Origin of the sequence: Actinomadura meridiana, assembly GCF_039537545.1 — a bacterium.
Lineage (GTDB): Bacteria > Actinomycetota > Actinomycetes > Streptosporangiales > Streptosporangiaceae > Spirillospora > Spirillospora meridiana.
Window position 1 is genome coordinate 1 of sequence record NZ_BAABAS010000032.1, and the last position, 42,152, is coordinate 42,152.

General features: G+C 66.6%; 28 protein-coding genes and 1 pseudogene. 21 read left to right on the plus strand and 8 right to left on the minus strand.

Features of this window, described 5'->3' with window-relative positions; translation table 11 throughout:
* The first annotated feature begins 417 nt into the window (after positions 1-417).
* Genes ABD808_RS37095 through ABD808_RS37110 form a run of 4 tightly spaced genes read left to right on the plus strand, consistent with a single transcriptional unit; the run spans position 418 to position 11,138 of the window.
* Positions 418-3,270 carry a hypothetical protein gene (locus tag ABD808_RS37095; protein WP_344907795.1) on the plus strand — a complete coding sequence of 951 codons (2,853 nt, stop codon included), beginning with the start codon at positions 418-420 and terminating at the stop codon, positions 3,268-3,270.
* Positions 3,270-4,358 (plus strand): hypothetical protein, encoded by a 1,089-nt coding sequence (locus ABD808_RS37100; RefSeq protein WP_344907800.1) that lies wholly within the window; start codon positions 3,270-3,272, stop codon positions 4,356-4,358. Before ABD808_RS37095 ends, ABD808_RS37100 begins: the two co-directional genes overlap by 1 nt.
* On the plus strand, positions 4,348-9,921 hold the full coding sequence (locus ABD808_RS37105) for a DEAD/DEAH box helicase (RefSeq protein WP_344907803.1): 5,574 nt from the start codon (positions 4,348-4,350) through the stop codon (positions 9,919-9,921). The genes ABD808_RS37100 and ABD808_RS37105 overlap by 11 nt, the downstream gene beginning before the upstream one ends.
* Positions 9,909-11,138 (plus strand): PD-(D/E)XK nuclease family protein, encoded by a 1,230-nt coding sequence (locus ABD808_RS37110; protein WP_344907806.1) that lies wholly within the window; start codon positions 9,909-9,911, stop codon positions 11,136-11,138. Before ABD808_RS37105 ends, ABD808_RS37110 begins: the two co-directional genes overlap by 13 nt.
* 4 nt (positions 11,139-11,142) lie before the next feature.
* Here ABD808_RS37110 and ABD808_RS37115 read toward each other — a convergent pair whose 3' ends face one another.
* The 7 genes from ABD808_RS37115 to ABD808_RS37145 all read right to left on the minus strand — a co-directional run bounded on the left by ABD808_RS37115 (position 11,143) and on the right by ABD808_RS37145 (position 22,731).
* Complete coding sequence (locus tag ABD808_RS37115; protein ID WP_344907809.1) at positions 11,143-13,131, minus strand: Druantia anti-phage system protein DruA; 1,989 nt, start codon at positions 13,129-13,131, stop codon at positions 11,143-11,145.
* Positions 13,128-14,579 (minus strand): ATP-binding protein, encoded by a 1,452-nt coding sequence (locus ABD808_RS37120; RefSeq protein ID WP_344907812.1) that lies wholly within the window; start codon positions 14,577-14,579, stop codon positions 13,128-13,130. The genes ABD808_RS37115 and ABD808_RS37120 overlap by 4 nt, the downstream gene beginning before the upstream one ends.
* A gap of 96 nt (positions 14,580-14,675) precedes the next feature.
* The gene (locus tag ABD808_RS37125) at positions 14,676-15,071 is read right to left on the minus strand and encodes a hypothetical protein (RefSeq protein WP_344907814.1); all 396 of its coding nucleotides are present in this window, start codon (positions 15,069-15,071) and stop codon (positions 14,676-14,678) included.
* Positions 15,072-16,404: 1,333 nt separating this feature from the next.
* The gene (locus ABD808_RS37130; RefSeq protein WP_344907817.1) at positions 16,405-16,758 is read right to left on the minus strand and encodes a M48 metallopeptidase family protein; all 354 of its coding nucleotides are present in this window, start codon (positions 16,756-16,758) and stop codon (positions 16,405-16,407) included.
* Positions 16,758-19,694 (minus strand): type I restriction endonuclease subunit R, encoded by a 2,937-nt coding sequence (locus tag ABD808_RS37135; protein WP_344907820.1) that lies wholly within the window; start codon positions 19,692-19,694, stop codon positions 16,758-16,760. Before ABD808_RS37135 ends, ABD808_RS37130 begins: the two co-directional genes overlap by 1 nt.
* Positions 19,691-20,905, minus strand: coding sequence for a restriction endonuclease subunit S (locus tag ABD808_RS37140; RefSeq protein ID WP_344907823.1), 1,215 nt, complete (start codon positions 20,903-20,905; stop codon positions 19,691-19,693). The genes ABD808_RS37135 and ABD808_RS37140 overlap by 4 nt, the downstream gene beginning before the upstream one ends.
* Positions 20,902-22,731 (minus strand): N-6 DNA methylase, encoded by a 1,830-nt coding sequence (locus ABD808_RS37145; protein ID WP_344907826.1) that lies wholly within the window; start codon positions 22,729-22,731, stop codon positions 20,902-20,904. The genes ABD808_RS37140 and ABD808_RS37145 overlap by 4 nt, the downstream gene beginning before the upstream one ends.
* A 422-nt stretch (positions 22,732-23,153) precedes the next feature.
* On the opposite strand from ABD808_RS37145, the gene ABD808_RS37150 reads away from it, so the two are divergent.
* The 14 genes and pseudogenes from ABD808_RS37150 (at position 23,154) to ABD808_RS37215 (ending at position 38,420) form a co-directional block, all read left to right on the plus strand.
* Positions 23,154-23,555, plus strand: a complete 402-nt coding sequence (locus ABD808_RS37150; RefSeq protein WP_344907829.1) for a transposase — start codon at positions 23,154-23,156, stop codon at positions 23,553-23,555.
* A gap of 96 nt (positions 23,556-23,651) precedes the next feature.
* Positions 23,652-23,929: pseudogene (locus ABD808_RS37155) on the plus strand (transposase); the annotation flags it as partial.
* Between the two features lie 615 nt (positions 23,930-24,544).
* A complete protein-coding gene (locus ABD808_RS37160; RefSeq protein WP_344907832.1) occupies positions 24,545-25,120 on the plus strand; it encodes a hypothetical protein in 576 nt (191 codons plus the stop codon).
* A 788-nt stretch (positions 25,121-25,908) separates the two neighbouring features.
* Positions 25,909-26,592 (plus strand): SAF domain-containing protein, encoded by a 684-nt coding sequence (locus ABD808_RS37165; protein WP_344907835.1) that lies wholly within the window; start codon positions 25,909-25,911, stop codon positions 26,590-26,592.
* A gap of 44 nt (positions 26,593-26,636) precedes the next feature.
* Positions 26,637-27,404, plus strand: coding sequence for a transcriptional regulator (locus ABD808_RS37170; protein WP_344907838.1), 768 nt, complete (start codon positions 26,637-26,639; stop codon positions 27,402-27,404).
* Positions 27,405-27,457: 53 nt separating this feature from the next.
* The gene (locus tag ABD808_RS37175; RefSeq protein ID WP_344907841.1) at positions 27,458-28,771 is read left to right on the plus strand and encodes a TadA family conjugal transfer-associated ATPase; all 1,314 of its coding nucleotides are present in this window, start codon (positions 27,458-27,460) and stop codon (positions 28,769-28,771) included.
* A 68-nt stretch (positions 28,772-28,839) separates the two neighbouring features.
* Positions 28,840-29,658 (plus strand): type II secretion system F family protein, encoded by an 819-nt coding sequence (locus tag ABD808_RS37180; protein ID WP_344907844.1) that lies wholly within the window; start codon positions 28,840-28,842, stop codon positions 29,656-29,658.
* Between the two features lie 95 nt (positions 29,659-29,753).
* Positions 29,754-30,545, plus strand: coding sequence for a hypothetical protein (locus ABD808_RS37185; protein ID WP_344907847.1), 792 nt, complete (start codon positions 29,754-29,756; stop codon positions 30,543-30,545).
* 35 nt (positions 30,546-30,580) lie between these two features.
* Complete coding sequence (locus ABD808_RS37190; RefSeq protein WP_344907850.1) at positions 30,581-30,805, plus strand: hypothetical protein; 225 nt, start codon at positions 30,581-30,583, stop codon at positions 30,803-30,805.
* Positions 30,802-31,197 carry a TadE/TadG family type IV pilus assembly protein gene (locus ABD808_RS37195; protein WP_344907853.1) on the plus strand — a complete coding sequence of 132 codons (396 nt, stop codon included), beginning with the start codon at positions 30,802-30,804 and terminating at the stop codon, positions 31,195-31,197. Before ABD808_RS37190 ends, ABD808_RS37195 begins: the two co-directional genes overlap by 4 nt.
* 20 nt (positions 31,198-31,217) lie before the next feature.
* Positions 31,218-31,646 carry a TadE/TadG family type IV pilus assembly protein gene (locus ABD808_RS37200; RefSeq protein WP_344907856.1) on the plus strand — a complete coding sequence of 143 codons (429 nt, stop codon included), beginning with the start codon at positions 31,218-31,220 and terminating at the stop codon, positions 31,644-31,646.
* Positions 31,647-31,708: 62 nt separating this feature from the next.
* The gene (locus ABD808_RS37205) at positions 31,709-32,104 is read left to right on the plus strand and encodes a pilus assembly protein TadG-related protein (protein WP_344907859.1); all 396 of its coding nucleotides are present in this window, start codon (positions 31,709-31,711) and stop codon (positions 32,102-32,104) included.
* On the plus strand, positions 32,101-34,842 hold the full coding sequence (locus ABD808_RS37210) for an AfsR/SARP family transcriptional regulator (RefSeq protein WP_344907862.1): 2,742 nt from the start codon (positions 32,101-32,103) through the stop codon (positions 34,840-34,842). Before ABD808_RS37205 ends, ABD808_RS37210 begins: the two co-directional genes overlap by 4 nt.
* A 116-nt stretch (positions 34,843-34,958) precedes the next feature.
* The gene (locus ABD808_RS37215) at positions 34,959-38,420 is read left to right on the plus strand and encodes a hypothetical protein (RefSeq protein ID WP_344907865.1); all 3,462 of its coding nucleotides are present in this window, start codon (positions 34,959-34,961) and stop codon (positions 38,418-38,420) included.
* Here ABD808_RS37215 and ABD808_RS37220 read toward each other — a convergent pair.
* Entirely contained in the window at positions 38,404-39,153 is a 750-nt protein-coding gene (locus ABD808_RS37220; protein ID WP_344907867.1) for an FkbM family methyltransferase, read from the minus strand. The genes ABD808_RS37215 and ABD808_RS37220 overlap by 17 nt on opposite strands.
* A gap of 297 nt (positions 39,154-39,450) precedes the next feature.
* Here ABD808_RS37220 and ABD808_RS37225 point away from each other — a divergent pair, with 297 nt between their 5' ends.
* The 3 genes from ABD808_RS37225 (at position 39,451) to ABD808_RS37235 (ending at position 42,021) form a co-directional block, all read left to right on the plus strand.
* Positions 39,451-39,879: an ATP-binding protein gene (locus ABD808_RS37225; RefSeq protein ID WP_344907870.1), complete on the plus strand. Its 429-nt coding sequence runs from the start codon at positions 39,451-39,453 to the stop codon at positions 39,877-39,879.
* A 666-nt stretch (positions 39,880-40,545) separates the two neighbouring features.
* Entirely contained in the window at positions 40,546-41,529 is a 984-nt protein-coding gene (locus tag ABD808_RS37230; protein WP_344907873.1) for a MarR family transcriptional regulator, read from the plus strand.
* A gap of 105 nt (positions 41,530-41,634) precedes the next feature.
* Positions 41,635-42,021, plus strand: coding sequence for a hypothetical protein (locus ABD808_RS37235; RefSeq protein WP_344907876.1), 387 nt, complete (start codon positions 41,635-41,637; stop codon positions 42,019-42,021).
* Positions 42,022-42,152: the final 131 nt, after the last annotated feature.

Consider the following 42,152-nt stretch of genomic DNA (forward strand, 5'->3'; position numbering starts at 1 on the left):
AGTGCGGATGATGGCCACCATCCCAAGATCGAATCGTTACTTTCACGAGATGTGAGCCAGAGCCGGAAGTCGCGAACGAAACCACAAAAGGCAAGAAACACAACGCCGCCCTCATCTGCCTGGCCCGCCGCCGCTCAGACGTCATCTACGCCATGCTCCGCGACAAGCAGCCCTACCAACCCACACGCAAACCCACCACCCGAGCAGCTTGACGAATCCCATAGGGACCCCCGCCTGCGCGGGGACGACATCACGTACAGGGCGCGGTCCGTCATGAACCCGCCCCGCTCGCGCGCCACCGCGTCCTGGATCGGGGCTCTTAACCTTCAGCAGGCATCAGCAGCCGAAACGGACGAATCTGTCGGAGCCTTCCACCAGACTGATAGCTAGGCAGCCCGGGTCGAGAGAAGTGGAGGGGTGAGCGTCGCGATGGAAGATGCCCCATCGAGCAGCATGGTCGAGTCGCTGCAGTACTTCCACGAGACGCTCGACAGTCACTTTGGTGACCTCCGCGACGCCCGGGCGAAGCTCGAACCCAGTTCGCCGGTTTTCGCGCTGGAGCACGACCTGTCGCCTGAGGACCTCGAACTGCTCAAGGACGCCGTCCGTGAGGCGATCAAGTCCCGCTACCTGGCGCGCTGCCGGGAAGCCTGGCTGCCGTTCGTGGTCTACGCCGCCGAGATGGGCTACGGCTACGTCGGCGATGAGTACTGGACCACCTTCTCGTCCCTGACCCCTCGATGGACGAGCCAGGAGCGCTCCACCATCCGCGCCTGGTTCGTGCGCTTCCACGAGCGTTACGGAGGCGCCCGCCCGACGGGCGCCTGGGCGAACCACTTCAGGATCATCGCTTGGCCGATCACCCATGCCGTGCTGCCCACCTACCTGCAGCGGTACCTGGCCCAGCTCTTGTTCGAGTTCCGCGGCGCTCTCACCTCCGAACTGCTCGATGATCCCGAGACGCTCGGTATCCGGTTGGCCCGCCGAGCGTCGAACTACACCGAGCGCTTCCGCATCTTCTGTGAGAACACGGCGCTCGTCGGCCAACTCGCCGTCGCGCTGCTCTCGGGAGAGAATGAGCCCACGCCGTACTTGTCGGCCGCCACGTTGGCTCGCATCGTGGACGGGCTCTCCAAGGAGCAGCAGGCACACCACTGGCTGAAGTCCGCCCGTGCTTCCGCCAGCCGCGTGCGTGGCTTCCAGCCGACAGGAACCGCGGGCGCGGCCCAGCCGGCGTCTAAGTACCTGCCCCGCGCCACCGACCCCCGTCTGTTCCTCCGGTACGACGGCGGCTGGAACGCCCACGCCAAACTACCTGACCTCACGGTGCTCGGCGCCGGGATGGAAGCGGCCTACAGCCAACTTCGGGTGTCACGCGCGACGGTCAGCGGCGCCACCCGCCCCATCCCGCCGAGCGGCCTGCTCTACCCGGGACAGGAGGTGCAGTTCGCGCGCTGGCCCCAACCCGACCAGCCCTTCTTGCAACTTGACCGTGGCGACGAGGAAACCAACCGCATCCTGGCGACCCAGTGCGTCATCACGAAGGGACCATGGTGGCTGTTCCGCCGCCAGGGCACCGGCCTTGCGATCGAGGTCAAGGGCAAGTTCGTCCGGCCAGGGCACGAGTACGTCCTCGTTGGCGTGGACACGCTGAGTGCTCCGGCAGTGCCGTGGTGTGGCCAGGTGGTCATCAAGGCGGGCGGCGTCAAGGCTTACCGATTCCTGGTGCCACCCCAGCTAAGCGAGAACGAGAAGGCTGCGCTTCAGGCAGCCGGACTCACAGTGGTCTCGCACGTTGCGATCCGGCCGGTTGGCATCGTGGCCAGCGCTTGGGACGGCGAGGGTGAGGCCGAGTGGCTGGCGGGCGAGCCGGCCATGCTCGGCATTCGTTCCGACCTTCTGCCTAACCGCGCCCGCGTCGTGATCGCCGGTGCGGTCTACTTTCTGGAGTGGTCGCCCGGTGAGCCTGAACTGCTGTTCACGCTTGAGGGCCTGCCGGTCGGCACCCACGAACTGGGCGTGAAGCTGCTCGGTGGCGGTGATCGCCAACTCGCAGCAGGCTCATTGGTTGTCACGATCCGCGACCCGCAGGTGCGTCCTGAGGGTGCCGCGATCGGAGAGGGCATCCGCGCGCTCGCCACGCCCACGCGCCCGACGTTGGCCGAACTATGGGACGACCGGGCGGTGGTCACCATCGACGGGCCACCTGGCACCGAGGCCGTCCTGAGAGTGACCCTACGGGGCGGCCAGACGGAACCGCTGGCCGAACTCCGACGCTCTGTGCGGCTGCCGCTGGAGGAAGGTGACTGGCGGGCGGTGGCTAAGTCCATCCGTACGGATCAGCGCTTCGCCAATGCCTACGACGACGCTGAGTCCTGTGTCTTGACAGTGGCACGCGATGGGGTGGGATTTGCGACATTCACCTGCGAAAGGGGGTTTCGTCCGCTTCGTTTGCGTTTCGCAAGGACACATGACGGCGCGGTTGTGGCGACACTGGTCGATCGGACGGACAGCGGGAATACTAGTCTCGACTTCTATGACATCGAAGCGCCGCTGACAGCCATCCAGAAGGACCCAGCCGAACCGTTCGATGTGCCCCCGCGCGGCGGACTGGCCATCGCGCGGGCAGGTGATGCGGTCGCTGCCGCCATCTTGCCGACCAATCCCAACGCGGTGCTGCGCATGCCACCCGCGCAGCCGGTCGTCTCCTCGGGCGCGCACTCGTCGAGCGAAGTGATGCGGCTCGCTGAAGGGCACCAGCGGTGGATCACGGCCGAACTCCCCGCTGACGCCTTCGCCGCGTACGAGCAGCAGATCGTGGGGGACGCCATCGCCCGCGCCATCGGCACCCTTATCGGCGGCAGCTACTGGGCTGCCATCGAGCGGAAGGTGGCCGGTGCGCAGGACGCCGCTGATCACCTGGAGGGTATGCAGGACGCGGTCGGCATCTCAACCGAGCACAAGGCGCTCGCCTCGACCATCGCCTACAGCCTCTACAAGTGGCTCAAGCCCGAGGACCTGCTGCTCGGGTTCCATGAGGTCATCACACCGCACCTCGCCGCTCACGGTATTTCGGGCAAGCCCTCCACGCCGCACTTCCTCCTGATGCTTGCCGGGTGGCGCGGCTACATCACCGAGTGGGAGCCGAGCGAGGCCGCCTTCGTCCTAGAGCAGGTGTTGAAGTCGCCCGTACTGTACCGAGCGGCTCGGTTCGCCGTACTTGGCAGGCGTGCCCTCAACGACGCCGATGGCGTGGAGCGGAGCTTCTGATGAGACCCACCAAGCTGACCGTCGACGACACGTCGCGACTGGCGGTCGAGACCCTGGGACTGGAAGCCGACGCCATCGGACTGACGTCCGCCGAGGGCCTGGCCGCCTCCCTGCGCCGGGCGGCATCGTTCATGTGCCCGACCAGCCCGAGCAGGCTGGTCGACGCGGTGCTCGGAGCCCTCCGCCCGCTCCACGGTGAAGATCTGGCACGCAACGATCTGGTCGACCTGCTCGACCAACTGGTGGCCTTGGGCGATCTGCTCGAACTGCGTCACGAGAGCGGGCGTTCGACCCGCTTGCTCTATCTGGGGCCCCCGTCCTTCATCGAACGTGTCCCTGGCACCTATCTGCTCATTGGGGTTCGTCCCTTCGGCGCGCCCGTGATCGGCGCCGAACTCGCGGACGCGATCGAGTACGAGGGGCACACCCGCACTCTGAGGATGGACCCCGCCGAAGCCGAGAGCGAACTCCGCTCGCGGGGGCTTCAACGGGTACCAAAAAACCGCTGGTTGTCCAGCCCGAGCGTCGAGGCTCCGGCGGATCTCATCGAGCGTCACCGCGCCAGGCTGAACGTCGCGGCGGAGGCTGGCGAACTCGGAGGACTCCAACTGCTCGATCCCGCCACGAGGGTGCGGTACTACCGCGGACGTTGGCGGTCGCCCGCCGCGACGGACACGGGGGACTTTGTCGCTCGCTGGCCCCAGGCGTACGGAGCCGACCTGTGGTGCCTCGTGCGCTTCAAGGCGGGTGCAGCGATCAGGCTCATGGAGTTCCCCGTAGAGGATCCGGTCGTCCCGGGACGCGATGAGGCCTGGCGCTACCAAGCGGCGGTCGATGCGTCGCGCGGTGCGCCGCAGCAGTTCCGCCTTCGGCATGGCCGTAGTCCGAGTGACGATGTGATTCTCGCCTTCTTCTCGCCGTTGCCTGGTTTCGCGGAGCGCTATGTGCGGTTCGCCGGTCTGGCCCTCGGCAAGACCCCGGGAGCGTTGTTCTCGTTCCGGCTGCCCGCTGAGGCTGTGGAGGACACCACGACGTTCCTGACTGACATGCTTTGGATGACCTACCAGGAGGACAGCGGTGGCGAGTGAAGCGCCCACGATCGCCGAGACGATCGCTGAGATTCAGGCCGCCCTGTGCGACTACATTGAGGCGACGTATCACGTCGGCCATCCGGCGGTTATCGAGCAGCGGCGGCAACTCCTCACGACTGAGGGCGTGCTGTTCAAGGCGCCCTACATCGAGAGCACTCCGCGCTACCGGACGAACCGGCGCTTCGCCGAGCTTGACCTCGACCCGCAGGTGCAGCCGCTCTTCGGACTACTCACTCAGAAGATGGGTGACCTCGACCGGCTGCTCTACGACCCGCCGTACACACATCAGGCCGAGGCGCTCGAATGGACCTCGCGCGACGGCAAGAGCCTGGCGATCACGACCGGTACGGGTTCCGGTAAGACGGAGTCCTTCCTCCTGCCGATGCTCGCCAAGCTCGCCGCCGAGGCGGCGCACCGCCCGGACTCCTTCGCAGCGCCCGCCGTGCGCGCTCTGATCCTCTATCCGATGAACGCGCTGGTGAACGACCAGTTGGCCCGCCTCCGGATGCTGCTCGGCGATCCGCGCGTGACTGCGCAGTTCCATGCCTGGGCGGGCCGTCCGGCCCGCTTCGCGCGCTACACCAGTCGCACGCTGTATCCGGGCGTGCGTACGAAGGACAAGGACCAGCGGCGGCTCAGCTCCATCGAGGACTTCTACATCCTTCTCATCGACCAGGCGGCAGATCCTTCCTCACCCGGCCATGCCCAGGCTAAGGCGCTCAAGGAGAAGCTGGAGCAGCGCGGCAAGTGGCCGGCCAAGCCTGATCTCAAAGCATGGTTCGGGCCGCACGGCTCCCGTTGGCAGGATTCCACGACTGGAGCGTTCGTTCGTGCCGTCACCCAGCCCGATGACCCGGAACTACTGACGCGCCACGAAGTGCTCAGCGCGCCGCCCGACGTGCTCATCACCAACTACTCGATGTTGGAGTACATGCTGATGCGGCCCTTGGAGCGGCCGGTCTTCGATCACACCCGCCAGTGGCTGGCCGACAACCCCGAGGAGAAGTTCTTCCTGGTGGTCGACGAGGCTCACCTCTATCGGGGCGCGGCAGGTGCCGAGGTGGCGCTGCTGCTGCGGCGCTTGCGTGCCCGGCTGGGGATTCCGCCCGAACGGCTCCAGGTCATCACCACCAGCGCCAGCTTCACGACGCCCGAGTACGCCCGTGGCTTCGCCGCCCAGCTCACTGGCAAGGACCCCAACGACTTCCGCACGGTCACCAGCCAGTGGGCGCTGCGGGACGGCGCGGCGGTCGGGTCGGCAGACGACGCCTCGCTGCTGGCGGCCGTGCCGTTGGAGGATTTCTACGCGGGCGAGAAGGACACGGAGCGCGCGGCTGCCGTGTCCAATCTCCTGACTGAACGTGGCGTCACAGATCATGGCCGTGGCATCGGGGTGCTTCTCGATGAGGCGCTGGGGTCGTACGGGCCTATGAACCTGCTCGTCAACGAGACGATGCAGAAGGCCCAACCGGCCAGCGAACTCGGCGTGGCCATCTTCCCGGGGGTCGATGCATCCCTCGCCGACAAGGCAGTCACGACACTGGTGGCGCTCGGAAGTGCCGCCCGCCGGACGCCCGATGAGGCGGGTCTGCTGCCGTGCCGCGTCCACGCCTTCTTCCGCGGGTTGCCGGGCCTGTGGGCTTGCCTTGACCCGGAGTGCGTGGCAGTGGACTGGAACACCCTCCCAGCAGGGCACGGCCCCATCGGCAAGTTGTACGCCCAGCCGCAGGCGACCTGCGACTGCGGCGCCCGGGTCTTCGAGTTCTACACCTGCCGCCACTGCGGCTCAGCCTACGCGCGGGCCTACACCGACAACCTCCAGGAACCCGACTTCCTGTGGCATGAGCCCGGCGGCGCGTTCCAGACAACCGCTGGCTCCATTCCTGAACTGCTCCCGCTCGACCTCCTGCTCGAGGAACCCTCGGCAGGGCAGGTGGAGGTAGCCGAGATCGACCTCGTAACTGGCCGTCTGAGGACCGAACATCCGCCGACGCGCAGCCGCGTCGTCTTCCTGCCGAAGCTTCGCAGCGGTGAGATCGTTACCAGCGACGACGATGATGACGACAGCGACGACCAGGCTGAAGCCAACGGCGAGTTCAAGCCATGTGGCGTCTGCGGCCAACTGGCCGGGTACGGCCGATCGTCGGTGCAGGACCACCTGACGAAGGGCGACCAGCCGTTCCAGGCCCTGGTGACGCGCCAGATCGAGGTGCAGCCGCCGAGCGCGCCGTACTCGGGCTTCGCGCCCCTGCGCGGCCGTAAGGTGCTGGCGTTCTCCGACTCGCGGCAGGTCGCCGCCCGGCTGGCGCCCAACTTGCAGGCCTACTCGATGCAGGACGTGATCCGACCCCTGATCCTCAAGGGATGGACGGACCTTGCCGCCCCGCCCGGCGTCGCCGCGCAGCTCAGCCTGGAACGGCTCTATCTGGCCGTGATGGTGGGTGCCAAGCAACTCAAGGTGCGGTTGCGCCCTGAATTGCGCCAGGCGGAGTCGCTCCACGTCTTGCGCGATGTCGGCAAGGCCATCGACAAAGGCGCGCTGACAGGCGACGTCAGCGCCATGATGGAACTCCTGATGCTCACGGCCCAGCCGCCCCAGTCGCTACTGCGCGCCATGTATGCGACGCTGACGGACAAGTACTACGGCCTGACGTCCCTTGGACTGGCCTCTCTGCGGGAGAAGGCCAGCATGACCGCCGAACTGCTGGACCAACTGCCCGCCATTCCCGGCGTGGCGACCACCGACGAAGAACGCCTGGCGCTCCTCCGGCTCTGGTTGACCCAGTGGTCGACCCCGGCACGCGGCATCTGGTTCCCCTCGATGACGCAGGAGTGGTGGAAGCAGAAGGGGGGCGTCAAGCCGCACTCCGGCAAGTTCCGGACAGTCGAACGTTGGCTCAGCACCCCGGCGGCAAAGAAGGTTTTCAAGGCCTCGTGGCTTCCCACCCTCTTGCCGAGGTTCTGTGAGCTGCAGGGCGGCAAGTACCGGCTCCTGGCAGGCAACGTTGCCTTGGACGTCGGCGGCCTGTGGGGCTATTGCGAGCGCTGCCGCTTTACGCAGCGCCCGTTCCCCGGGTCGACCAAGTGCGTCGGCTGCGACGCCGACCGGGTGCGCACGCTCGACCCCGAGACGGACGAGGTCTTCCAGGCCCGCAAGGGCTACTACCGGGAGAGCGCGGAGCGCGCCCTCAAGACTCCCGACAAGCCGATCATGAGCATCATCGCGGCCGAGCACACCGCGCAGCTCAACGCTGCCCAGTCCGACGCGGTCTTCTCTCGCGCCGAGGAGTACGAACTCCTGTTCCAGGATGTCAACGTTGGGGCGCCACGTCCAGGCGAGCAGGAGCGCGCCGCCATCGACGTCTTGTCGTGCACCACCACGATGGAGGTCGGCATCGACATCGGCAGCCTGTCCGGCGTGGCGCTGCGCAACATGCCCCCCTCGCGCGCCAATTACCAGCAGCGGGCCGGTCGCGCCGGTCGTCGCGGCAACGCCGTCGCCACCGTGGTGGCATTCGGCAGCGCCGACACGCACGACGATCATTACTTCCGCAATCCGGACCTCATGATTCGCGGCGAGGTCGACGACCCGATCCTGACGCTGGACAACGATGAGATCGCGCGCCGCCATGTCATCGCCTATCTGCTGCAGCGCTACAACCAGGACCGGCTGCCGCAGATCGAACCGGAGGACCAGCCCCAGCTGTTCGAGGTGCTCGGCATGGTGCGCGGCTTCGTCGGAACGACCTCTCCGCTGAACCGCGCCGACTTCGAAGAATGGCTGAACGAGCACGAGGCGACGCTCCGAAGCGACATCGACGCTTGGCTGCCTTCGGAACTGACCTCGGAAGCACGCACCAGCGTCCTCGATGGGCTGGTGACGCGCACCCTGAGCGAGATCGACTCGGCGCTCAACATCGAGCCGGACGGCACACTGCCGGAGCCCGGGGAGGGTGACGCCGCGCCCGAAGACGAGGAAGTCGAGGAGGGTAATTCGGGAGAGGACGGCGCTGAGCTGCCCAGCGAGATGCGCAGTCAGACCAACCTGCTCGACCGCCTTCTCTACAAGGGCGTTCTGCCACGCTACGCCTTCCCGACCGACGTGGTGGCCTTCCACGTCTTCGACCGCGACAAGTCGGAGCCCTTCCACACCGAGTTCCGCTACGCACCCAGCCAAGGGCTGCCGATCGCGCTCAGCCAGTACGCCCCTGGCAAGGTCGTGTGGATCGACAACAAGGAGTGGACGTCAGGCGCGATCTACGCACCGGTGCACAAGGATCGCTTTCAGGCGTGGCGTGACAAGTGGCTCTACTTCGAATGCCAGGTCTGCCACTACGCTAAGCACTTCCCGTACGACCAGGCAGAACGCGGCGAGGAGCGGGACTGCCCGGCGTGCGGTGCGGTCGGGAAGTTCGGCAAGGCCATGAACTGGATGCGTCCGCCGGGCTTCGCTCACCGCGCCAACGACGACCCGGGCACGAGTCCTGACGATGCGCCCGCCAAGAGCTACGCGACGCGCGCCAAGCTGGTGGCCGAAGGGCCTGAGGAAGAAAAGGCGTGGGACCACGTCACCGACCGGTTGGAGCAGACTTACCGCCGGGACACGCTGCTGGTCACCAACACGGGACCGCGCGGCGAAGGCTATACGTACTGCACCCGCTGCGGCCTGATCGAGCCGACGAAGGGCGCCACGGGCATTGTGTCGGGAACCCACCCGAAGCCCTATCCGGATGAGCGGGAGCCTGACTGTCAAGGGTCGGCCTCCACACGCGGCCTGGTGCTCGGCACCGACTTCATCTCCGACGTACTGTTGGTGCGCTTGAAGGTCGAGAAGCCGATCACACTCCAGCCAGAACTACTGTCGACCCAGGTGGCCCTGCGGACCATCGCCGAGGCGCTGACCATCGCGGCGACCGGCGAACTCGATGTCGATGCCAGCGAACTCCAGGCTGAGTACCGTCCCGCGCTGACCCCAGCGGGGAACCGCGGCCTTGAAGCGGAGATCTACTTGTACGACACGTTGGCCGGCGGCGCGGGCTTCACCCGCCGGGTGCATGGTCACGGGCTCTCAATCTTCGAGATGGCGTTGGAGCGGCTGGAGGACTGCCCGGCCGACTGCGACGCCTCGTGCTACCGGTGTCTGCGCAGCTTCCGCAACCGCTTCGAACACGGCCTGCTGGACCGCAAGGTCGGCGCGGCGTTGCTCAAGTACGTTCTCGACGGCACGGTGCCGACGCTGGACGACGTGCGCGTCGACCAGTCGATCGACAAGCTCCTAGCCGACCTCAGCAGCCGAGACATCGACGGCATCGAGTTCCTCAAGAACGAGCCGGTCGCGGTCGACGGCCTGGGCACGATCACGGCGCCGCTCCTGGCAAGAGGAAGGGGACGTGACCGCATCTTCTACATCCAGAGCCCGCTGACTCGAGACCAGCCGCCGACCCAGGAACTGTGGGACGCCAAGGAACTCGGCGGCGTGCCGGTCTACCCGGTCGACGACATGGTGGTGATGCGCAATCTGCCCGTGGCGAGCCAACAGGTGCTGCGATGGCTGATCTGAGCGAGCTGCGGATCTTCGAGACTGGCGTGGCTTCCGGGAAGGCCGTCCTTCCACCGGCTCCGACGATGTGGAGCTATTCGTCACTCAAAGATGTCGAGACGTGCCCGATTCGGTATTCCTTGTCTCAGGCCGACTACCCGGACCTATGGGAGCAGCACGGTTATCCCCGCCTGCCAATCCCGGCGGCGATCCGCGGCGATGTCGTACATGGCGCGCTGGAGATCATCGTGGAGGCGCTGGTGAAGGCCGGATGCTCGTCCACCCGTTCAGCTGAAGCCGTCGCTGTTCTCCGAGAACTCGGCGGCTACACCAAGGTCGCAGAGGACGTGTTGGCGATACAACTGGCCCGCTTCGATGGGAACCCCCGCCTGAGCAGCGACCGCCGCGAACAACTCGCACGGTCGCTCACCGACTGGGTGCCAGAAGCGCGCGAGCAGATTCAGACGTACCTCAGCCGCTTGGAACTCCGCACCCCAAGCGCGCCGGCTCGGGCCCGGCCGCCGGCGCCCAGCGAGCCTGCGGTGCGCTACCCTGTGCGGCCGGGCGACCACCCGGAGAAGGAACTCATTGCTGAGTCGCTCCGGCTCAAGGGCCGCATCGACCTCCTCAGCGTCGACGCGGACGGTGTCGCGATCACCGATTTCAAGACCGGAGCGGAGGACCCGGCGCACCACGACCAATTGCGTTTCTACGCGCTGCTCTGGGACGCCGACGGCGCTGCCAACCCGGACAGACTGGCCGTCACGTCGCTGATTGCCGCCTATCCCACCCACGAAGTCCTGGTCGCGGTGCCAACTGCGGACGAGCGTGCCCGCCTCAGCGAAGCGGTCGCCGCAAGGATCAAGGCCGCTGACACCGCCATTGCGGCGGATGCGCCCGCCGCCGTGCTCGGCGAGCACTGCGGCGGCTGCAGCGTTCGAGGACTCTGCGCCCCCTACTGGGCCACCGGTGTCACGCCGACCGCCGACGTCGCCGATGGTGCCTGGTACGACCTGGCCGGAACCGTCGTGCAGGAGCACGGCGTCAAGAGTTGGGTGCTGCGTGAGGCGCACACGGGGGTCGACGTCCTGGTGCGCACACCGACGCCATCCTTCTCCTTGCCGCCGGGGCGTGACGTTCGGATTCTCGGTGCCAGGCGCACAGTCGACACTGACGAAGAAGAAGCGCTCATTGCCGTGCTCGCAAGCGTCTCGGAGGTGCTGGAACTGACCGACTAGCCAGTCATCCCTCGTTGGCAGAACGCGATGAACCGACCGGCAGCAACTCGTCGTCGCCCGGCGCCGGGACACGCGCTCCGTGACGAACTGGCCGTACCAAGCGGTGCTGGCGCATGGCCTCTTGCACATGCTCTTGGGCTGCACGCTTCCGAGCCCACCGTGTTTGCCACCACTCGGCGACCGCCGCCCCGGCATCATGGGGTTCGGGATCGAGGAGGTAGACCGGTTCCTGGTCGATGCCGAGCGAGTAGTCGCGGACATTCTCGACCAACGGAACCCCGTACAGGATGCGCTCCCGGCCGTGCTTCAGGAGTTCGTTGGTGGGCCAGCCGAGAGTAGCCAGGCCGAGGCGCACCTTGCGCAGGCGGGGGCTGACGCCCTCGCCGAACAGGCTGTTCACGCGGACCAGGCCGCCGCTGTGCTCGGACAGCCGGACCAAGGCATCGACCGTCGCGTCCGAGAAATGCGACGTGCCGAACGACCTCGAGCGCCCAAGCTCATGGAAGCCCATGCGCGCGTCACCCGGCCCGCCCATCGCTGATGCCGGCCAGAACAGCCGGTTGTATTGGCTTGAGCCGGTGCCATAGAGGGAGGTGGTGCCAACGAAGGCCAGCCGGGCCTCGCGGGTGATCGGGCGCCCCGCCATGGCCGAGGCGATCTCGCTGGGACGTGAGTACTTGGCACGATAGGCAGCGAGAACCGTGGGCGACACCGCCAGCCCGCCGACCAGCTTGCCTGCCGCAAGTGCGTTGTAGGGCGCGATGGCCCCGCAGACCGTCAAGTCGGCGATAACAGTGCCGACCCGTTCACCCCGAGCGCGCCGTGCGACCCGGCCGATCTGCGTCTTGGCCTTCGGGTCTGCCAGCGCTTTGCGGAGTTCAGCGGCAGTCGGCATGGGGCCCAGGTAGGAGCCGAGCAGCCCTTGGATTTCCAGCGTTTCCGCCAGCAGCGTCGACCGCTTCGATCGGAACAAATGCGTCTCCGCGCGTTCGATCCAGGCGTCGGTCTCGATGTTGCGGACCTCGCGGATGGTGCCGCCCCGATGATGCTTTGCCCGGTGACGCTCGGCATCAGCGCGGAGCCGGGCGACTACGTCCGGCGTAGGTTCCTTCAAATCGTTCGGTTGCAGCACGCCGTCTCGAAGCAGGTCATCGACGTAGATCTCGCAGCGCTGCGTCTTGATGCGTCGTGCCAGCCAGCGAGCGACCTTGTCGGTGGGCTCGGCCTCGACCGTCGCCACGAACCGCTTGGTGTCCCACTGCATCCAATTGTCGCGCTCGGCGATCTGGACCACAGGGCTTGAGATGGCGGCAAGCCCTATCACGGCATGGTGCACGGTGGCAGCGTCGCGGATCAGGATGGGCATAGACCGGCCCGGCACGGTTGAGTAGGCGTTCGACCAGGTGTGTCGGAAGTAGCGCCAGATGTCGTGCAGCTTGAAGCCGGTCAGTTCGCAGGTGCTGGACGTGTCCACGATCTGCACGTAGGGCTGGATGACGTCACTCGCCTCGGGAGCGGAGGCGAGGGCATCGGCAAGTTCGTGGCCGTCGCGCATCAGGTTGAAGATGGACACCAGCCGACTACCGTGCTGGTGACTGCGCTCCATGCTCTGGATGAAGCGCCGGACGCTCGGCTGGCGCAGTTGGGCGTCGCGGCGCAGGTGCTCCTGCCTGCGGATACGTGCCTTCTCCGTCTCGCGGTCGGTGTGCGTCTGCGGCGGGCTCAACAGCGGGCCGTGTCGGTCGACCGTCACCGTCCATCCCTGGTCAACGAGGTCGATGACGGTGTGGGCAGCGGCCGCGAGGCGCGGCTTGTTGTAGAGGTCGTTGAGCTCCGCGGCTCTGATCCAGAAGGCGTGGTCGAGCGGCATGTCGGGGTCGAACCGTGCGTGGGCCAGCAGGCGGCACAGGCGCAGGAAGCCCTTCCGCTCAGCGCCGGTCGCACCGGCCTGGAGCGAGAGCGGGACGTACTTGGCATCGTCTTTGCTGGTCATGACTTCTGCAGCATTCGCCCGTAGGTGCTGCTCCATGCCTGGACAAGATCGTTCAACGGACGTCCGGCCCGTTCCAACTGCACAGCGCTCCGCGCGAAGGACAGCAGGAACAGTTCGATCGAGGTGCGGAGTTCGGCTGCCGCTTCGCCCTCGATGGACTGGAGCGGCTGGTAGAGGGCAGCGAAGGCCGGGTGGTCGGCATTGAGCGTCAGGTCGAGTGTCCGCTGCGCCAGCTTGGACTCGAACATGGCGTCCATCGGGAGGGCATCCGACCCCAGGCGATACTGGATCGCACCGCTCCGTCCGCGTGAAGCGATCACGGGCAAATCGGGGTCGGCGGCTGCCGCGATCCGGCACGAGGCCTCGGCTGCGGCTTGGAACTTCACGTCTTCGAAGGCCTGACGCACCCGGGCGTGGAGGAGGCGGGCGATTGACTCCAGGTCGTACTCAAGGGCGTCGCGGAGCGTGGCAGAGGGACGGATGCCTTGCTTGTTGATCGTGATGCCGAAGTGCTCATCGAGCGCGGGCTGGAACTCGATCTCACAGCGCCACCAGTCGTCGTAGTTCTCCTTGCGCTTGCCGCCCATGAGGTGCCAGCCGCTGGCGATCTCCCGGCCGGCACGCAGGATCGAGACGCCGCCTCCTCCGACGATGCCCATGCGGCGCTTGGTCATGTTGTCGAGGTGATGCCAGCGCTGCACGGGCAACATGGCGAACCGCACCGTGACGACCGACGTGTCGCCGTCGGTGGTCTCCAACTCGTAGGCAAGCTCATCGAAAGCGAGCCGCGCTGTCGCGCCTTGGACCTCCGTCGTGAGCAGCGTCGGGTCGATCGCCTCGACCGGCGTCCCGTTGATCGTCATGGTGAGCCCGGCGGTGAGGAAACGCCGGTACGCGCGCCCCAGGTCGCGGTGCAGGGAGCGCTCCAGCCACGCTAGCCGGCGGTACTCGATCCGGTCGCATTGCATCCAGCGGACACGGCATCCGGAGGTACTCGTGCTTCGCGATCCACGGCGGGCGACCAGTGCTGGATCTGCTCCCTCCACGATGGCATCGACGTCGAGCGACACGGTGTGCTCCAGACCGTTGTTCCGCCACGCGGTGACCTCGACGCGCCGCGCCTGACTGAGGCTGGCGGCAGGCAGCCCCATGCCAAAGCGACCGAACGAGTGACGGGCATCGAAGCGCGATGAACCGCCGAAGCGCAAGCAAAGCGCCAGTTCCGCCTTCGACATCCCGACGCCGTTGTCCTCGACCACGATCTCGGGGAGAGCATCCGCCGTGGCGCGGCTGATAGTGATGGCCACTTCCGTGGCCGACGCCTGCAGGGAGTTGTCGACCAGTTCGGCCAAGGCCGCCGAGATGCTGAGGTACCCGGATTCGCGGACGGCGCGGATGAAGTTCGAGGTGACCAGAAGATCGTCGACTCGGTTGGCTTGACGGCTCATAATCCTCCGGACCTCAGGGCGAAACTCTCTGGGTTCAGAGTAGCTCCTCCGAGGGCCGGGCGCACACCAACCACCACTTCGTGCCGTCACATTGCCTCACGCCCGGGTTGAGGTTGAGAGGGTCACGGTGATGCGCTTGGTCTTGGCCGGCTCCGTGAGGTCGAGGCCTTGCCCACCAGCGAGCACGAGTCGCACGGTCGGACGCGACGAGCCAGCGGTCATAACGTATGGCTCGGCCTTCGGCAGCCACACAAGTTTCCCGGTGCGCTGCAGGTCGAAGATCGCCTGATGGTCGGCTGTGGTGACGGTGAACATCCGATCCGAGACGTGCGCGGACTCGATTTTTTCGCCCGCCAACGCGTCAGGCATGGGCGACAGCGACTTCAGTGAGTTGATCCCCAGTACCTGCAGGGTAGTGATCTCCTCGCCCTCAAGGCGCGACAGGATGGCTTGGATCTCTTCGGAAGTCTGAACCGCCGCCATGATGAACATCTTCGCGCACGGAGCCTCCGGCTGCTTCAGGCGGGTGCGCGATCTGCCGTCCTGGGGGTCTGGTCTCGCTGGAGGCGGTGGTGATCTGCGCGGTCTGCGAAGTGAGCGGCCGACGATGAGGCACAGTCGTCTCTTCCTTCTGGGGGATGGGAGGGGGCAGCGCCCGTGGCCCGGGCGTCGGAGGGCGGAGATGAACACGACGAAGCTCGCGGGATTGTCGTCGTCGGCACGGTCCTCGGACCCCCGGCCTCAGGACCTGGAGAGTTCTCACATGTTGCGATGGGTTGAGAGTGACCCGTGAGGTTCCGGGTTGATCACGGACGGTGTAGCGGCGGCGTGACATGCAACAAGACCCCCGTAGAACGGCGATTCTCACAGCAAAACCGATTATCGGAGCCTCGTTGCTTGTGCAGTCTGCCATGCCCGTTGTCCTGGATGCCATTGTCGCCCTGGCCGAGGACGAGACCAGGGGACGCAGGCCGCGCGCGGCGAGATGCGGGGTGTTGACAGCGTTCCAGACAGTCAGCCAGCGGTCGACCTGGGCCTCGTCGAAGGGCTCTAGCCGCAATGCAACCGCACCGCTACGGGGGATGTGCGCGCGGTCCGCCACCGCCGTTCGGCTGGTGACGATCACCGCGACTGGTCGTCCCTGGTCGGCCTCACGCTCCTGGAACCGCGCGATCTGTTCCAGATAGTCGGTTTGCCCCACCCCTGTGGCCTGAAGTAACTCGTCGAAACCGTCCAGTAACAGGACGGGCATGGCGCCGTTGCTGGCGCGGGTAAGCGCCGGCGATCGTGTTCCCCTCTGATCAAGGCGGGACGGAGTATTTGCGCAACTCAGGACCGATGTAGGCAGCTTTTGTCGCCTCCTGAGCGCAGAGTCCTGCCCTCGTAGCCGCGACCCATTGATTCCTGTCAGGAACCCAGCTTAAACAACCCCGTGATCAGCAGTTGGCCACCTGGGGCCACGTGGGAGCGTGGCGCACCCTTCTGTGATGTACCCCCTACGGGGAACCATGCGCATGGCTGCACCCACAACCCCACCACCCACCGCTGCCAACTAACAATCCCGTCCCACTTCCCAATCCCCTAACCGCGTGAGCCGTGCCGCTGGGTGATCGTGCCCAATTGTTGATGCCCCTTGGCGTCCGCATCGGAAATGTCTGCCGTATCGCCGTTGGGAACTAAACGCCTATCCTGTAAGAAGAGCCTGGCCCGCATGAACAACTCGCCTACGGGCCCGACCTTATCGGGCGCAATACACTGAGTGTCTACGGAGTTCCAAACACGGCATAGACTTTGCTGCGTCGGTTCGAACCAAGCGCGGAATTGATCAGCCATCCGCCTTGCGCAACCTTCGCCCGGCGTTCTCCGTCGCGTGCTTGCTCCGCTTTTCAAGTTCACGCCAGTTCGGCACCAGAGCAGTCATCATAGCTTTGAACTGCTTGCCGTGGTCACGGTACCTAAGGTGCAGGAGCTCGTGGACGATTACGTAGTCCTGAAAATCCTCACCCTCCGTAGCGAGATCATCGGTCAGTGTCACGATGCCATCGGGTGTGCACGAGCCCCACTTGCCAGGTAGCCGCTTAATCTGGACCTGCTCCGGGTTGACCTTGAGCTTGAGGGCCCAACCCATGGCTCGCCGGCGAAGCTGCTGCTCGGGGTAGAGCGACGACTTGGTCCCCATCAGCTCGCCTGCTCCAGCACCTGTATAATCCGCTCGATGACGGCGGCACGCTCTTCCTTCTCGATGGCAAGCAGCGGTTTGTACAGGCCAGCTCGCAGGCGACGCTTCTCGTCGGCATTCTCGCGCCAGCTCGGGAACTTGCCGAGCTCCGTCTCGATCTCCCGCGAGGCCGCCATGGCGTCGAGGGACGACTTCTTAACGCCGTTGTCCTGAGCGATTACCCAGTAGATGGCGAAGCCGAGAGCGGTTAGCCCGCTCTTCTTGGCCATCTTCTTCGCCTCAGCTTTCTCCTCGGCGAGTGTCTCCAACTCGATCATGGCAGCGATGCCGTTGATCTTCCGGTCCTCGAGGTTCTGCATGACTTGGTCAGCGCGCTCCTTGATGCTCTGCAGCACCACGGCGCCGGCCGGGTCCTCTTCCATTTCCTTTCGCAGGCCACGGAGCAGGTTGTAGACTTTGCCCTCGTCCGGACCTTCTTCGCTCTTGAGTTGCTCCAGCGTCTCGACGTCGAAGTCGACGACCTTGGAGAAGCGGCCTAGCCCCTCCTGGGTGGAGCTGTCCTGGATGAGCTTACGGGTCTTGTGCTCCAGGTCGCCGAGGAAGCTGCCTGAGTCGGTGTAGTTGGCGCGCACCGCAGCGTACAGTTTAGACAGGTCCTTGTAGGTCTGGATGTAGTCGCGCAGACCTGGGTCGGGCGACAGAATCTCCCACAAAGCCTCGATATCCTTGTAGGCGTCGTAGAAGATCTTGCGGGCGGCCGGGTCGATGAACCGACCGAAAACCGCTGCCTCAAGCTGGGCATCCGGAGCCTGACTCCCGTCGACTTGCAGGTACTCGTCAGCGGCTACCGTAATCTTCTGGTGCAGGTCGATCATGAGGATGTCGAGATCCTCAAGGGCGCCCTTGATAACGTCGGCATCAAACGTCAGCGCCTTCTTCATGTCCTCCAGAACGCTGACAAAGTCGACAACCAGACCGACCTTCTTGCTGACGTTATCGGTGTCGATGTAAGGCCGGTTGACCCGCGCCAGCGACTGGAGCAGGACGTGATTGCGCATCGGCTTGTCGAGGTACATCGCGTAGAGCACCGGAGCGTCGTACCCGGTCAGAAGCTTGTCGGTGACGATGAGGATTTTGGGTTCCTGGTCCGCCTTCTTGAACAGCTTGCGAACCTCTTCTTCGCGCGTCCCGGAGATCTGGAGCTCGGCGACGGCCGGACGGTCGACGATGTCATTGACGTTCTTTGAGTAGACGACCTCCGACCATTCCGGCGGCAGGTAACGGTCAAGCGCTACCTTGTACTTCGCGCACGTCTCGCGGTCGACGGCGACCACGAACGCCTTGTAGCCGAGTGGCAGGACGTTACCTTTGAAGTGGCCAGCGACGAACTGTGCGACTTGGTCAACGCGGTCGTCCGCACCGAGGAACGCCCGGAGGTTTACCGCCCGCTCCAGCACGTTGTTCAACTCGTCGATGTCGGTGACGTCCTCCTCGCCGGCCATAGCGTAGAACTGCTCTTCGAGATCCTCGGCCGGCAGGCGCATGCTGCTCGGCGCGAGCTTGTAGCGGATCGGCAGGGTCGTCTCGTCCTCGATCGACTCGATGATTGAGTACTTGTCGAGGAAGCCGTCCTCGTCGTCGCGGCCGAAGATCTTAAACGATCCTGAGCCCGCCTTACTGTCACCAACCGGTGTACCCGTGAAGCCGATGATCGTGGCGTTCGGGACGGCGGCCATGAGGTAGGTGCCGAGGTCAGCAGCGACCGAGCGGTGCGCTTCGTCGATGAAGACGTATATGTTGTTCCGCTTCGAGGAATTGGCCTTGATCTCCTCGAACTTGTGGATCATCGAGACGACGAGGCCACGAAAGTCGGAGTCGAAGATGTCCTGCAGGTCGGCCTTGCTGTCGGCCCGGCGCACGGCGATGTCGCTTGCCTGCATCTCGCCGAGCAGCCGCTCCACCCAGCCCTTAAGTTGTCCCTCCAACTCGTTGCGGTCGACGATCAGAATGACCGTCGCGTTGGCGAAGCGAGCCTTGTCCTCTAGAATCTGGCGAGCGGCCGTCAGCAGTGTGAAGGTCTTGCCCGAACCCTGGGTGTGCCAGATCAGACCACGATTCTTGGTCGGGTCAGCGCAGCGGGCCACGATCTTGTCGACCGCTTTGCGCTGGTGCTCACGCAGAACCGACTTCCGGGTCTCGGAGTCCTCGACATAGAAAAGGATCCAGTCCTTTAGGGTGCGCAGGAACGCGTGCGGCTCGAAAAATGCCTCGACGGCGCTCTTGTAACTTTCATCCTCGGCGTACTTCCACTTGAAGATGAAGCGGCGCGAGACGTTCCAGGTGACGCCGTACCAGTAGCCCAGCATGTGTGTAACACTGTAGAGTTGAGTCTGAGCGAGCAACTCGGGTGTCTCCCGCTCGTAGCGGCGCAACTGCGTGATACCGCGAGTCAGGGCGTCACCCGAGGTCGGGTTCTTGTGTTCAACGATGGCCGTCGGCAGGCCGTTGACCACGAAGATGACGTCCGCCCGGTTCCCCTTGCGGGCAACCGGCTCGACCTTCCATTCCCAGGAGACCTGGAGCGTGTTGTTGTCCGGGTGCTCGAAGTCGATGAGCTGGACCGAACGGCTGAGCTTCTCGTTCTCGTCGTACCGCTTGTGCTCGCCGCGCATCCAGCGCAGGACTTCCCAGTTACCCTCGATGGTGGCGGGAAGCGCCTCGATGGTCTCCACGATCGAGCGAGCCTGGTCTGACGTCAACCACGGATTGAACTCCCGAAGCTTGTCCTCCAGCACCGACGTGAATAGCTGGTTCTCGCTTCCGCGCCGGAGCACCTCGGCATCGACCGGCTCGACGATCTCCCAACCGACTCCGTGTACATGGGCGATCATAGGGAACTGTGCCGTGCGCGCCTCGCTGATCCTTAGCGTGGTCATACAGTCTCCTTCAGCGGCACATCGGGCGTAGGGAGAACAGACAAATCAAGGGCGTCGAGACTGAGCTCCGCAAACACCATCTGGCGAGTCATTACCGCTAGGAGTTCCTCGAGCACTCCGAGACGTTTGCGGTGCAGATCGATCTTATGGTCGATTGCTTCGCAGACGCTGACGATCTCCTCCTGTTCTTCGCGGCTCGGTGGTAGCGGAAGCGGCAGACCGTCGATAGTTCCAGTGTTCAGGTTATACTTGCCGTCAGCGGCTGGCGTCGCCCGGCCAGCGACCAGCGCAGTGCCTGCCGGCGAGCCGTAGAAGTAGGACACGTAGCGCGGATCGGCAAGGTCGCTCAGCCGAGCCCGGATCAAGTAGGAGGCAAAAAGCGCATTGGCCGGCTCCTCCTGATAGATCGCGCAGGCGCCGAGGCGTTCGAGCACTCCGTTGGTTCGGATGAACAACACGTCTCCCGGCTTCAGGAGATACCTGGCAGCGTCGCGCTCTGAAAGGTCCGCGTACTTCAGCTCAGCTGGGTTGACGCGCCCTGGTTCGATGTTCGGTATCCGCAACACCGGATAGCGGAGCTCGTCAAGGGTGCAATGGACCGATGTTCCGTACTGGAGCCACTCGCGCACGTCGGCGAACTTAGCGACCGACCAACTCTCAGGCAGCAAGCCAAGAGCCGTCTCCTTGACCGGTTCATCGCGTAGCCCGGTGGTAAAGAGTTTATCGGCCGCAGCACGGAGCAGGTCCTGTGCGTTGTGCAGCGCGAGACGCTCCAACTCGATGGCATCTGACACGCAGTCAAGAACTCGCGCGATCCCGTCCTGGATTTCGCGGGGCGGCATCTGGACTGCGATCGAGTACACGTCTTCGCGGTTTAGACCAGGAACAGCGCTGTGGCTGTTGAGGCCGGTGAGCCCGCAGTTGCCCAGCAGGTAGTAGAGATAGCGCCAGTTTTGGTCGCCCTGGTTGACGACGTAGTACGTCGTGTCGATGGGCCAGAACGGCTCCCTCGCGAACGCGAGCGCACCCACTGAACCCTTGCGACCAACCACGATTCCGGGGCCGTCTATGAGTGACTCGTCGTGTTCACCAACCAGCCCGTTCGATCCATACACGCCGTACTTGCCAGGGCGACGCGAATGGGCTGGGAGCGCTTTGCCATATGCCAACTCGATCTCATCACCGAGCAGCGTGTCTCGCCAGGTACTCACTTCGTCAGCCCTCCAAGAAGCTGCAGGACCCGCTCATCTGCAGCGCGTAGTTGCGAGGAGAGTTCGCGGAGCGTGCCGAGAAGCGTTGGCACGTCCGCTGTGATCGTGTCATCTTCCTGGGCGACCCACCGACTGGGGCTCAGGTTGTAGTCGGAACCGCGCGCTTCATCTATGGTGATGATGTTCAGCTCGCCGTCGATGGGGGTTTCGGAGCGGAATAGGTCGGCCAACTCCTGAAGCTTGGACTCGTCAAGATAGTTCTTGGGGCGCCCCTTCTTGAATCGCTTGCTGGCATTGAGTAGGACGATCTTCCCCTTGCGCGTTGCGGGCTTGCGCTTGTTCAGGACGACGATGATTCCTGCGGCCATGGTGTTGTAGAACAGGTTCTCAGGCAGCAGGATGATGCCCTCGATGAAGTCGTGGTCGACGAACCACTTCCGGATGTTCCGCTCCTTGCCCCCGTTCTTCGAGCCGGAGCCTCGTGTAATTGCACCGGTGTCGAGGACAACCGCAGCCCGTCCACCGTCGTTGAGGACGGAGAACGTGTGCTGGAGCCATGCCCAGTCGCCCTTGCCTGATGTGGCGCCACCGGCCTTGGTAAATCGGTCATAGGGGTCGTCCTCGAAGATGTCCGGAGAGAACGTTTGGTTCCACATCGGGTTGGCCACCACGACGTCGTAGCGCTGGAGCCCACCGGACGGGTCACGAAACTTCGGGTTGATCATGGTGTCGCCTCGCTGCAGGTCGACGTCCATGTCGTGAATGATCGTGTTCATCCGTGCAACGGCGTAGCTCTCGGCCTGGAGCTCCTGACCGTACATTTTGAGCGGTACCTTGCTCGTCGGGTCGAGCTGACGGGCGATGAGCTGGAGTTTGATCAGCAGGCCACCGGAGCCGCAGGCGTAGTCGTGGCAGGTCTCGCCCGGACGCGGACGCAGGATGCGCGCCATTAGGAAGCCGACTTCGGTCGGCGTGAAAAATTCGCCGGCCGACTGCCCCGAGCCCTCAGCGAACTTTCGCAGCAGGTACTCGTAGGCGCGTCCCAGGAAGTCGGGCTGGACATCAGCCAGGCCGAGCCGGTAGCGCGGGTCAGAGAAAGCCTCGATCACCCCGCGTAGCTTGGCCGGGTTGATGTCGCGCTCACCGTTGCGCTCAGCAGCGAAATCGACGACGTCGATGACCCCGCTGAGGCTCGGGTTGTAGCGGACGACGGCACGGATTGCCTTGGTCAGGTGCTCCCCGATGTCCTTCGGGGCGGTCGAACGACTACGCTCGTCGAGCGGCCAGTCGTACGACTCGCGCCCTGAGATGACAGCCCAGCGCCCCTCATAAGGAAGATAGAAGCGCAACAGCTCCTTATCCTTTTCCGCTATCTCCAGTGCCACTTCACGGTCGCCAAACTCGTCGGCCAGCCGGGAGATCTCGTCGTCGAAGACGTCCGAGAGGCGCTTCAGGAAGAGCAGCGGCAGCAGGTAGTCCTTGAACTTGGCGGCATCCTTCTCGCCGCGGATCGAGCAGGCGGCGTCCCAAAGCATCTGCTCCATTGGCTTGGTCGTCTTGGTGCCAGCCTTGGCCGAGCGCCTGCGCCGTCCGGGCGTCGTAAGGGGAGCAGCGCCTGGGGCCGCAAAGTCGACGCCCGCCTCCTCGGCCAGCGCCACGATGCGGGCCAACTTAGCCTTCTGGGGTTTGGTGCTGCCGTCACCGCCCTCCCAGCGGTTGACAGTCGCGAACGACACACCGAGCCGATCCGCGAGTTCCGTTTGAGTGAGCCCTAGATTGGCCCTGATGGTCCGAAGAACGTCCGGGACGACCACTGCAGATGTCATCTTTGCTATCTTTGCGATATTGCAAAGTGCTGTCAAGGGTGGCACGCGGACTACTTCCTGAAGTGCGAAGGCCGTCTGCGGTCAGCTCCTGACTGGCCGGCGACTGGACGCACTCACCGGTCACGCTAGCCAGCACCGCCGACAGCCGGCGCTAGCCTCCTCTGCTCCGGTGCCGCGAGCATCTCGGACCTCGACGGAGTAGGAAGGCGCTGTCCTGTGGCGACACTCACGTCGCCGCAGACCGTCGAAGCGGAGAACCTTCAACATCAACCGCCCCACTGGCAATCGATCTCCACCGGCCAGCACCCCCATCAACTAGGGCCTGTTCGTGGTTCGGATCAGTTGTTGCTGGTCACGGTTGGATGACTCGCTCACCCTGGGTCGGTGCCGGGCTGTATCACCGGTATGTGACGCGTGGTGATGTGACCGATACCGAATGGGAACTGATCGAACCGCACCTGCCGCTGGGACCGTCGGGGCCGATCGGTGACCTGCGCAATCAGTTCAACGCGGTGATGTGGAGATTCCGGACCGGCAGCTCGTGGCGGGACGTGCCCGACCGCTACGGCAACTGGTCGACGATCTATGATCGGTTCCGTGCCTGGGCATGCCAGGGCGTCTTTGAGAACCTGATGAACGCGATGATCAGCCAGGCGGCGGCCCGCGGCGACGTCGACCTGGACCTGGTCAGCGTGGACTCCACCACCTGTCGCGCGCATCACCACGCCGCCGGGATGAGGGGCGCACCCGAACGCCTCTGCGAGCTGGAGCGGGCCGTGGTCGAGGAAAAGGGGCTGCGCCAAAGGGACAAACCAGGCCCGTAGATCGGCAGCCCAAGCGGCCCCAGGATCGGCCCGATCCCGTGCGCGAGCGCCAACGCCGGATACGCCCTGCGCCCTAAGGCCCGGCTGAAGGCCGCCGCCCTGGGCCGGTCCCGGGGCGGCCTGACCACCAAGATCCACCTGTCGGCCGATCGGCGCTGTCGATCGTGCTCTCCCCCGGGCAGGCCGCCGACAGTCCCCGCTTTATCCCCGTGATGGACAAGATCCGGGTACGCGGGCCGGTCGGTCGCCCCCGCACCCGACCGGCGGCGGCCGCAGGCGACAAGGCGTACTCCTCCCGTGCCAACCGTGCCTACCTACGCAGACGCCACATCAAGGCGGTAATCCCGGAGAAGGCCGACCAGGCCGCCAACCGCAAGAAGGGACGACGCGGCGGATGCCCGGTCAGCCACGACACCGACCTCTAGTTCCGCACGACGGGGGATCGGCTGCGGTCCTGATGGGGTCGGCCGGGCGCACGCGCAGGAATGGTTTGGCTGAGGTAACCGTGCGCGTGTTCCAACAGTGTCGTCGTATTTGAACTCTCTCCAAGTCGTGCCGGGGCCTGCCATCGAGGTCCGATACGTGCCGGGTAGGTGACTGGCCCGGATGCAGCGCGGTTGCTGTGGAGGTTCGGCGTGTTTTCGATCTGACCGGAACGCGGATGCGCCGCTCCCCGCAGGTGCACTGTGTTCAAGGTCCGGCAGAAGCGTGCGACTCTCACGATGCTTCTGCTGATTCGCTTGTTTGGCTGGCAAGTCGACGGCCTCGTGTAGGCCGCAGCGGCTCCTCCGATGTCTATCAAGATGGTGCATGCCCAGACTGAAGAGGATTGTGAATAATGTTCGTTTGAGGGTGGATGGACTGAATCTTGTTGTGGAGAGATTTACTTTCCTGGCGCCTGGAAATGTAGCTTAAGCATCCGCGCTCCATCTATGATCGCTCGACGTTGTCGTCGCGCTCCTGGTGTGGCGACTCGCGTCAGAGTGACAATGATCGAGCGTGAAGGTGGGGAGTTGTCGGGTACCCTTCGTTGGGCGGCGCATCGGTTCTGCTGGATTGGTCTGATGGGGATTGCGTTGATCTCCTCTGGGTGCGGTGGTGAGCCGAGTGCAGTCGCCTTGCCCTCGCTGACGGACTCCAGCACGCCGTTGCCCTCGTCTTCGACTGTGGCGGAGCAGAGGGCTGTGGAGTCGGCGTACTCGGAGTTCGTTGCCATGCTTGATCGCGCAGATTCACTGCCCGCTGAGTCGCGGAAGCAGGAACTCTCCACTGTCATGATTGATCCTCAGCTTTCGCGTGTGCTGCGACGTATAGATGAAATGAAGAGTCAGAACATTGCGACTTACGGTCGCGTCATCATTCACCTACAAAGCGTTCAGCTAACTGAGAGTGGCGCCACGGTTTACGACTGCCAGGACTCTCGTGATTCGGGGCTTCTGAACTCGGTTACGCAAAAAAAGGTGAACCGTGGAATCGAGCAGGAGCGGACCAAGACACTGCTGCTGAAGGGCTCTGATGGGCGGTGGCGAGTCAGCAAAACGACCACGCTTGGCGAAGGGTGCTGACGAGTGGAAGTTGTTGCCTCCTTGCTCGGAGCCGGGGTCCTTGTTTCGGGTGTCGTATCGGTTCCAATGGATCCTCTGCCACCAGGTATGAACTCCTATGGTTACAAATACGGTGTCCGGGATGACGGCGCGCCAGCCAATGGTGGGCACGCCCCAGCTATTCCGCCAAGGAAGAACAGCGCGGACGTGCTTCAGGAACCAAGGCCCCGCAGTTGCCAGGAGATGAGTAAATACGTGCAGGTGGTCTGCTCACCTACGGATGGGGGCGGCAAGGGTGCCAAGGTTTCTCCGGCCGTGCTGGCGTTGACCAGGTGGGCGAGTATGCCGATTCCGGCGCCCGTAGTGCGGACGGCGCCGCCTCGGCGGAGGGACGGGCTGGTGGGTCTGCCGGAGTGGTTCTGGGTGACGAACTGGGATTCGCTGAGTGATCGCGTTGCGGCTCGGAGCGTGTGGGTTGAGGTTGTTGCTCGGCCGCAGAGCATGACTATCGATCCGGGGGCCGGGGAGCCGGTGGTCCGGTGTTCGGGGCCTGGGACTGTCTATGACAGGTCACGGTCGGCCGCGTCTCAGCGGACTGATTGCTCCTACACCTTCGCGCGGTCTTCGTTGCGTGAGCCCGGGCGGGCTTATCGGGTGCGAGTGACTGTGCTGTGGGGCGGTACGTGGCGTGGTTCTGATGGGTCGGGTGGTGTGCTGCCGCCGTTGAGTCGGTCGACGACTTTCCGGTTGCGGGTGGCCGAGGCGCAGGCGCTTTACGGATGAGGGTCGGTATGAGATCGAGTGGCCGAATGCTGTCGGGGCCCACGGGTTCCAAGGCTTCCAGTGGCGCCGGTTCGGCGGTGTCCAGGCGGCTGGCGCGGCAGCGTCGGCCGGGGGTGATCGCGGCGGCGGTGCTGTTGATGGTGCTGGCTGTGGCGACCAATGTGTATCTGTTCCGCTCGTCGGGTGATCGGGTTTCGGTCGTGCGGGTGGCGCGTGATGTCGCGGTGGGGCAGGAGGTCGTCCTGGCTGATTTGGACAGCGTCAGGGTGGCGCTGGCGCCGGGTATGGCGGTGGTCCCGGGACGTCAGCTTGAGCAGGTCGTTGGGCGGCGGGCCGCCGTGGGTCTGCGGAAGGGGACGTTGTTGTCGGCGTCGCAGGTGACGACGCAGCAGGGCCCTCCGGCGGGGCGGGCGCTGGTGGCCGTGCCGTTGAAGGCGGGTGCGATGCCCCCTGGATTGGCTCCGGGGTGGGGTGTCCGTGTGGTGTTCACCTACGGCAATCAAGGTCAGGAGCCTGTGAGCGGCGCGCAGGGCCGCGTGCAGACCACTGTCCTACGGGATGTCGCCGCGGTGGTCGATGGGGTGGACGGGCCGGATGCCGAGGGCGCGATGACGGTGTCGTTGATGGTGCCTGATGCCGACAGCAGCGCGGTGGCGAGGCAGGCGGCCGCCGGGATGGTCGTTCTCGTGGTGACGGCGAGGCGGGGTTGATCATGGCGTTGTACTGCGTGGTCTCACCGGGTGGATCGCCTGGCGTGACTACTACCGCGTTGGGGCTGGCGATGACGTGGCCGGGCAAGGTGCTGCTGGCCGAGTGCGATCCCATGGGGCGTCGTGTGCTGCCGGGCTTCTTGGCGGACCGGCTTCGTGAGTCGGTCGGCCCGGGGCTGCTCGGGTTGGCGATGGCTGCCGAGGCGGATCCGCGTGCTCGGCTCTCGCTGGAGGAGTATGTGCTTCCTGTCCCCGGTGAGGATTCGGTGGAGTTGCTGCACGGTGTCCGTGATCCTCGGCACGGGGTGCGCCTGGGGCCGTTGTGGGGGCGACTGGCCGAGGCGCTGGTTTCGCGGCCGGGTGATGTGATCGCCGACCTTGGGCGGATTGGCGGTAGGGACACCCCGGATGACTTGCTGCGGGCGGCGCGGGCCGTGGTCATGGTGTTGAAGCCGACGCTGACGCAGGTCGATGTCGCGGGCCCGCGACTCGACGCCTTGACGGCCCTGGTGGGTGATCGTGCGATGGTCGGGCTGTGCCTGATCGCGGACGGGCCTTATAGCGCTGCTGAGGTCGAACGTGTTCTTGGCGCTCCGGTGTTGGCTGAGTTGCCGTGTTCGCCTGCCGATGCCGGGGTTCTTTCGGACGGCGCTCGGCCCCGAAGGACTTTCAGGGCTTCGCTGCTTTTGCGGTCGTTCACGTGTCTGGGTCGACGCATCCGCGCGACCGCCGGTTCGTCGTCCACAGGTACTGAAGACGAGGGCGGGGCGGTTCTGTCGACGGTCGGTGCTCCTGGTCGGGGCGACCGATGAGGGCGGCGGGGTGGACGTCCGCCAAGCCGGAGGGAGCCCACTACGCGAGCCCTGTGTCTACGGGGGCGGAGCCTCCGGACGCGGTGGACGACGCGAACGTGTGGGCGGCGGTCCGTGAGGTCTCCGCGCAGCTCGTGGACGTCCTGGGCGACGGCGTCGACCGGGTACGGGCACGGCAGTTGATCGACGCGCAGGTGCAGGCGTGGTCGCATGAGGTGCTGGCGTCTGGACGAGTCATCCCGGGCGAGGCGCTGCGCGACGTCGCCCGGCTGGTTTTCGACCGGCGGTTCGGGCTCGGGCCGTTGCAGCCGTTCCTGGATCGCTCCGACGTGGAGAACATCGTCGTCAACGGCTGTCGGCAGACCTGGATCAGCTACACCGACGGCGCCAAGCGACCGGGGCCGCCGGTCGCCGAGACTGATGAGGACCTCGTCGAGTGGGTGCAACTGCTGGCGCGCCGCGGGAACACCGGCCGTGAGTTCTCTCATGCTTCGCCGCTGCTGGATGTCGCGCTCTCTGATGGTGTCCGGCTGGCCGTGGTGGCCTGGGTGTCGAGGCGCCCGCATCTGGCGATCCGGGTGCACCGGCTGGTCGATGTCACCCTGCGGCAGCTCGCCGACCTCGGCACTCTGACCAAGCCGCTGGAGGCGTTTCTGAAGGCGGCGATCCGGGCTCGCCGCAACGTCATCGTGTGCGGGGAGGTCAACACCGGGAAGACGACGCTGGTGCGTGCGTTGGCCAACGAGATCGCGCCCGAGGAGCGGGTCATCACGTTGGAGAGCGACTTCGAGCTGTTCTTGGACGACCCGCGTCTGGCGCACCGCCACCATGATGTCGTCGCCATGGAGGCCCGGCAGGCCAACGCCGAGGGCGCGGGCGAGGTCCGGTTGCAGGACCTGGTGCCAGCCTGCCTACGGCTGAACCCCGACCGGGTGATCGTGGGGGAGGCGCGGCACGGGGAGCTGGCGCCGATGCTGGAGGTGATGTACTCCGGGGCGCGCGGCTCGATGTGCACCCTGCACGTCCACCGGCCGGAACACGTGTTCAGCCGTGTCGTCCAGCTCGGACGCCGCGCCGATCTCGGCCTCGGCGCCGATGACGTGCATCTGATGTTCGGGCTGGCGGAGCCCTTGATCGTCTACCTGGAGCGGGACCAGGCGAGCAACGAGCGGTTCGTGTCGCAGGTGATGGAGATCGGGCCGCCCGCGGACTCGGTCGAACCGACCCGCAATCTGATCTTCAGCGCGGGGCCGGACGGACGAGCCACACCGGCGGGCGGGCATATCAGCGCCGCGCTCCTGGATGACCTCACGGCGCAGGGCCTTGACCCCGAGCTAATGAAGCCGACCGACGGGGGAGGCTGGTAGCGGTGAGCGTGCTTGCCGCCCTGGCCGGCCTATGTGCCGCAGGGGCCGTCTTCGCGATCGTGGCAGGGGTGCGGGGGACCGAGCCGGCAGAGCGGCGAGTGCGTCCGCCGTCGCGGTTGCGGACGTTTCTGCGCTCGTCGGCGTGGCCGGGGCGCCGTAACCGGTTGCTCGCCGCTGCGGTGGCGGCCCTTGTGGTGTTCCTGCTGTCTGGGTGGCCGGTCGCCGCGCTCGCGGTGGGGGTCGGGGTGTACGCGGTTCCGCCGATGCTGTCCGGGCGGGAACCGCAGCGTCGGATCACGCGGCTGGAAGCCTTGGCGCAATGGTCCCGGCGGCTGGCGGAGATGATGGGCGCCAGCCGCGGCTTGGAGCAGGCGCTGGCCGACAGCGCCCGCGTCGCGCCCGAGGCGATCCGCGCGCCGGTGTCGATGCTGGCGGAACGGCTGAACAATCACGCCAACACCGAGCAGGCGCTCCGGGTGTTCGCCGACGAGCTGGACGACCCGATCGCCGACCTGATCGCCTGCGCGCTGGTGCTGGCCGCCCGTCGCCGTGGACCTGGGACGCGGGAGGCGTTGAGCATGCTGGCCGACGCCGTCGAGCACGAGGTTCTCGTCCGTCGCGATGTTGAGGCCGAACGCGCCGGGTTGCGTACGACGCTGGTCGTCATCGTCGCGTCCGTTGTCGTCTTGAGCGTGTTGTTCGCCTCGTCTCAGACGTTCGCCGATCCCTACGGCACTCCGCTGGGGCAGACGGTACTGGCCGTGGTCGCGGCGATCTACGGGGCTGGTCTGTGGTGGATGCGGCGGCTGGCCGTCTTGTCGACCGGCGCGAGATTCTTGCGCAAGCCTGACCCTCGCGGGGCCTCTGAGCGGGGGGCCGGGCTGTGACTGTACTCGCTGCTGTCGCCGGATGGGTGGGTGCTCTCGGCATCATCGTGTTCGCCCGCGAGCTATGGCCTGCGCCTCCTCGCCTGGATGCCGCGTTGGCTCGTATCCTGCCCGTGCCGAACCACCCGCTGCCCGTCGATGATCTGAGCACCCGCGAAGGTGTCGGACGGTGGTTGGCGGATCATGTCGTGCGTCCGGCCGGGTTGCTCGCCCTGCCCCGGACTGACCTGGCGTTGCTCGGACGTCCGGTCGAGCGGTTCATGCTCGACAAGCTGGCCCTGTTCGTCACCGGGCTCGTCGTGCCGTCCGTGTTCACGGGCCTGGTGGCGTTGGCCGGAGGCACACCGTCGTGGACGTTTCCTGTCGTTGCCGGGCTCGCCCTGGCCGTGATCCTGTGGCTGGTCCCGGACTGGAACGTGCGATCCCAGGCTCGTCAGCGCCGCCGCGACTTCCGGTATGCCTTCACGTCCTACCTTCAGCTCGTCGTCCTGGAGCGGGAAGCGGGAGCCGCGTTGAATGCCGCGCTGGAGAACCCGGCGAAGATCACCGAGGGGTGGCCGTTCCGGCGTGTTCACGAGGCGTTGACGCGCGCCCGGCATGCCCAGCAGCAGCCCTGGCGTGCGCTCGCGCGGCTCGGTGAGGAGATCGGCGTCCGCGATCTGATCGACCTCGCGCATACGGCTGAGATCGCCGGGAGCGAGGGCGCGAAGATGCACGACGTCCTGGTCGCCAAGATCACCTCCATGCGGCACGAGGCGTCGGCCGCCGCGCGTTCCGAGGCCAACGCCCGCACCACCACGATGTGGGTGCCGACCAGCCTGCTCATGCTCGGTTTCGTGATCCTGGTCGGCTTCCCGTTCTTCTCCAAACTTCTGGCGTCCGGCTGAGCGCCCGGACTTCCACACCGACACATCGGGGGACCATGAACACGCTCAACGCTGTGGCGCTCCGCGTCGCACTCGCCGTCCACGACCGGGGGCGACGCCTCGCCGCCGAGTCGCGGAACCGGGGCGACCGGGGCTCCGGGGTGGTCGAGACGATCATCATCGTGGCGGGCTTCGCCGGGTTGGCGTTCGTCGTCTACCTGGCCGTGTCGAACAAGGTGCACGGCTGGATCAACAAGATTCCCGGCGCCAGCGGCCCATGAACACGCTGGGACGAGGACGACGTCGGGGTGACAAGGGGTCGGCGACCGTCGCGACGGCGATCACCTTCCCCGTCGTGGGCCTGCTCTTCCTGGCGCTCGTGCAGGCGGTGATGGTGTCAGTGGCCCGTGACGTGGCGCAGTCGTCCGCCGAGGAGGGGCTTCGCGTCGCGCGTGCCCGCCATGGCACGTTCGCGCAAGGACGCGCCGTCGCGGTGTCCTTCGCTCGCGAAGAGCCCGTGCTGCGGAGCCCTGCGGTTACCGTGTCCGGCGCGAACACGGTCTCCGTGCGGGTTACCGGGCGGGCGCCTTCGTTGTTGCCGGGCGTCAGCATCACCGTTTCCAGGACCGCGCGCGGTGCCCGTGAACGCTTCTCCACGCCGGGGCCCGCGTGACCGTGCGAAGGAGAGCGCGGGTGGGTGAGCGTCTGGCGGGGGACGCGGGTAACGCCGTGGTGGAGACCGCGATCCTCGCGCCGGTGTTCATAGCGTTTCTGGCTGGGCTGCTCGTGGTCATGCGGGTGACGCACGGCAGCGCCGTGGTCGCGCAGGCGGCCGCTGACGCCGCGCGGCAGGCGTCCATCGCCCGCACCGCGCGTCAGGCGCGGGCCGAGGCGAACGCCAGCGCGATGAACACCCTGCGCGACCGGGGCCTGCACTGCACGCCGTCCGTCCGGCTCGACCTGTCGGGCTTCAACCGCCCGGTCGGGCAACCAGCCACCGTATCCGCGCGGGTGACCTGCGTCATCCAGCTCAGCGACGTCGGGCTGCCCGGGATGCCCGGTGCCCGGACGGTCACCAAGACCCACCGGTCTCCGATTGACCCCTACCGGGCGGCCCGATGAGCGTCGCTCCTTGGACACGGCGGCGCGCACGCGCGTTTGGGTGGTCGTCTGAAAGTGGGAGTGTGAGCGTCTTCGCCGTCATCATCACGTTGGTCGTCGTGGTGTTCTTCGGTGCCGTCGTCGACTTCGAGCAGGCGCTCGAAGCGCGGCAGGACGCCAACACCGTCGCCCAGGAGGCCGCCCGCGCTGGCGCCGGACGAATCGACCGGGACCGTGCTTACGCCCGTGGGCAGTTCGTGGTCGACCGTGAGTCCGCGATGCGGGCGGCGCGGTCCTACCTGCGGGCCAGCGGCTACACCGGCACCGTGGCCATAGCCGGACGGCGCACCATCCGCGTTCATGTCTCCACCACGCGACCTGCGCGGTTTCTGACCCTGATCGGGATTTCCACCCTGCATGGCGACGGTGCAGCGAGCGCGAATCTGACCACTGGAGTGGAAGGACCCCACCAGCCGTGACGTATGACGGACGCAGCCGCCTCGTCGATTTCCTACGGGGTCTCGGTGCCCTTGTGGTCTTCGTGTTCTTGCTGGTCGGGTGCCCGGTCGCCCTGTACGCCATGTACGGGTCCCCTCTTCCGGACCGGGCTCCCTCATGGGACGAGATCACCACGACCCTGATGCGGCCCGACACCGACCAGAGCCTGTTCCTGGCCACGGTCCTCCTCATCGGCTGGGCCGCGTGGGGCATGTTCATCGTCAGCGTCTGCGCTGAGGCGATCAACTACCTGGTCGGACGCCACAAGTCCGTCATGCCGCGTCCGGTCCGACCGCTGCAACGGCTGGTCCGGGACCTGGTCGCCACGGCCACGCTCACCTTCACCGCCGCCGCGTCCCTCGCCGCTTCGGCCTCCGCCGTGAACCACGCGCACGCCGCGACCAGCGTCCACGCCACCGAACCGGGACCGGACGCGAAAGACACTCCGGCGCCGAGCCGGGAGGACACACCAGGATCGACCGCGTCCAACTGGACCCCGCTATTGGCCGACGAGCCCCCACTCGACCCTGAACCTGACCAGCGCACCTGGCGAACCCACATCGTCAAGCGAGGCGAGACGCTCTGGAGCCTTGCCCGTCGCACCTACGGCTCCGGGGCCCTCTATCCAAGGATCTTCAAGAGCAGCCGGACCATCGACCAGCCAGACGGAGTCCCATCCCTCACCGACCCCGACGTCATCCAGCCGGGGCAGCGCGTACGGCTCCCCGCCGCCCGCGCGACAGATGAACCGACGTCACCACCACGAACTGGCTCGCCGCGCCCAGCCAGTCCCCCGGCACCGTCCGAGCGGGGCGAGGCGAACGACAACCGAACACCGCCTCGGCCCGGCCCAACGTCCGAGAGAGCGACGTCATCGGAGGTGCGGAGCCCGGTCGTGGCACCGCCCGTCGAGCACCCGGCAAGCCCGACGCCATCGGCTTCGACCGACCAGGACGAGTCAGCCTCGCCGCTGGCGATCTCCCTTCCGTCTGGTTCGCGCATCGGTCTTGGGCTCGCCGCCGCTCTCGCGGTGGCGGTGGCCGCCACTCGCCTGCACCGGCGTCGCCGACGTCCATTGGCAACCGACCCGGACTCGACCGGCCACGCTCCCGAGCCTCCGTTCGCGGAACCTGTCCGCACAGCCCGCAAGGCGCACCTGGACACCTACGCCGACCGCGACGAACCGATCCCGTCCGATCCGGAACTCGTTCGTAAGGACCTGCTGGCCACAGAACCCGACCACCTCATCGTCGGCACCCGCGACGACAAGGCCGTCACCATTCCCCTGCACGGACTCAACCTCGGCCTGTCCGGAGACGGCGCGCACGCCACCGCCCGCGCCATCACCACCGAACTCCTGGCCAAGGCCCACCGCGACCGCGCGGAGATCCTCATCCCGCGGGCCGACGCGCAAGCGCTCTTCCCGGGCGAAGACATCAACGACCTGTCCACGGTGCTCGAAGGCTTGACCATCACGCCGTCCGTTGTTGAGGCCACCGGCCATCTGGAGGCAGAACTTCTGCGGCGTGCCCGAATCTTTGAGATGACTGACCAGCCCGACGTGTCCGCGCTGCGCGCCGATGATCCCGCCGAGCCCCTGCCCACCGTGTTGCTGGTCGCCTCGGTGTCCGCGTGCAGGGCCCCCTTGGAAGCCATCGGAGCGTTCGGCTGCCGCTACGGCATCGGCGTCCTCGTCCTCGGAGCCTGGCCGCCCGGCACCAGCGTGGTACTCGCCAGCGACGCGACCGTTCTGGACGCGCGCGGCCCCGACGCCGACCGGTTCACCGGCGCTCGCCTGTTCCAACTGACCATTGGCGACGCGGTGGGCATGCTGCGGACCGTCCGAACCGCCACCGGTAGCGAAGCGGATGTCGTGTCCCCGCCACCGGACGCGGACACCGCTGCCGAAGCTGGGCCGCGCGTTGCCTTGCCGATCGTCCCGCCTCCGCGCCCATCGGACGGGACGCGGCGTCCACCGGTCCGCCTGGACGTGCTCGGGCGTGTCCGCCTGCACACCGTCGACGGTCCGATCAAGACGGGGTTGCGGCAGCGTGCCCGTGATCTGCTCACCTATCTCGCGCTGCATCCGGGCGGCGTCACCCGCGACCGGGCGAGCGCCGACCTTTGGCCAGATGACAACCCAGACGGCGTCGTCCCGAAGTTCAACACCGCCGTTGGCAATATCCGCAGCGTCCTGCGGGCCGCTACCGGTCTCACCGAGCCCATGTACGTCGTCCACAGCGCCGGCTGGTACCGCATCGACCCTGATCTCGTCGACATCGACCTTTGGCGACTCACCGCCGCTCTCGCCGATGCTCAGCGGGCCACCGACGACGCGGATCGAGTCAAGGCGCTCTCGCTTGTCGCCGACTGTTGCGCCGGTGAGTTCGCCAGCGACCTCGCGCAGGAGTGGGCCGAGAGGCACCGCGAGTACCTGCGCCGCACGGTCGCCAACGCACTCACCGACCTCGCCCGGCGCGTTCAGGAGGGTGATCCGGAGCGGGCACTGTCGGCGCTGGAAAAGGCCACCACCCTCGATCCCTACTCCGAGGCCCTGTACCGGCGCGTCATGCGGCTACAAACCCGACTGGGCCGTCCAGATGATGTCCGCCATACCTACCAGCTCCTCGCGGCCCGCCTCGCCGAGATCGACGCCGAACCCGAAGAGGAGACGCATAGGCTCGTGAAACCTCGGACGCCAACGCCAGATCGACACTGACGGCTAGGCGCAGCACACATCACACGTGTGGGCTTCGGCTGCACGCGAGCAGCCGACCCGTGCGTGAGCGGGAAGGCCGCGTTGTCATGACTGAGGGGATGTGATCGGCTATCGGCGTGGACGTCGACCAGTTCTTCAGCTTCGGGCCGCGCGCTCCATTCGAAGTACAGAACGTCTTCACTAACCGGGAAGCCCAGATCAGGGCCTTTCGGGACCGATTCGCTCGCCTGACCGAACGATCATGGACGGTCGACGAACTGCTCGACTTCCAGCGCCCGGCGTCCAACCTCATCGCGGTGTGCGGCGAGGGCGGGATCGGCAAGTCCACCCTGGCTAGGCACGTCGCGAATCTCGCTGTGAGCGGTGACCTGGACGGGCTACCGCGACACGGCGCGCACGCGGTCCTGGACTTCGCCGACCCGGCCAGTTCGAGCTTCGAGTCCGTTCTGCTGCGGCTGCGCGCCGCGCTCGCGCCGCTCGCCAAGTCGTGGCCCGCGTTCGACGTGGCGTTGGCCGTCTACTGGCAACGCAAACATCCAGGCGAATCACTGACCGGGTTCCTTCGGAAGGAGAACGCGGCGGACTCGCTCGGCGTCGCCGAACAGGTCGGCTCCGCCGTCGATCAGCTCCTCGGCGGCTTCGGCGTGGTGTCGGTGGCGTACCGGGCCGTGAACATGCTCGGCCGGACCGCGACCCAGAAGGCACGGCTGAAACGGCTGCGCGCCGACCTGCCCGCACTCGACCCGATCCTGTCCGAGCAGGACCCCGACCGGATGCTGGGATACATGCCGGTGCTGCTGGCCGCCGACCTGGAACGAGCACGCCAAAAGCGTCCAGCGTTGGCGCTGTGCGTACTGGACACGCTCGAGAACGTTCAGCGACTGCCCGCTGAGCGCGGCGGCCTGGAGGACCTGGTTTCGCGGCTGGTGTACCTGATGCCGAACGTCGTGTTCGTGGCGGCCGGACGGCTCGCGCTGCGCTGGCATGACCCGGCGAGGGCCGTCGCGCTGACCTACGGCGGCGAGCGCCGCTGGCCCGGCCTGGCCGATGGCGACCAGCTCGGCCTGCACGGGTTCGACCGGGTGTCAGCAGAGGCGTATCTGACCGCGCGGCTCACCGTGGACGGAACCCCCGCGATCGGGTCCGACATCCGGGAACGGATCATCGCGGGATCAGGCGGGTCACCGCTGTACCTCGATCTGTCGGCCGGGTTGTTCGGGCAGTACCTCGCGCGGGGCGAGGCGCCGCCCGCCGACGCGTTCGGGCTCGGGTTCCCCGAACTGGTGCTGCGGACGATGCGGGACCTGTCGGCCCCCGACCGTGACCTGTTGCGGGCGGCGGCACTGCTGGAGGCGTTCGACGAGGACGTCCTGCACGCGGCGCTGCCACATCTGCGGCTCCGGCAGATCGAACGGTTCGTGCAACGCCCGTTCGTCCGGCGGGACGAGACGGTCTGGCCCCCGTACCGGCTGCACAAGAACCTGCGCCGAAGCGTCATCGAATGCGACGCCGACACCGACGACGGCTGGACACAGCAGGAGAGGGCCCACAACGCCGAACGCGCGATCGAGCATCTGACACGCGCCGCACTGGAAGTCTGGGACGACGACCCCGACCATCCCGTGCCGCTGGGCGTACGGAGCAGGCGATGCGTGGCGGCGTTCCTGCTGGTCCTGCACGCGGCGAACGAGCACCGGCTGGCGCCCAAAACCCTGGGTGACCTCGCCTACAGCCTCACGGTGCTCGGACATGGGCAGGTGCTGGTGTCCCTCCCCGAGTTGCCCGGCTCGAAGGACTTGGCCCGGCTGACCGCCGTCGCGCGACTGACGGCACGCGGAGACATCAACGCCGAGGACCGCTACCGCACACTGCGCCAACTGATCGGCGAACCCGACGGCCCATACTCCGACTACTACCGGCACGAGCTGGCGAGCCGCGCGCACATCATCGGCCGGGTGGACGAGGCAGCCGACCACCTGTCCGGCATCGAGCCCGCCTCCCTGATCGGCGCGAGCGCTCGATTCGGCCTGGCCGACAACGCGCTACGCCGCAGCGACTACCGCTCCGTCGCACGGCTGATGGACGGCGCGTCGCAGTCGGGGCCCGACCAAGTGCGGGCCGCCGACCTGCTCGGCCACACCCACCTTCAGAACGCCCGGTTCGCCGAGGCGGCCGCCTTCTTCGAGTCGACCTTGGCAGCGGCCCGCGAAGCCAGCGCGCCGCTGTGGGAGGCGCGTGCACTACGGCACCTCCTGCTGGCGCTGATGTGGTACGACCCAGAGCGCACCCTGTCACTACTCGGCCGCGCGCGTGAACTGAACCGCTCCGCCGGTGAACCGATCGGACTCGCCCAGTGCGACATGGCCGAAGCGATGGCGCGAGCCCTTCGCGGTGAAGGCCGCACCGCCGTAGGGCTCCTCGAAACGGCGGCGCGCAGGTTCGGGGAACTCGGGGCCGCACGCGAACTACTGCCCGTCGAGGCGCTCAGCGTCCTGCTGGACGCCTCCGCTGGCCGAATGGAGCAGGCTACCCGTACCGCGCGGAGCCTGGGCGAGGACTGCTTGCCCGTCTGGGTGCCGGTAACTCGATCATGGGCTGGGCTGGACGCCGACTTCAGCGCCGTCGAGTGGCTGGGCGATCCTGACGACGCGCGCCACCGCTGGTCGCACGCGCTGACCCGGCTACGGGAGGCGATCTGCGGTCCGCTGGACATCGGCGACCGCCGCGCACTGATCCCGACCGGCCGCATACTCGACCCACTCGTAGAGGCGGCGGTCCGAGGCGCGCTGACCAGCCCGGCGTTCGACGGCCACCGCGACTTGGACGCCGCGCTGGGGAGGCTCGGCGCGGATGGCGTCGTACCGGGCGAGCGGACGGTGGTGAAGGTCCGTCGGCGCCTGCACGAACGGCTGGAGACCGTCCGCAATTTCGAGGAACTACACACCACAACAGGCGTCCGGGCACCACGGCTACTGGACGACGGAACCGCGGGGGAGGCGTGGTGGGCGGTTCTGGAACGCCTTCCTGGCACGTCCACGGACCGTCCGACACCCGCGCGCCAGCGGGAGCTCGGCCGCCAACTGCGACTCTGGCACTCACGACCGCCCGGCGACGGTCTGCGGCTGGACGATCCTGGCGCGCTGGGCGTCCTGCTGGGCTGGGCGCGATCGACGGCCCCGGAAACCTACCCGGCCCTCGCCGAACACATCGGCGCGGCCTGCGAAGGGCTCCCCATGACCGCGATCCACGGCGACGTCGCGGTGTGCCACAACACGCTGTTCGACGGCGACACCCTCACCGGACTCCTGGACCCGGGCGCCACCGAGTCCGGCCCACCGATGCTCGACCTGGCCTGGTCATTGGCGGTCGACATGCCGCGCGGTGCCGAACCCGGCCCCCTCATCGAGGGCTATGGCGGCGATGCCGTCGACCAGGATGCCTTGGCCGCGCTGCTGCCGCTGATGATGGTGCGCCGCTTCATCGACAGCCCGTCCCTCGGCCTCGCCGAAACCGACGGCGCATGGATCAGGCGGTGGCTCCACGACCACCATCCTGACCTGCTCACTCTGGCCCGATGAGCCCGGCCCGGCGGGCACATGCGTACGGGATGTAGTTGTCCAGCACATTCGCGGGCACAGCGAGCCGCTCCCGCAGCTCGTCCTCGTCGTCGCGTGCGTAGAAACGGTTGAGGCCGTCGAACAACGCCAACCTGTACCCGGCCGCCAAGACATAGGGTTCCCACTCCTGGTGGCTCGGCCGAGCCGTCAGCGGAACAGTAGCCTCCACCACGATCACCCGTGGCCGCCACACCCGCAGATCCGCAGACCGCAACACAGCGGCCTCCGCCCCCTCCACATCGACCTTCAACAGGTCGAACCCCCGTTCGCCGTGCGCGTCAAGGATCGTCTCCAGCCTGACGACCTCGACGCGCAGTTCCTCGTAGCGCCAACCGTCCGCAAGATGCGCGTCCAGAACGTCCCTGCGCAATGTGCTGAGACCACCGCCACCAGTCCGCCCCGGACCTGGGACGACCCGGAAGAACACCGCAGTGCCTGGCTGGTCTCCCACCGCCAGGCACAGGTTGACGTCGCTTGGCCGGGCCTGCTCAAGGCGTGCGTGCCGCTCAGGCAACGGCTCAACATTGACGCCCCGCCAGCCAAGGCCGTCCACGAGGTTCTTGGTCAGCGAACCGCTGGCGGGCTCACCGGCGCCGACGTCCACGAAGAACCCGTCCCGTTGCCCAGCGAAGGCGCGCATCAGTACGACATCCTCCGCGTTGCCCGCATACGCGATCAAGTCGTAATTGCTCACACGCGCCAACCTACGGCCACTTCAACTTTGTCGTCCAACTACGCGAGCATTCTATCGAAGTTGTCCTCTTGGGACACCTTTAATTGTAGGCTTGACTAATCGATTCGAGCTGTTCCTTGATGGTGGCCGGTTCGCTGCGCGAGTTCGCCGCTAATAGAAATGCGGCGACGGGGCGGCCGGTGAGGGGGAATACAGGGAATGTCTAGGCTCAGTCGCGAACCCGCGACGGGGGTGAGCAGGCCGCAGTACTGGTGCCGCATCTTCGCGGGGCGGGTAGATCAGGTTCCGCTCACGCGAATGTTCACGGTGCTACTGTTCGCCGATCTCGAGATCGACCATAAGGTGGGCTTCGTGGTAACAGAATTGGCCACGAACGCCGTACGACACAGCCGGTCGGGCGAACACAAGGGCAGCTTCGCCGTCGAGTTGCTGCTCGATGACCTGGCCTATATCGGTGTCAGTGACCTCGGCGGACACGGGTGTCCCGTAGTAAAGGAACACTCGCGTGACGTTCCACTGCCGGAGAACGAGGATGGACGTGGCCTGTGGGCGGTCACGCAGATGGCCACGGTGTTCGGTATCGACGGAAACCCAGCCGAAGGCCACACCGTCTGGGCGGGCTTGGACCGAACCGGCCAGTCCCGCGACAACCCGCCGAAGGTCACGCCGAAGCACCCACCTGCGGGCTGGCCCGTCCCTAACGGCTTGCCACGCCCTCCGAGCTGAGGCCGAACACACCAAGGCCCCGTCCGCGCATCAGGCCAGGCGCGGGCGGGGCCTTCGCCTGCCCGCGAGCCCCAGGCAAGCGGGGCAACCGGGGGCGAGAGCGGGGGAGCAACCGGGGGGTTGCCTATGGCCGCCCCCCGTCCGCACCGACGTTGCCGCAGGTCAACGCGCGCCTCGGGTGGGGCGACGGTGCACCCGGATATCCCTCAAGAGGAACATGCATAGGGTCGGTTCGTTCGTGTGAAGAAACATTCGCCGATCACCCGGTCCAAGTATTCACCGACTTCCAACCGGAAGCCCCCCTTTCCGCGTCCCGCGCCAACCACCCAGTGCGCGAGCGCCGGTGGCATTGTCTGTCGTCTTAAGGTGGAGCGAGGCGCACGCGCCGCGCTGCCCGAGTCGAGATCACGCGACCGGGCGAATCCGGAACACGCGAGCATGATGCGCTGACGAATCAGAATGCCCGCACCCCGGCCGAGGTCGCCGAGCCCGGCCTGATCATTAAATTCTTGTTTACCGAGGTAAGCCTATCCAGCCGTCCCGGTGACGAAATTCATCGGCGCTCCGTGTTGCATTCCCCGCGCTATCGAGAAATGGTCGTCATGGCGGACGACGCCGGGCGGGAAAGCCCCGCCCAATTCGGCCGCCATTTCGGAGGTAGGAACAATGGCGAACATCAACACCACCGTGACCGCTGAAACGGCCAGCACCGCCCCGGCGGACAGTGCGACGGGCGGACGTCCGACCGGGGCGGCCGAGGCCGTGTGGGACGCGCTGAACGCCGCGCCGGACGGTGTGACGGTGTCGGCGCTGGCTGAGGCGTCCGGGGTCAGCCGCGCGACCGTGACCAAAGCCCTGGCGGCGTTCGCGGACGCCGGGCTCGCCGTCCGGGCGCCCGGTCAGGGCACCGGTCGGGGCCGCACCCCGGACGTGTGGGCCCCGGCCGCCCCCACGGCCACCACCGGGGCTAGCGACAACCACGCGGCCGCCCCGGCGGACGACAGCGGCACCGACACGTCGGCAGCGGACGCCACTACCGGGACGGGTGTCATCTCACCCGACACCCTCGCTACCGCCATGCAGGTGCTGTCGGAAGAGGCCGACCGGCGCGCGGCGGCGACCGAATCACTACGCCAGGCACAGGAGGAGGAGGCCGAACGGCGCGCACGGGTCGACGCCGAACTACGCAGGGCCGAGCAGCGCGAAACCGCGCGCGTGATCCTGACCGACCTGCTGAGCACGGTCACCACCACCCTCGCCGCGATAGCCGCTGACGACGACGAACGGGTCACGCGCGGGATGGAGGACATAGCCCGCTACGCCGGTAGCGTCCGCCGCACCACACGCGCCGGTACCCGCACGAGCGTGCGCACGCCGCGCGCGACCGGCGACCGTGGGGCGCCGTCGCCGCTGCGGCCCCTGGTCGCCAATCACCTGAACGCGCACCCGGACAAAGAATTCACACCCGGCGAGATCGCCAAAGTCCTGGACCGCTCATCCGGCGCCGTCGCCAATTCCCTCGACACCCTCGTCGGGCGCGGCGAGGCCGTCCTGACGTGTGAACGCCCCCGCCGGTTCCGCGCCGCCACCCCGGCCACCACCCACGTGGCCGCTCCTATCGGCGACGCCGACGGCACGAACACCGAGTGACCGTAGGCGGGGCGGACGGGTAAGGGCCCGTCCGCCCCGTCATGACCCGGGTCTCACGACCCCACCCCAACGTGAAAGAGGCTGTCATGACGAAGGAGACGCTACATGTCCGGTGACGCGACCGGCACGACCTCCAACGACACCGAACACGACCCCGACGACCAGGTGTTCGTCCTACTCGGCTGGGCCTGGGACGTCGCGGCCGCCGCACGCGCCGCAACCCGCTACCCCATCACCCAGACGAACGTGTCAGATATCAGCGCACTCTGCGCACTCATCCGGATCGACGCCCAATATGCGGAAACGGTAGACCTGTCCCGCCCACTGCTGGCCGTCCCGCTCCCGGACGTGGGCACACCGATCGTGATCGACGGGTGGCACCGAATCTACAAGGCACGACAGACCGGCGTCACCGAACTACCGGTCATCTTCCTGAACACCGACGACGAGCGCGCATGTCGCCTCATGGGCGGTGGCATCAAGCGCCGGTAGACCGGCAGGGACAGGACACACCGCACCACGCGCGGTAAGGGGCCCGGGTAGGCGGAACGCCACCCGGGCCCCGTGCGCGCCGCCGTCCGTGCGGCCCCGTGCGCGCCGCCGTCCGTGCGGCCCCGTGCGCG

Bases quoted from the DNA above. Each gene is read 5' to 3' on its own strand.
- ABD808_RS37100 (WP_344907800.1), top strand. From the start codon at position 3,270: ATGAGACCCACCAAGCTGACCGTCGACGACACGTCGCGACTGGCGGTC.
- ABD808_RS37110 (WP_344907806.1), top strand. From the start codon at position 9,909: ATGGCTGATCTGAGCGAGCTGCGGATCTTCGAGACTGGCGTGGCTTCC.
- ABD808_RS37115 (WP_344907809.1), bottom strand. From the start codon at position 13,131: ATGACCAGCAAAGACGATGCCAAGTACGTCCCGCTCTCGCTCCAGGCC.
- ABD808_RS37120 (WP_344907812.1), bottom strand. From the start codon at position 14,579: ATGAGCCGTCAAGCCAACCGAGTCGACGATCTTCTGGTCACCTCGAAC.
- ABD808_RS37125 (WP_344907814.1), bottom strand. From the start codon at position 15,071: ATGTTCATCATGGCGGCGGTTCAGACTTCCGAAGAGATCCAAGCCATC.
- ABD808_RS37130 (WP_344907817.1), bottom strand. From the start codon at position 16,758: ATGGGGACCAAGTCGTCGCTCTACCCCGAGCAGCAGCTTCGCCGGCGA.
- ABD808_RS37135 (WP_344907820.1), bottom strand. From the start codon at position 19,694: ATGACCACGCTAAGGATCAGCGAGGCGCGCACGGCACAGTTCCCTATG.
- ABD808_RS37145 (WP_344907826.1), bottom strand. From the start codon at position 22,731: ATGACATCTGCAGTGGTCGTCCCGGACGTTCTTCGGACCATCAGGGCC.
- ABD808_RS37160 (WP_344907832.1), top strand. From the start codon at position 24,545: ATGATCGAGCGTGAAGGTGGGGAGTTGTCGGGTACCCTTCGTTGGGCG.
- ABD808_RS37165 (WP_344907835.1), top strand. From the start codon at position 25,909: ATGCTGTCGGGGCCCACGGGTTCCAAGGCTTCCAGTGGCGCCGGTTCG.
- ABD808_RS37190 (WP_344907850.1), top strand. From the start codon at position 30,581: ATGAACACGCTCAACGCTGTGGCGCTCCGCGTCGCACTCGCCGTCCAC.
- ABD808_RS37195 (WP_344907853.1), top strand. From the start codon at position 30,802: ATGAACACGCTGGGACGAGGACGACGTCGGGGTGACAAGGGGTCGGCG.
- ABD808_RS37225 (WP_344907870.1), top strand. From the start codon at position 39,451: ATGTTCACGGTGCTACTGTTCGCCGATCTCGAGATCGACCATAAGGTG.
- ABD808_RS37230 (WP_344907873.1), top strand. From the start codon at position 40,546: ATGGCGAACATCAACACCACCGTGACCGCTGAAACGGCCAGCACCGCC.
- ABD808_RS37235 (WP_344907876.1), top strand. From the start codon at position 41,635: ATGTCCGGTGACGCGACCGGCACGACCTCCAACGACACCGAACACGAC.